Origin of the sequence: Kitasatospora sp. NPDC056651, from assembly GCF_042792155.1 — a bacterium.
GTDB lineage: Bacteria > Actinomycetota > Actinomycetes > Streptomycetales > Streptomycetaceae > Kitasatospora.
Genome location: NZ_JBHTWX010000052.1, coordinates 1 through 53,280, shown reverse-complemented (window position 1 = coordinate 53,280; position 53,280 = coordinate 1). Strand labels below are relative to the sequence as shown.

The 53,280-nt window shown below is 70.6% G+C and carries 68 protein-coding genes (1 of these 68 only partly in view); 8 read left to right on the top strand and 60 right to left on the bottom strand.

Features of this window, described 5'->3' with window-relative positions; translation table 11 throughout:
* The 3 genes from guaB to ACFRAR_RS21090 form a co-directional block, all read right to left on the bottom strand.
* Positions 1-410: the beginning of an IMP dehydrogenase gene (guaB, locus tag ACFRAR_RS21100; RefSeq protein ID WP_380699640.1), read on the bottom strand. 1,093 nt of this gene lie to the left of the window's left edge; only the first 410 of its 1,503 coding nucleotides appear in the window; it begins with the start codon at positions 408-410; the stop codon falls past the left edge of the window.
* A gap of 270 nt (positions 411-680) precedes the next feature.
* Positions 681-1,394 carry an RNA polymerase sigma factor ShbA gene (gene shbA, locus ACFRAR_RS21095; RefSeq protein ID WP_380699638.1) on the bottom strand — a complete coding sequence of 238 codons (714 nt, stop codon included), beginning with the start codon at positions 1,392-1,394 and terminating at the stop codon, positions 681-683.
* Between the two features lie 338 nt (positions 1,395-1,732).
* Positions 1,733-2,344 carry a response regulator transcription factor gene (locus ACFRAR_RS21090; RefSeq protein WP_014136228.1) on the bottom strand — a complete coding sequence of 204 codons (612 nt, stop codon included), beginning with the start codon at positions 2,342-2,344 and terminating at the stop codon, positions 1,733-1,735.
* 565 nt (positions 2,345-2,909) lie between these two features.
* On the opposite strand from ACFRAR_RS21090, the gene ACFRAR_RS21085 reads away from it, so the two are divergent.
* Positions 2,910-3,236 (top strand): WhiB family transcriptional regulator, encoded by a 327-nt coding sequence (locus tag ACFRAR_RS21085; RefSeq protein WP_350735776.1) that lies wholly within the window; start codon positions 2,910-2,912, stop codon positions 3,234-3,236.
* Positions 3,237-3,356: 120 nt separating this feature from the next.
* Here the strand turns inward: ACFRAR_RS21085 and ACFRAR_RS21080 are convergent, their stop codons facing one another.
* From ACFRAR_RS21080 to groES, 3 genes are all read right to left on the bottom strand, one after another.
* Positions 3,357-4,355 carry a LysR family transcriptional regulator gene (locus tag ACFRAR_RS21080; protein ID WP_380699637.1) on the bottom strand — a complete coding sequence of 333 codons (999 nt, stop codon included), beginning with the start codon at positions 4,353-4,355 and terminating at the stop codon, positions 3,357-3,359.
* Between the two features lie 132 nt (positions 4,356-4,487).
* A complete protein-coding gene (groL, locus tag ACFRAR_RS21075; protein ID WP_380699635.1) occupies positions 4,488-6,116 on the bottom strand; it encodes a chaperonin GroEL in 1,629 nt (542 codons plus the stop codon).
* Between the two features lie 116 nt (positions 6,117-6,232).
* Entirely contained in the window at positions 6,233-6,538 is a 306-nt protein-coding gene (groES, locus tag ACFRAR_RS21070; protein ID WP_014136232.1) for a co-chaperone GroES, read from the bottom strand.
* Between the two features lie 271 nt (positions 6,539-6,809).
* Between groES and ACFRAR_RS21065 the strand changes: the two genes are divergently transcribed.
* Together ACFRAR_RS21065 and ACFRAR_RS21060 are read left to right on the top strand one after the other, a co-directional pair.
* The gene (locus tag ACFRAR_RS21065; protein ID WP_380699633.1) at positions 6,810-7,151 is read left to right on the top strand and encodes a hypothetical protein; all 342 of its coding nucleotides are present in this window, start codon (positions 6,810-6,812) and stop codon (positions 7,149-7,151) included.
* Between the two features lie 49 nt (positions 7,152-7,200).
* On the top strand, positions 7,201-8,367 hold the full coding sequence (locus ACFRAR_RS21060) for an SAM-dependent methyltransferase (protein WP_380699632.1): 1,167 nt from the start codon (positions 7,201-7,203) through the stop codon (positions 8,365-8,367).
* 28 nt (positions 8,368-8,395) lie between these two features.
* Here ACFRAR_RS21060 and ACFRAR_RS21055 read toward each other — a convergent pair whose 3' ends face one another.
* The 5 genes from ACFRAR_RS21055 to tsaB form a co-directional block, all read right to left on the bottom strand.
* Entirely contained in the window at positions 8,396-9,304 is a 909-nt protein-coding gene (locus tag ACFRAR_RS21055; RefSeq protein WP_380699631.1) for a polysaccharide deacetylase family protein, read from the bottom strand.
* 80 nt (positions 9,305-9,384) lie between these two features.
* On the bottom strand, positions 9,385-9,645 hold the full coding sequence (locus tag ACFRAR_RS21050; RefSeq protein WP_380699630.1) for a hypothetical protein: 261 nt from the start codon (positions 9,643-9,645) through the stop codon (positions 9,385-9,387).
* Positions 9,642-10,748 (bottom strand): tRNA (adenosine(37)-N6)-threonylcarbamoyltransferase complex transferase subunit TsaD, encoded by a 1,107-nt coding sequence (gene tsaD / locus ACFRAR_RS21045; RefSeq protein WP_380699629.1) that lies wholly within the window; start codon positions 10,746-10,748, stop codon positions 9,642-9,644. The genes ACFRAR_RS21050 and tsaD overlap by 4 nt, the downstream gene beginning before the upstream one ends.
* Positions 10,741-11,238 (bottom strand): ribosomal protein S18-alanine N-acetyltransferase, encoded by a 498-nt coding sequence (rimI, locus tag ACFRAR_RS21040; protein ID WP_380699644.1) that lies wholly within the window; start codon positions 11,236-11,238, stop codon positions 10,741-10,743. The genes tsaD and rimI overlap by 8 nt, the downstream gene beginning before the upstream one ends.
* Before the next feature lie 23 nt (positions 11,239-11,261).
* Entirely contained in the window at positions 11,262-11,918 is a 657-nt protein-coding gene (tsaB, locus tag ACFRAR_RS21035; protein ID WP_380699627.1) for a tRNA (adenosine(37)-N6)-threonylcarbamoyltransferase complex dimerization subunit type 1 TsaB, read from the bottom strand.
* A 154-nt stretch (positions 11,919-12,072) separates the two neighbouring features.
* Here tsaB and ACFRAR_RS21030 point away from each other — a divergent pair, with 154 nt between their 5' ends.
* On the top strand, positions 12,073-12,639 hold the full coding sequence (locus ACFRAR_RS21030; RefSeq protein ID WP_380699626.1) for a hypothetical protein: 567 nt from the start codon (positions 12,073-12,075) through the stop codon (positions 12,637-12,639).
* 91 nt (positions 12,640-12,730) lie between these two features.
* On the opposite strand, the gene ACFRAR_RS21025 is transcribed toward ACFRAR_RS21030, so the two are convergent.
* The 5 genes from ACFRAR_RS21025 to ACFRAR_RS21005 all read right to left on the bottom strand — a co-directional run bounded on the left by ACFRAR_RS21025 (position 12,731) and on the right by ACFRAR_RS21005 (position 17,727).
* Positions 12,731-12,925 (bottom strand): hypothetical protein, encoded by a 195-nt coding sequence (locus tag ACFRAR_RS21025; RefSeq protein WP_380699624.1) that lies wholly within the window; start codon positions 12,923-12,925, stop codon positions 12,731-12,733.
* Between the two features lie 139 nt (positions 12,926-13,064).
* Positions 13,065-13,562, bottom strand: a complete 498-nt coding sequence (gene tsaE, locus ACFRAR_RS21020; protein ID WP_380699622.1) for a tRNA (adenosine(37)-N6)-threonylcarbamoyltransferase complex ATPase subunit type 1 TsaE — start codon at positions 13,560-13,562, stop codon at positions 13,065-13,067.
* Between the two features lie 94 nt (positions 13,563-13,656).
* Positions 13,657-14,892, bottom strand: a complete 1,236-nt coding sequence (locus ACFRAR_RS21015) for an alpha/beta fold hydrolase (RefSeq protein ID WP_380699621.1) — start codon at positions 14,890-14,892, stop codon at positions 13,657-13,659.
* Entirely contained in the window at positions 14,889-16,088 is a 1,200-nt protein-coding gene (gene alr, locus ACFRAR_RS21010; protein WP_380699620.1) for an alanine racemase, read from the bottom strand. The genes ACFRAR_RS21015 and alr overlap by 4 nt, the downstream gene beginning before the upstream one ends.
* 163 nt (positions 16,089-16,251) lie before the next feature.
* Entirely contained in the window at positions 16,252-17,727 is a 1,476-nt protein-coding gene (locus ACFRAR_RS21005) for an NAD(P)H-hydrate dehydratase (protein ID WP_380699619.1), read from the bottom strand.
* A gap of 180 nt (positions 17,728-17,907) precedes the next feature.
* Here ACFRAR_RS21005 and ACFRAR_RS21000 point away from each other — a divergent pair, with 180 nt between their 5' ends.
* Positions 17,908-18,456 carry a Uma2 family endonuclease gene (locus ACFRAR_RS21000; RefSeq protein WP_380699643.1) on the top strand — a complete coding sequence of 183 codons (549 nt, stop codon included), beginning with the start codon at positions 17,908-17,910 and terminating at the stop codon, positions 18,454-18,456.
* Positions 18,457-18,493: 37 nt separating this feature from the next.
* Here the strand turns inward: ACFRAR_RS21000 and glmS are convergent, their stop codons facing one another.
* On the bottom strand, positions 18,494-20,350 hold the full coding sequence (glmS, locus tag ACFRAR_RS20995; protein WP_380699618.1) for a glutamine--fructose-6-phosphate transaminase (isomerizing): 1,857 nt from the start codon (positions 20,348-20,350) through the stop codon (positions 18,494-18,496).
* 99 nt (positions 20,351-20,449) lie between these two features.
* Between glmS and coaA the strand changes: the two genes are divergently transcribed.
* Positions 20,450-21,445, top strand: coding sequence for a type I pantothenate kinase (gene coaA / locus ACFRAR_RS20990; RefSeq protein WP_380699617.1), 996 nt, complete (start codon positions 20,450-20,452; stop codon positions 21,443-21,445).
* 103 nt (positions 21,446-21,548) lie between these two features.
* Here coaA and glmM read toward each other — a convergent pair whose 3' ends face one another.
* The 43 genes from glmM to rfbB form a co-directional block, all read right to left on the bottom strand.
* Complete coding sequence (gene glmM / locus ACFRAR_RS20985; protein WP_380699616.1) at positions 21,549-22,913, bottom strand: phosphoglucosamine mutase; 1,365 nt, start codon at positions 22,911-22,913, stop codon at positions 21,549-21,551.
* Between the two features lie 165 nt (positions 22,914-23,078).
* On the bottom strand, positions 23,079-23,579 hold the full coding sequence (gene rpsI / locus ACFRAR_RS20980) for a 30S ribosomal protein S9 (protein ID WP_380699615.1): 501 nt from the start codon (positions 23,577-23,579) through the stop codon (positions 23,079-23,081).
* 45 nt (positions 23,580-23,624) lie between these two features.
* Positions 23,625-24,068: a 50S ribosomal protein L13 gene (gene rplM, locus ACFRAR_RS20975; RefSeq protein ID WP_030055846.1), complete on the bottom strand. Its 444-nt coding sequence runs from the start codon at positions 24,066-24,068 to the stop codon at positions 23,625-23,627.
* A 232-nt stretch (positions 24,069-24,300) separates the two neighbouring features.
* Positions 24,301-25,959, bottom strand: coding sequence for an ABC-F family ATP-binding cassette domain-containing protein (locus tag ACFRAR_RS20970; protein WP_380699614.1), 1,659 nt, complete (start codon positions 25,957-25,959; stop codon positions 24,301-24,303).
* Positions 25,960-26,000: 41 nt separating this feature from the next.
* Positions 26,001-26,912: a tRNA pseudouridine(38-40) synthase TruA gene (gene truA, locus ACFRAR_RS20965; RefSeq protein WP_380699613.1), complete on the bottom strand. Its 912-nt coding sequence runs from the start codon at positions 26,910-26,912 to the stop codon at positions 26,001-26,003.
* 82 nt (positions 26,913-26,994) lie between these two features.
* Positions 26,995-27,462, bottom strand: coding sequence for a 50S ribosomal protein L17 (rplQ, locus tag ACFRAR_RS20960; RefSeq protein ID WP_380699612.1), 468 nt, complete (start codon positions 27,460-27,462; stop codon positions 26,995-26,997).
* 127 nt (positions 27,463-27,589) lie between these two features.
* Positions 27,590-28,612 carry a DNA-directed RNA polymerase subunit alpha gene (locus tag ACFRAR_RS20955; protein ID WP_049649049.1) on the bottom strand — a complete coding sequence of 341 codons (1,023 nt, stop codon included), beginning with the start codon at positions 28,610-28,612 and terminating at the stop codon, positions 27,590-27,592.
* A gap of 145 nt (positions 28,613-28,757) precedes the next feature.
* A complete protein-coding gene (gene rpsK, locus ACFRAR_RS20950) occupies positions 28,758-29,165 on the bottom strand; it encodes a 30S ribosomal protein S11 (protein ID WP_014136257.1) in 408 nt (135 codons plus the stop codon).
* A gap of 72 nt (positions 29,166-29,237) precedes the next feature.
* Positions 29,238-29,618: a 30S ribosomal protein S13 gene (rpsM, locus tag ACFRAR_RS20945; protein WP_380699611.1), complete on the bottom strand. Its 381-nt coding sequence runs from the start codon at positions 29,616-29,618 to the stop codon at positions 29,238-29,240.
* Positions 29,619-29,794: 176 nt separating this feature from the next.
* A complete protein-coding gene (gene rpmJ, locus ACFRAR_RS20940) occupies positions 29,795-29,908 on the bottom strand; it encodes a 50S ribosomal protein L36 (protein ID WP_003956441.1) in 114 nt (37 codons plus the stop codon).
* 33 nt (positions 29,909-29,941) lie between these two features.
* Positions 29,942-30,163: a translation initiation factor IF-1 gene (gene infA / locus ACFRAR_RS20935; RefSeq protein ID WP_003956442.1), complete on the bottom strand. Its 222-nt coding sequence runs from the start codon at positions 30,161-30,163 to the stop codon at positions 29,942-29,944.
* A 194-nt stretch (positions 30,164-30,357) separates the two neighbouring features.
* On the bottom strand, positions 30,358-30,783 hold the full coding sequence (mscL, locus tag ACFRAR_RS20930) for a large conductance mechanosensitive channel protein MscL (RefSeq protein ID WP_380699610.1): 426 nt from the start codon (positions 30,781-30,783) through the stop codon (positions 30,358-30,360).
* A gap of 131 nt (positions 30,784-30,914) precedes the next feature.
* Positions 30,915-31,754, bottom strand: coding sequence for a type I methionyl aminopeptidase (map, locus tag ACFRAR_RS20925; RefSeq protein WP_380699609.1), 840 nt, complete (start codon positions 31,752-31,754; stop codon positions 30,915-30,917).
* Positions 31,755-31,873: 119 nt separating this feature from the next.
* On the bottom strand, positions 31,874-32,527 hold the full coding sequence (locus ACFRAR_RS20920; RefSeq protein WP_380699608.1) for an adenylate kinase: 654 nt from the start codon (positions 32,525-32,527) through the stop codon (positions 31,874-31,876).
* Positions 32,527-33,837, bottom strand: coding sequence for a preprotein translocase subunit SecY (secY, locus tag ACFRAR_RS20915; RefSeq protein ID WP_380699607.1), 1,311 nt, complete (start codon positions 33,835-33,837; stop codon positions 32,527-32,529). Before secY ends, ACFRAR_RS20920 begins: the two co-directional genes overlap by 1 nt.
* A gap of 331 nt (positions 33,838-34,168) precedes the next feature.
* On the bottom strand, positions 34,169-34,621 hold the full coding sequence (gene rplO / locus ACFRAR_RS20910) for a 50S ribosomal protein L15 (RefSeq protein ID WP_030280790.1): 453 nt from the start codon (positions 34,619-34,621) through the stop codon (positions 34,169-34,171).
* Positions 34,622-34,623: 2 nt separating this feature from the next.
* Positions 34,624-34,806 (bottom strand): 50S ribosomal protein L30, encoded by a 183-nt coding sequence (gene rpmD / locus ACFRAR_RS20905; RefSeq protein WP_030055835.1) that lies wholly within the window; start codon positions 34,804-34,806, stop codon positions 34,624-34,626.
* Positions 34,806-35,426 carry a 30S ribosomal protein S5 gene (gene rpsE / locus ACFRAR_RS20900; protein WP_030393306.1) on the bottom strand — a complete coding sequence of 207 codons (621 nt, stop codon included), beginning with the start codon at positions 35,424-35,426 and terminating at the stop codon, positions 34,806-34,808. Before rpsE ends, rpmD begins: the two co-directional genes overlap by 1 nt.
* A 48-nt stretch (positions 35,427-35,474) precedes the next feature.
* The gene (rplR, locus tag ACFRAR_RS20895) at positions 35,475-35,858 is read right to left on the bottom strand and encodes a 50S ribosomal protein L18 (RefSeq protein ID WP_030280785.1); all 384 of its coding nucleotides are present in this window, start codon (positions 35,856-35,858) and stop codon (positions 35,475-35,477) included.
* A 3-nt stretch (positions 35,859-35,861) separates the two neighbouring features.
* On the bottom strand, positions 35,862-36,401 hold the full coding sequence (rplF, locus tag ACFRAR_RS20890) for a 50S ribosomal protein L6 (protein WP_097237490.1): 540 nt from the start codon (positions 36,399-36,401) through the stop codon (positions 35,862-35,864).
* A 22-nt stretch (positions 36,402-36,423) separates the two neighbouring features.
* Positions 36,424-36,831 carry a 30S ribosomal protein S8 gene (rpsH, locus tag ACFRAR_RS20885; RefSeq protein ID WP_033824224.1) on the bottom strand — a complete coding sequence of 136 codons (408 nt, stop codon included), beginning with the start codon at positions 36,829-36,831 and terminating at the stop codon, positions 36,424-36,426.
* 284 nt (positions 36,832-37,115) lie between these two features.
* On the bottom strand, positions 37,116-37,301 hold the full coding sequence (locus ACFRAR_RS20880; protein ID WP_030055830.1) for a type Z 30S ribosomal protein S14: 186 nt from the start codon (positions 37,299-37,301) through the stop codon (positions 37,116-37,118).
* 4 nt (positions 37,302-37,305) lie between these two features.
* Positions 37,306-37,875, bottom strand: a complete 570-nt coding sequence (gene rplE / locus ACFRAR_RS20875; protein ID WP_030393302.1) for a 50S ribosomal protein L5 — start codon at positions 37,873-37,875, stop codon at positions 37,306-37,308.
* Complete coding sequence (gene rplX / locus ACFRAR_RS20870; protein WP_030055828.1) at positions 37,875-38,186, bottom strand: 50S ribosomal protein L24; 312 nt, start codon at positions 38,184-38,186, stop codon at positions 37,875-37,877. The genes rplE and rplX overlap by 1 nt, the downstream gene beginning before the upstream one ends.
* Before the next feature lie 15 nt (positions 38,187-38,201).
* Entirely contained in the window at positions 38,202-38,573 is a 372-nt protein-coding gene (gene rplN, locus ACFRAR_RS20865; protein WP_030393301.1) for a 50S ribosomal protein L14, read from the bottom strand.
* A 102-nt stretch (positions 38,574-38,675) separates the two neighbouring features.
* A complete protein-coding gene (rpsQ, locus tag ACFRAR_RS20860; protein ID WP_030055826.1) occupies positions 38,676-38,948 on the bottom strand; it encodes a 30S ribosomal protein S17 in 273 nt (90 codons plus the stop codon).
* Positions 38,948-39,172, bottom strand: a complete 225-nt coding sequence (gene rpmC / locus ACFRAR_RS20855; RefSeq protein ID WP_049649042.1) for a 50S ribosomal protein L29 — start codon at positions 39,170-39,172, stop codon at positions 38,948-38,950. Before rpmC ends, rpsQ begins: the two co-directional genes overlap by 1 nt.
* Positions 39,172-39,591 (bottom strand): 50S ribosomal protein L16, encoded by a 420-nt coding sequence (gene rplP / locus ACFRAR_RS20850; protein WP_030055824.1) that lies wholly within the window; start codon positions 39,589-39,591, stop codon positions 39,172-39,174. The genes rpmC and rplP overlap by 1 nt, the downstream gene beginning before the upstream one ends.
* Before the next feature lie 5 nt (positions 39,592-39,596).
* The gene (gene rpsC / locus ACFRAR_RS20845; RefSeq protein WP_380699606.1) at positions 39,597-40,421 is read right to left on the bottom strand and encodes a 30S ribosomal protein S3; all 825 of its coding nucleotides are present in this window, start codon (positions 40,419-40,421) and stop codon (positions 39,597-39,599) included.
* Positions 40,421-40,768 (bottom strand): 50S ribosomal protein L22, encoded by a 348-nt coding sequence (rplV, locus tag ACFRAR_RS20840; protein ID WP_030055822.1) that lies wholly within the window; start codon positions 40,766-40,768, stop codon positions 40,421-40,423. Before rplV ends, rpsC begins: the two co-directional genes overlap by 1 nt.
* Before the next feature lie 57 nt (positions 40,769-40,825).
* Positions 40,826-41,107, bottom strand: a complete 282-nt coding sequence (gene rpsS / locus ACFRAR_RS20835) for a 30S ribosomal protein S19 (protein WP_030055821.1) — start codon at positions 41,105-41,107, stop codon at positions 40,826-40,828.
* 11 nt (positions 41,108-41,118) lie between these two features.
* Positions 41,119-41,955, bottom strand: coding sequence for a 50S ribosomal protein L2 (rplB, locus tag ACFRAR_RS20830; RefSeq protein ID WP_363427434.1), 837 nt, complete (start codon positions 41,953-41,955; stop codon positions 41,119-41,121).
* A 43-nt stretch (positions 41,956-41,998) separates the two neighbouring features.
* Positions 41,999-42,316 carry a 50S ribosomal protein L23 gene (gene rplW, locus ACFRAR_RS20825; protein ID WP_030280768.1) on the bottom strand — a complete coding sequence of 106 codons (318 nt, stop codon included), beginning with the start codon at positions 42,314-42,316 and terminating at the stop codon, positions 41,999-42,001.
* Positions 42,316-42,993 carry a 50S ribosomal protein L4 gene (gene rplD, locus ACFRAR_RS20820; protein WP_380699605.1) on the bottom strand — a complete coding sequence of 226 codons (678 nt, stop codon included), beginning with the start codon at positions 42,991-42,993 and terminating at the stop codon, positions 42,316-42,318. The genes rplW and rplD overlap by 1 nt, the downstream gene beginning before the upstream one ends.
* 4 nt (positions 42,994-42,997) lie before the next feature.
* Positions 42,998-43,645 carry a 50S ribosomal protein L3 gene (gene rplC, locus ACFRAR_RS20815; protein ID WP_350503569.1) on the bottom strand — a complete coding sequence of 216 codons (648 nt, stop codon included), beginning with the start codon at positions 43,643-43,645 and terminating at the stop codon, positions 42,998-43,000.
* 14 nt (positions 43,646-43,659) lie between these two features.
* The gene (gene rpsJ, locus ACFRAR_RS20810; protein ID WP_012785157.1) at positions 43,660-43,968 is read right to left on the bottom strand and encodes a 30S ribosomal protein S10; all 309 of its coding nucleotides are present in this window, start codon (positions 43,966-43,968) and stop codon (positions 43,660-43,662) included.
* A 390-nt stretch (positions 43,969-44,358) separates the two neighbouring features.
* A complete protein-coding gene (locus ACFRAR_RS20805; RefSeq protein ID WP_380699604.1) occupies positions 44,359-46,173 on the bottom strand; it encodes a hypothetical protein in 1,815 nt (604 codons plus the stop codon).
* A 126-nt stretch (positions 46,174-46,299) separates the two neighbouring features.
* Positions 46,300-47,202 carry a glycosyltransferase family 2 protein gene (locus tag ACFRAR_RS20800; protein ID WP_380699603.1) on the bottom strand — a complete coding sequence of 301 codons (903 nt, stop codon included), beginning with the start codon at positions 47,200-47,202 and terminating at the stop codon, positions 46,300-46,302.
* A gap of 4 nt (positions 47,203-47,206) precedes the next feature.
* The gene (locus tag ACFRAR_RS20795) at positions 47,207-47,605 is read right to left on the bottom strand and encodes a DUF2304 domain-containing protein (RefSeq protein ID WP_380699602.1); all 399 of its coding nucleotides are present in this window, start codon (positions 47,603-47,605) and stop codon (positions 47,207-47,209) included.
* Entirely contained in the window at positions 47,602-48,291 is a 690-nt protein-coding gene (locus ACFRAR_RS20790) for a glycosyltransferase family 2 protein (RefSeq protein WP_380699601.1), read from the bottom strand. Before ACFRAR_RS20790 ends, ACFRAR_RS20795 begins: the two co-directional genes overlap by 4 nt.
* A 69-nt stretch (positions 48,292-48,360) precedes the next feature.
* Entirely contained in the window at positions 48,361-49,698 is a 1,338-nt protein-coding gene (locus tag ACFRAR_RS20785; protein WP_380699600.1) for a lipopolysaccharide biosynthesis protein, read from the bottom strand.
* A complete protein-coding gene (gene rfbD, locus ACFRAR_RS20780; protein WP_380699599.1) occupies positions 49,695-50,630 on the bottom strand; it encodes a dTDP-4-dehydrorhamnose reductase in 936 nt (311 codons plus the stop codon). Before rfbD ends, ACFRAR_RS20785 begins: the two co-directional genes overlap by 4 nt.
* The gene (gene rfbB, locus ACFRAR_RS20775) at positions 50,627-51,604 is read right to left on the bottom strand and encodes a dTDP-glucose 4,6-dehydratase (RefSeq protein ID WP_380699598.1); all 978 of its coding nucleotides are present in this window, start codon (positions 51,602-51,604) and stop codon (positions 50,627-50,629) included. The genes rfbD and rfbB overlap by 4 nt, the downstream gene beginning before the upstream one ends.
* Positions 51,605-51,684: 80 nt before the next feature.
* Here rfbB and rfbA point away from each other — a divergent pair, with 80 nt between their 5' ends.
* Together rfbA and rfbC are read left to right on the top strand one after the other, a co-directional pair.
* Entirely contained in the window at positions 51,685-52,560 is an 876-nt protein-coding gene (gene rfbA / locus ACFRAR_RS20770; RefSeq protein WP_380699597.1) for a glucose-1-phosphate thymidylyltransferase RfbA, read from the top strand.
* Positions 52,557-53,156: a dTDP-4-dehydrorhamnose 3,5-epimerase gene (gene rfbC, locus ACFRAR_RS20765; protein WP_380699596.1), complete on the top strand. Its 600-nt coding sequence runs from the start codon at positions 52,557-52,559 to the stop codon at positions 53,154-53,156. The genes rfbA and rfbC overlap by 4 nt, the downstream gene beginning before the upstream one ends.
* Positions 53,157-53,280: the final 124 nt, after the last annotated feature.

Below are 53,280 nucleotides of genomic sequence, written 5' to 3'. Positions count from 1 at the left end.
TTGCCCGCCTCGTCGGCGATCGGCACGCCGGAGATGCGGAACTTGGCGCACAGCGCGTCCGCCTCGGCCAGGGTGGTCTCCGGGCCGACCGTGATCGGGTCGGTGACCATGCCGGACTCGGAGCGCTTCACCAGGTCGACCTGGTTGGCCTGGTCCTCCACCGACAGGTTGCGGTGCAGCACGCCCACGCCGCCCTGGCGGGCCATCGCGATGGCCATGCGCGACTCGGTGACCTTGTCCATCGCCGCGGAGAGCAGCGGGATGTTGACGCGGACGTTCCGGGAGACCCGGGAGGAGGTGTCCACCTGGTTCGGCAGCACCTCGGAGGCCCCGGGCAGCAGCAGGACGTCGTCGTACGTGAGCCCGAGCATCGCGAACTTCTCGGGTACGCCTGCGGCGTTGTAAGACATTTGGGGGGTACCTTCCGTGGCCGGCCTAATCCGCTCACGCCCTGAGCCCTGGGGGTGGGGGCGCATTCATCGCTCACTCGCGCAGACCGCCGAAGCCGGGTGCGATGGGAGGATCCTCCAAGGGGACCCCGCGCGCACCCGCCAAACTTTGGCAACCCGCCCAGGCGCCGATACCCCATGGTACTGGCACCGCGAATGTGTCCTCGTGTGCCCTTGACAACACCCCCTCCCCGTGGACCATTCCCCCGCGGCCGGCGGGGAGGGCGGGGATCAGGAGGACTCCTCCGCGAGTGCCCGCAGCCGGCTGAGCGCCCGGTGCTGGGCGACCCGGACGGCACCGGGTGACATCCCGAGCACCTCGCCGGTCTCCTCCGCCGAGAGCCCGGCGGCCACCCGCAGCAGCACCAGCTCGCGCTGACGGGCCGGCAGGTTGGAGAGCAGTTCCTTCGCCCAGGCCGCGTCGCTGCTCAGCAGCGCCTGCTCCTCGGGGCCGAGCGCCTCGTCCGGCACCTCCGGCAGGTCGTCCTGCGGCACGACGGTCGAGCCGGGTCCGCGCATCGCGGCCCGCTGGAGATCGGCGATCTTGTGCGCGGCGATCCCGTACACGAAGGCCTCGAACGGGCGCCCCTGGTCCTTGTACCGGGGCAGCGCGCAGAGCACCGCGACGCAGACCTCCTGCGCGACGTCGTCCACGTGGTGCCGGGCCCCGCCGGGCAGCCGGGCCAGCTTGGCGCGGCAGTACCGCAGCGCCAGCGGGTGGACGTAGGCGAGCAGCGCGTCGATCGCCGGGCCCTCGCCGCGCACCGCGGCCACGACCAGTTCGACCACCAGCGGCGAGCCGCCCGTGCCGAGCGCCGGGGGCCTGCCCGGCCCGACCGGGTCCGGGCCACCGGGATCGGCGTACGACGGATCGTGGCCCGGACCGGAGGGCTCGGCCTCCACCGGGTCCGCCTGGCCGGCCGTACCGGCGACGTCGTCGCGCATCGGTCCATGGTGCCTGGTCGCGCGGGAAAACGCGGCACCGCGTCCGGAGTTGTGCACCGGAACGTTATGCGCTGCGGCACCGTACGGCGTACCGCGCACCACCGGCCCCTCCTGCACCGTGCCGCCTCCCGCCCCGCCGCCGTCGGTGGTGGTCCCGTCCGTCGCGCCGTCCGCCGAGTGTCCTGCGGCTGCGTGGTTCGCCGCAGTGCCTGTCCGCTGGTCCCCGAGGTGCTCCACTCCTCCATGGTGCAACCTCGGGACCGTAACGTCACACGCCCGTGCGGCGCCCGCTCCGGGAACCCCCGGCGGCGCGCCGCAGCCGGCGGCGCCGGCGGTGGTCAGCGGACCAGGCCCCAGCGGAAGCCCAGCGCCACCGCGTGCGCCCGGTCGGAGGCCCCGAGCTTCTTGAACAGCCGTCGGGCGTGGGTCTTGACGGTGTCCTCGGACAGGAACAGCTCGCGCCCGATCTCCGCGTTGCTGCGGCCGTGGCTCATGCCCTCCAGCACCTGGATCTCACGCGCCGTCAGCGTCGGCGCCGCACCCATGTCGGGGCTGCGCAGCCGGCGCGGGGCGAGCCGCCAGGTCGGGTCGGCGAGGGCCTGGGTGACGGTGGCCCGCAGTTCGGCGCGCGAGGCGTCCTTGTGCAGGTACCCGCGGGCGCCCGCGGCCACCGCCAGCGCGACACCGTCGAGGTCCTCGGCGACGGTGAGCATGATGATCCGCGCGCCCGGGTCGGCGGACAGCAGCCGCCGGACCGTCTCGACCCCGCCGAGGCCGGGCATCCGGACGTCCATCAGAACGAGATCGGAGCGGTCGGCCACCCAGCGGCGGAGGACCTCCTCCCCGTTCGTCGCGGTGGTGACCCGGTCCACACCGGGTACGGTCGCGACGGCGCGGCGAAGCGCCTCGCGGGCGAGCGGGGAATCGTCGCAAACGAGAACGGAAGTCATGACCGTCGTCCTCCGCAGCTGATCCGCGTCACGTTGAGCCTCCTGGCTGGTACGAACCTCTCCGACACGGCCGATCGGCGACAGACCCCGTCCTGATCGCCCCGACTTGCCCGCGATCGTTCCCGACGTCCGGCGCCCGCTAACCGCCTCCGCACTTCCAACGACCGTCACTCGAATGAGTTACGGCCTTCAGGGCCATCTCCACCACTGTACGTGGCCAACCCATTACCGATCAGCCGCATCGCGGTGCACACGCCGCTCTTTTGCGCAGCTCGCGCGCGGTCGGCGTACGACCCGCACACCGATTCGGCTCGGCGCGCGCCCCGTCGGCCACCCGATTGCCACACCCGCGCCCGCCTGGAGCCCGCGCCCACTATGCCCTTTTTTATCGCTTTCGTATGGTCATTGACTGTTGTGCCAGTGTGTGGGTGACTTGTCCATGGAGTTGCCTTAAGTCATATTTCCAGGTGTCCACACCAGTGCATCGAAGCCCCGCCGCTCCGCTCGGCAGCAGTTCCCGCCGAACGCCCGGCCCACGGCCGACAGCCTCTGAAGGGAATGAGCCATGGCAGATTTCTCCCGCCTCCCCGGCCCCAACGCGGACCTCTGGGACTGGCAGCTCTCCGCGGCCTGCCGTGGTGTGGACAGCTCGCTCTTCTTCCACCCCGAGGGCGAGCGCGGGGCCGCGCGCAGTTCGCGCGAGGCCAGCGCCAAGGAGGTCTGCATGCGCTGCCCGGTGATCGCCGAGTGCGCGGCGCACGCGCTGGCGGTGCGGGAGCCGTACGGCGTCTGGGGCGGGATGACCGAGGACGAGCGCGAGGAGATGCTGGGGCGCTCGCGGCACCGGCTGGTCGAGGTCCCGCTGACCCCGCCGGCGGTCGCCCGGCGCTAGCCCCGTCTCCGGGAGCGCGATGAAGAAACGTTCCTTCGCGGTGCTTCAGCCCGCTCGCAGTCCACGCGGTTCGATCCGCTCACCGTGAGTACCGGGCCACCGCGGCCCCGTCACCCACCGTCAGCGATCCCCGGCCGAGCCCGCCAGCCGCTCCAGCATCAGCGCGACGGCCGGCACCTCCGCCAGGTCCGGCAGGGTCAGCGCGACCACCTGGCGCACCGCGGGCGCCCCGGAGGCCGTCCGCACCGGCACCGTCGACACGCCGTCAGGGCGCACCGACTGCAGCGCCAGCCGCGGCAGCACCGCCACCCCCAGCCCGGCCGCCACCAGGCCGACCACCGCCGGGTAGTCGTCCGTCGCGAAGTCGATCCGCGGCTCGAAGCCCGCCCCGGCGCAGAGCTCCACCAGGTGCCCCCGGCACTGCGGGCAGCCGGCGATCCACTGCTCCTGCGCCAGCTCGGCCAGTTCCACCGCCCCGCCCTTCCCGGCCAGCGGGTGGGCGGCGGGCAGCAGGCCCACCATCGGGTCGTCCAGCAGCGGGGTGACCACCAGGTCGGACCAGTCGGTCCCGGCGGTCAGCTGCTGCGCCTCCAGGTTCGCCTCGGCCCGGGCCTCGCGCGGCGTGCCGTGACCGGGCGCCGGGAGCGCGACCGCACCGTCGGACTGCGGGTAGCGGAAGGCCAGCGCGATCTCGCACTCGCCGCCGCGCAGCATCGCCAGCGACTCCGGCGGCTCCGCCTCGACCAGCGACACGCGCACCCCCGGATGGCTGTCCCGCAGGCGGGCGACCGCCGGCGGCACCAGGGTGGAACTCGCGGTCGGGAAGGACACCAGCCGCACCCGCCCGGCCCGCAGCCCGGCGATCGCGGCCACCTCCTCCTCGGCGGCGGAGAGCCCGGCCAGGATTCCGGTGGCATGCTTGAGCAGGACCCGCCCGGCCTCGCTGAGCTGCATCCCGCGGCCCGAGCGGACCACCAGCGGGGTGTCCACGGACTTCTCCAGGGCCTTCATCTGCTGGCTGATGGCGGGCTGGGTACACCCCAGCTCACGGGCGGCGGCGGAGAAGGAGCCGGTGCGGGCGACGGCACGCAGGACGCGCAGGTGGCGGGCCTCGATCATGCTTTAGTTATAAGGCAATCTTTGTATTCTGCAAAATTCTGCTGATAGTTGAAAGCTCAAGATCACCAACGCCGGAGGCCCGGCCCGCCTCCCCGAGGGAGCGGACCGGGCCTCCGGTCAGGCGTCGGAGCCTCAGTGCGAGTGGCCGTGACCGCCGTGCGAGTGACCGGCCTCGGCCTCCTCCTCCTTCTTCTCCACCACGAGGGTCTCGGTGGTGAGGAGCAGGGAGGCGATCGAGGCGGCGTTCTCCAGGGCGGAGCGGGTGACCTTGACCGGGTCGATGACGCCGGCCTTCACCAGGTCGCCGTACTCGCCGGTGGCGGCGTTGTAGCCGAAGCCCGTCTCCAGCTCGGCGACCTTGTGGGTGATGACGTAACCCTCGAGGCCGGCGTTCTGGGCGATCCAGCGCAGCGGCTCGTGCAGCGCCTTGCGGACCACGGAGACACCGGTGGCCTCGTCACCCGACAGGCCCAGGCCGCCGTCCAGCACCTTGGCGGCGTGGACCAGGGAGGCGCCACCGCCGGCGACGATGCCCTCCTCGACCGCGGCGCGGGTCGCCGAGATGGCGTCCTCCAGGCGGTGCTTGCGCTCCTTCAGCTCCACCTCGGTGGCGGCGCCGACCTTGATGACGCAGACGCCGCCGGCCAGCTTGGCCAGGCGCTCCTGCAGCTTCTCGCGGTCCCAGTCGGAGTCGGTCGCGGCGATCTCGCCCTTGATCTGGGCGACGCGGCCGGCCACGGCCTCGGCGTCACCGGCACCGTCGACGACGGTGGTCTCGTCCTTGGTGATGGTCACGCGGCGGGCGGTGCCCAGCACGTCCACGCCGACCTGGTCGAGCTTGAGGCCGACCTCCTCGGAGATGACCTGGCCACCGGTCAGGACGGCCAGGTCGCCGAGGATCGCCTTGCGGCGGTCGCCGAAGCCCGGGGCCTTGACGGCGACGGCGTTGAAGGTGCCACGGATCTTGTTCACGACCAGGGTCGACAGCGCCTCGCCGTCGACGTCCTCGGCGATGATCAGCAGCGGCTTCGAGGCACCGCCCTGGAGGATCTTCTCCAGCAGCGGCAGCAGCTCCTGGATGGAGGAGATCTTGCCCTGGTTGATCAGGATGTACGGGTCCTCCAGGACCGCCTCCTGCCGCTCCGCGTCGGTGACGAAGTACGGCGACAGGTAGCCCTTGTCGAACTGCATGCCCTCGGTGAAGTCCAGCTCCACGCCGAAGGTGTTCGACTCCTCGACGGTGATGACACCGTCCTTGCCGACCTTGTCGATCGCCTCGGCGATCAGCTCGCCGACCTGGGTGTCCTGCGCGGAGAGGGACGCGACGGCGGCGACGTCGTCCTTGCCCTCGATCTCGCGGGCGATGGAGAGCAGGTGCTCGGAGACGGCGGCGACGGCCTTGTCGATGCCCTTCTTCAGGGCGGCCGGGCCGGCACCGGCGGCGACGTTGCGCAGACCCTCGTTCACCAGGGCCTGGGCCAGCACGGTGGCGGTGGTGGTGCCGTCACCGGCGACGTCGTTGGTCTTGGTGGCGACCTCCTTGACGAGCTGCGCGCCAAGGTTCTCGTACGGGTCGTCCAGCTCGACCTCGCGGGCGATGGTGACACCGTCGTTGGTGATGGTCGGGGCGCCGAACTTCTTGTCGATGACGACGTTGCGGCCCTTGGGGCCGATGGTCACCTTGACGGTGTCGGCCAGCTTGTTGACACCGCGCTCCAGCGAGCGGCGGGCGTCCTCGTCGAACTGCAGGATCTTCGCCATGTTCCCTATTCCCTCGGGGCTGCGACCGGGCCACCGGCCGCCGAACTACGTGAACCAACGACCACGCCCCGGGCCCCTGTCACTTGGGACACGGATCCGGGGCGGGTCGGAACGTCTTACTTCTCGATGATCGCGAGAACGTCGCGGGCCGAGAGCACCAGGTACTCCTCGCCCTGGTACTTCACCTCGGTGCCGCCGTACTTCGAGTACAGGACGATGTCACCGACGGCGACGTCGAGCGGCAGACGCTGGCCGTCCTCGAAGCGGCCCGGGCCGACGGCCAGGACGACGCCCTCCTGGGGCTTCTCCTTGGCGGTGTCCGGGATAACCAGGCCGGAGGCCGTGGTGGTCTCGGCGTCGAGCGGCTGGACCACGATGCGGTCCTCGAGCGGCTTGATGGCAACCTTGCTGCTGGTGGTCACGTCCGAGCTCCCCTTCGGAGATTACGGGGTTTTCTAACGGGTAGGGGCGATCCTGCGGGTCTGCCGTCGCGGGGGTCAGACACACGTCGTCGCGTTAGCACTCTCCAGGTGGTGAGTGCCAAGGACGACCATAGGGCCGTGTTAGCACTCAGTCAACCAGAGTGCCAACGGCGCGCCTCGGAAACCCCGGAAGACGCACCCGGGGACCCCCGGAAAACGGATGAGTAGCCGTACTCATGTGCGACCCGGCCCCGCTCGACAGACTCGTGGCATGACTCCGATCCCGGCCGTCCGCATCGGCCCGTCCCGGCTCAAGGACGCCTCGCTGGCCCTGCCGACGCTGCTCCTGCTGGGAGCGGCGCTCCCGGTCGCCGCCTTCTACCTCGTCTGCCTCGTCGGCATCGCCGCCGGCTTCGACGGCGGCGACGACGGGGACGGCAGCGCCTGGGCCACCCTGGCCGTCGCGTTCATGGCCGCCCCGGTGATCGCCCTCGCGGTGAGCGTCGTGACGGCCGTCCGCAGCGTCCGGTCCGGCTACCGGCTCCTCCCGGTCGCCGCCGCGATCGCCCCGTTCGTCCTGCCCGCGCTGCTCTCCTCCGGCGCCCTCCGGTGACCGGCCGGACGGTGCGCTCGCGAGCCCGCCGACCGGCGAGAATGGCCCCGTGGACACCGAGAACCTCCAGCCGCTGCTGACGCCCGAGGGCCAGGCCCTGCTCGCCGAGTTGCGCGAGTTCACCCCCGGGGAGGAACTCGCGCTGGCGACCCGGCTGCGGCGGGAGCACCCCGCGGAGCTGGTGTCGGCGGCGTTCGGGCAGGCGCGGCTGCGGCAGCGGGCCCGGGCCAAGTTCGGGGCCGACGCCGACCTGATGTACTTCACGCCCAACGGCGTCGAGCAGTCCACCCGGCGCGCCGTGGCCGAGTGGCGGGCGCGGCGCTTCGCCGCCCTGGGCGTGCGACGGCTGGCGGACCTGTGCTGCGGCATCGGCGGGGACGTGCTGGCGCTGGCCCGGGCGGGCATCGAGGTGCTGGCCGTCGACAAGGACCCGGCGGCCTGCGCCGCCACCGCCGCGAACGCCGCCGCGCTGGGCCTGGCCGAGCTGGTCGAGGTGCGCTGCGCGGACGTCGCCGAGGTGGACGTCACCGGCTACGACGCGGTGTTCACCGACCCGGCCCGGCGCACCTCACGCGGCCGGGTGTTCGACCCCGAGGCGTACGCCCCGCCGCTCTCCTGGGCGATCGAGGCCGGCCGGCGGACCCCGATCGGCGCGCTGAAGGTCGCCCCGGGCATCCCGCACGAGGCCGTCCCCGAGGACGCCGAGGCCGAGTGGGTCTCCGACCACGGCGACGTCAAGGAGGCGGTGCTCTGGTTCGGCACCGGGGCCGCCGGCCCGCACCGCGCCACCCTGCTGCCGCAGGGCGCCAGCCTGACCGGCGGCGACCTGCCCGACCCGCCGGCCGGCCCGGTCGGGCGCTACCTGTACGAGCCGGACGGCGCGGTGATCCGGGCCCACCTGGTGGCCGAGGTGGCCGGGCAGGTGGGCGGGCGACTGATCGACCCGAAGATCGCCTACCTGACCGCCGACGAGCTGGTCCCCACCCCGTACGCGCACGCCTTCGAGCTCACCGACGTGCTGCCGTTCAACATCAAGAAGCTGAAGGCGCTGCTGCGCGAGCGGGCGGTCGGCACGGTGGTGATCAAGAAGCGCGGGATGGCGATCACCCCGGAGGAACTGCGCCGCCAGCTCAAGCCGTCCGGGCCGAACACCGTCACGGTGATCCTCAGCCGCACCGACCACGGCCCGCTGATGATGCTGGGGCAGCCGGTCTGAGCCAGGAGGCGGGCGCCCGGGTTCCGGGTCAGGAGGCGGGTGCCTGGATGTAGTCCTCCAGCCGGGCCACCGAGAAGCCCTGCTCCTGGATCCGGGCCAGCAGGTCGCCGAACATCTGGGTCATCGTGGCGCCCTTGAGCTCCGAGGGGCCGCGGAAGTGCGCCAGGATGATGTCGCCTGGCTTCAGCTTCTTGTCCCCCGCCTGGTACTGCATGTCGTGGATCTGCATCGACTCGCGCCACAGCACGATGGCGCGCGGGCCGCACTGCTGCACCGAGGTGTTGAGCGTCGCGGTGCCGGCGCCGTCGCCGAACGGCGGGCGGAACAGCAGCGGGGCGGTGCCGTACTGCTGGGTGAGCGCGGACTGGGCGTCGCAGATCTCGGACTTCTGCTTCTCGGCCGGGATCTTGCTCATCACCGGGTGGTCCACGGTGTGGTTCTGGATGTGGTTGCCCAGTGCCTGGAGCGGCTTGAAGTAGGCGTAGTCGTTCCTGACTATGTCCCGGGTCAGGAACATCGATATCGGCACCTTGAGGTCGGTCAGCATCTCGACGAACTTCGGGTCCTTCTCGGCCCCGTCGTCGATGGTGACGAAGACGACCTTGTCGTTCGTCTTCACCTCGCTGAACACCGGTACGGTGCCGGTCCGTTCGAGCTTGATCGGCTTGTCGGCGGGCGGCGCCGGGGCGGGGGCGAGCGGGGTGAGGTTCCACTTGGCCCAGGCCGCCGCGTCCGCGCCCGCCGGAGCCGCGGTGGTCGGGGCGGCGGTGGCCGGCGCCCCGCCGGTGGGCCGGGGCGCGGCCGAGGCGGTGCCGGTGCCCTGGGCGGCCGGGGCGCTGCCGCCGCCCCCGTTGTCGCCGCATCCGGTGGCGAAGGCCAGCAGGGCCAGCGCCCCCGCCGCGTACGTCCTGGTCCTGCTCCGCCCGTCGCTGATCACCGCAGTGTGCTCCCGCTTCCCGTCCGGCCTTCTCTCCGCTATGCACGGTAACGGCCGGGGCAGCGGTTCCCGCTTCCGGGCTACTCGGCGTGCTCGCTGGTGAAGGACCAGCGGTGCACCGGGCGGCCGAGCAGCTCGGCCGGCGGGTCGGCGACCGGCACCGGCTCACCGCTCCACCAGGCGATCAGCAGCACCCTCTCACCGGGGGCGGAGAGCAGTTCGAGGCGCTCCAGCCCGGCCGAGCCGCGCAGCGCGGACAGCGCCGACTCCCGCGCCCAGGCGGCGAGTTCGGCCCCACGGCCGGCCGCCGCCCGGGCCTCCCACATCGCGGCGACGGTCATGCCGCGCCACCGCCGAGGGCGTCGTAGGCCTGGCCGTGGAAGCCCCCGTGCCCGATGTCCGCGGCGGGCACGTGGACGTCGGTGACGGGCAGCGAGGAGTCCGCCGACAGGTCGAGGGAGGACGGCGCGCGGTCGCGCCACACCATCTCGGCGCCGAGCGCCGCGACCATCGCGCCGTTGTCGGTGCACAGGCCCGGCCGGGGCACCCGCAGCCGGATGCCGGCCCGGTCGCAGCGCTGCCGGGCCATCTCGCGCAGCCGCGAGTTGGCCGCCACGCCGCCGCCGATCATCAGGTGGTCGACGCCGCTGTCCTTGCACGCCTTGACGGCCTTGCGGGTGAGCACGTCGGTGACCGCCTCCTGGAAGGACGCCGCCACGTCGGCGATCGGCACCTCCTCGCCGGCCCGGCGCTTGGCCTCCACCCAGCGGGCGACGGCGGTCTTCAGGCCGGAGAAGGAGAAGTCGTACTCGGGGTCGTTCCTGCCGGTGAGGCCGCGCGGGAAGGCGATCGCCTTCGGGTCGCCCTCGCGGGCCGTCCGGTCGACGATCGGGCCGCCGGGGAAGCCCAGGCCGAGCACCCGGGCGACCTTGTCGAAGGCCTCGCCGGCCGCGTCGTCGATGGTCGCGCCGAGCGGGCGGACGTCGCTGGTGATGTCCTCGCTGAGCAGCAGCGAGGAGTGCCCGCCGGAGACCAGCAGGGCCATCGTCGGCGAGGGCAGCCGGCCGTGCTCCAGCTGGTCGACGCAGATGTGCGAGGCGAGGTGGTTGACCCCGTACAGCGGCTTGTCCAGCGCCCAGGCGTACGCCTTCGCGGCGCTGACGCCGACCAGCAGCGCGCCGGCCAGGCCCGGGCCGGCCGTGACGGCGATGCCGTCCAGGTCGCTCGCCTTGACGCCGGCGGTGTCCAGGGCGCGCTGGATGGTCGGGACCATCGCCTCCAGGTGCGCGCGGCTGGCGATCTCCGGGACGACGCCGCCGAAGCGGGCGTGGTCGTTGACGCTGGAGGCGACCGCGTCGGCCAGCAGGGTCGTGCCGCGCACGATGCCGACGCCGGTCTCGTCGCAGGAGGTCTCGATGCCGAGGACGAGCGGTTCGTCAGCCATGGCGGGTGTCCTCAATGTCCTTCGGGTCAGTGCTGTCAGTGCTGTCGGTGCTCGGATGGTCGAGGCGCATCACCAGCGCGTCGACGTTGGCGGGCTGGTAGTAGCCGCGCCGGATGCCCACCGGTTCGAAGCCGTGGCGCTCGTACAGCCGCTGGGCGCGCGGGTTGTCCACCCGCACCTCCAGCAGCAGCTCGGCGCACTCGCGCCGGGCGGCCTCCCGGATCAGGTCGGTGAGCAGCGCCGTGCCGAGGCCGGCGCCCTGGTGGCGCTCGTCGACGGCGATGGTCTGGACGTCGCCCTCGCCGGCGACGGCCATCAGTCCGGCGTAGCCGACGACCGTGCCGTCCGCGGCGGTGGCGACGGTGTAGTGGCGGGTGCCGCCGGGGTGGGCCTCGGCCAGTTCGGACCAGAACATCCCGGCGGACCAGGCGTCCTCGGGGAAGAGCCGCAGCTCCAGCTCCAGCACCGGCTCGATGTGCCACCAGCGCATCGGACGCAGGGTGGTGCCGTGGTTCACGCCGGGAGCACCGCCTTGTAGCCCGCGGGGACCTGGGCGTCCGGGCGGCGCAGGTACAGCGGCTGGTTCGGCAGCAGCCCGCGCCCGGCGGCCAGCTCGGCGGCGGCGAAGCCGGCCAGGGCGCCGGCCGAGACGTGCTCGGGGCCGTGCGCGCCCGGGAAGGCGTCGGGGTAGAGCAGCGCCCCGGCGCCGACGGAGCTCTCCTGCGGGGTCAGCTCGGCCGGGCGGTCCACGCCCGGCCCCTCGGTGCGGCGGCCGTCGGCGTCGTACGAGGCCCAGTAGACCTCCTTGCGGCGCGCGTCGGTGGCGACGGTGAACGGGCGGCCGGCCAGGCCCTCCGCGCGGGCCTGGAAGGCGATCGCGTCCAGGGTGCAGACGCCGTGCACCGGCAGCCCGAGGGCGTGGCCGAGCGCGGCGGCGGTCACCAGACCGACCCGCAGGCCGGTGTACGGGCCGGGGCCGACGCCGACCGCGATGCCGGTCAGCTGGTGCTTGTCCACCCCGGCGGCCCGCAGGACCCCGTCGATCGTGGGCAGCAGCAGTTCGCCGTGGCGCCTGGCGTCGACCTGGTGGGTCTCGGCGAGGACGGCCGTTCCGTCGTGGACGGCGGCGGTGACGGCGGGGGTAGCGGTGTCGAACGCGAGCAGCAGCACGGGTCAAGGTTAGACCGACGTTGGGCCGACCGGCCGATCGGCAGGGCGTACCACCCGGGAACACACATCCGAGGCGCTGCGACCCGCACGGATGAACCTGGCACGATGGGGCCGTACGTAAAGGGACGGCGGCGGGAGTGGCAACGTGGCGAAGATGGGTCCTGGAGTGGTGGTCACGGGGTTGACCCTGGGGGCCCTGGCGATGGTCAGCCTGCTGGCCTTCCAGGCCAACGGCGCCCAGGACCGGGCGGGCGGCATCAGGCCCACCGTCACCACCACGGAGACCGGTACGGCCACCGCCGCGGCTCCCACCGCCTCGGCCACCCCGACCGTCCCGCCGCTGCCGGCCACCTCGGGCACCGGCACCCGGGTGGTCTACTCGGTCGGCAGCCACTACGTCTGGCTGATCGACCCGAAGAAGAACCCGCAGGTCGCGGCCGCCTTCCCGGTCACCCCGGGCTCCGTCGAGCCGACCCCGGGCAGCTACGCGGTGTACAGCCGCACCCAGACCACCACCGGCACGGACGGCAAGCAGATCGAGCACGTGGTCCGCTTCGCGCAGCAGAACGGCGTGGTGTTCGGCTTCAGCGCGGCGGTGGACGGCGGGACGCCGACCACCGACCCGACCGCCAAGACCGGCGGCATCCGCAGTGGCCGCGCCGAGGGGCAGTTGCTCTGGGACTTCGCGCCGAAGGAGACCAAGGTGGTCGTGGTCGCCTGATCCCGGACGGTTCCGGCCCGGAAGGGGCCGGCGGGGAACAGGCGGACGGGCGGGGAACGGGCGGGCCGACGGGAACGGGCGGACCGGCCCGTTACGCGGCCCGGGGCGTCCTGGTCTCGGGCCGTTCGTCCTGCCTGGGCTCCGGTTCGGGCGGGGTGGAGACCGCCTCGGCGGCCGCACAGGCGGCCAGCAGTGCCCGCATCGGCTCTCCCGGAGCGCGGCGGGCGGACTCTCCGGCCCCGGCGACGCGGACCGCGCGCTGCGGGGCGGGGGTGGGACTCGACATGGCGCCTCCCTAGTTAGGCAGACCTAACCGCAGCACCCATCCCACCACGCCCGGCACCCCACCCGCAACACCTTGCCGACAAGCTGTCGGCAAGGTGTCGGCACGATGTCGCACCGTCACGGCGCCGACGACCGGCGCCTCAGCCGAGGTCCGCCAGCGCCACGTCCGCCCAGCGCGGGCCGATGCCGGTCAGCACCACCCGGCGCGGGTCCTGGTCGTCCCCGTCCGCGGCGTCGCCGATGGCCCGCTCGATCCGAACCTCCAGCCGGTCCTCGGACAGCCGTTCGACCTTGCCCTCGCCCCACTCGACCACGACCACCGACTCGGGCAGCGAGACGTCCAGGTCGAGGTCCTCCATCTCGTCCAGGTCCCCGCCCAGCCGGTACGCGTCCACGTGCACCAGGGCCGGGCCGCCGACCAGGGACGGGTGCACCCGGGCGATCACGAAGGTCGGCGAGGTCACCGCCCCGCGGACCTGGAGCCCCTCCCCCAGGCCCCGGGTCAGCGTGGTCTTCCCCGCCCCCAGCTCACCGGAGAGCAGCACCAGGTCACCCGGCCGCAGCAACGCGGCCAGCTCCCGGCCGAGCCGGCCCATCCGCGCCGGGGTGGGGACGGTGAGAGTGGCGTGCGAGCCCATGCGCGTGTCTAGCCCTTCGATCCGTACCGGCGCACCGACCACCGGCCGCCACCCGCTACCGTGCCACATCGGCGCGCCCCGGCGCGGGCGGGCCTCACGCCGGGTCGACGACGGTTTCCGCGGCCCGCTCCCGGGCCAGATCGACGACGGCCCCGGGCAGCTCCGCCGCCCCGGCGAAGCCGGCGGCCCGGCGCAGCAGCCGGGCCAGCTCGTGGTCGACCAGCTCCGGGCGCTCCAGCATCAGCAGGTGCCCGGCGCCCTCGGCCAGGACCAGCTCGGCGCCCGGCAGCCGTTCGGCCATCGCCTCGCTGTGCGCCGACGGCGTCAGCAGGTCCTTCGTCCCGGCCGTCACCAGGACGGGCAGGCCGCGCAGGGCGGCCAGCGCCTCGTACTTCTCGTGCACGCCGAACACCGGGTAGAACTCGGCGACCACGTCGATCGGGGTGGCATCCAGCAGCTGCTCGGCGAAGCGCACCACGCCGGGGTCGACGTCCCGTCCGCCGAAGGAGAACCGCCGGTAGAAGACCGCGGTCACGTCCGAGCCCAGCCGCCTGGTCGCCTCCACCAGGTCGACCTGCCGCCCCAGCAGCTTCACCACCCCGGGCGCGACCTTCTTGAACAGCTTCGCACCGGCCTTCGGCAGGCCGAGGCTGACCTCGTTCCAGTCCCCGGCGAGGGTGCCGATCAGCGCCACTCCGGCGACCCTCTCGCGGAACAGCTCCGGGTGCTGGTCGGCCAGCGCCATCAGCGTCATGCCGCCCATCGAGTGGCCCACCAGCACCAGCGGCCCGGTCGGGGCGACGGCGTCGATCACCGCCTTGAGGTCGCCGCCCAGCTGGTCGATGCCGGCCGGCTCGCCCGCCAGGTACGAGCGGGAGCGCTCGGAGCGGCCGTGGCTGCGCTGGTCCCAGAAGACCAGCCGCAGCCCCTCGCGCAGCGCGGCCCGCTGGAAGTGCCAGCTGTCCTGGTTGAGGCAGTAGCCGTGGCAGAACACCACGGTCAGCGGCTCGGCGCCGGTGCCGTCGCCGTCCGGCTCGTCCCAGCCGGTGCCGTCCAGCTCCACGTACAGCTCGGTGCCGTCCGGCGCGGCCACCGTCCTCGGACGTCCGCGCAGCGAGCCGTACGGGGCGTTCGCGTCCAGCTCGGCCCGGGCCCGGCGGCGCATCGCCCGGCCGACGGTCAGCCGCTCCACCGCCACGCCCGCGGCCGCCCCGGCCGCCAGCACACCGACCGAGATCCCGATCAGACCCGCCCGGCTCACCCCGGTCGCGGCACCGGCGGCCTTGGCCACCGCCGCGACCGGATCGCGCCCGGCCGGTGCGCCGGTCATGCCGACGGGCCCTCGGCGTGGCTGCCGCCCAGGTGACGGCGGGGCACCCGGGCGCCGATCCGGGTGATGATCTCGTACGAGATGGTGCCGCAGGCGCGGGCCCAGTCCTCGGCGGTGGGCTCGCCGCGCTCACCGGTGCCGAACAGCAGCACCTCGTCACCGATCGCCGGGGTGTCGCCACCGAGGTCCACCACGAACTGGTCCATCGCGACCCGGCCGGCCACCATGCGCCACTTGCCGTCGATCTGCACCGGGCCGGTGCCGCTGGCGTGCCGGGGGATGCCGTCGCCGTAGCCGACCGGGACCAGGCCCAGGGTGGTCGGGCCCGGCGTCGTGTAGTGGTGGCCGTAACTGACCCCGTGCCCGCCGGGGACGTGCTTGACCAGGGCCAGCCGGGCCGTCAGCGACATCACCGGGCGCAGCCCGAAGTCGGCCGGCGAGCCCACCTCGGGCACCGGCGACAGCCCGTACGCGGCCAGGCCGGTGCGCACCAGGTCGAAGTGCGACTCGGGCAGCAGCAGCGTGGCCGGCGAGTTCGCCAGGTGGCGGACCTCGGGGCGCAGCCCGGCCGCCTCGGCCGCGGCCAGCGCGGCGCGGTAGGAGTCCAGCTGGGCCTGGATCGACGGGTGACCGGGCTCGTCCGCCGCGGCGAAGTGCGACCAGACGCCGACGACCGTCAGCAGCCCCTCGGCCTCGGCGCGCCGGGCGGCGGCCACCAGCAGCGGCCAGTCGTGCGGCTGGCAGCCGTTGCGGCCGAGGCCGGTGTCGGCCTTCAGGTGCACCCGGGCCGGGCTGCCGGTCTCGCGGACGGCCGGCAGCAGCTCGTCCAGCGCCCACTGGCCGCTGACCGAGATGTCCAGGTTCGCGCGCAGCGCCTCGCGCCAGGGCCCGCCCGGCGTCCACAGCCAGCACAGGATGCGGGCGTGCTCCGGGCGGATGCCCGCGGCCCGCAGCGCCAGCGCCTCGTCCGGCGTCGCACAGCCGAGCCAGCCGACGCCGTTCGCGACCGCCTCCCGGGCGCACTCGACGGCGCCGTGGCCGTAGGCGTCCGCCTTGACCGCGAGCATCACCGCGGCTCTGCCGACGCGGTCGCGCACCGCCGCGAGGTTGCCTCGCAGGGCGGCGAGATCGATGGTCGCCTCGGCCCGTACGCCGTCGGTGAGGGTGGCTGTGCCGGTCGTGTTCGCAGTTGTCATCAGGGTCAGTCTCCCAGACGTCCCGGAGTCCTCGCCGAACGGCCCGTCGGCGCGGCGGCCCGGTACGGCGCGCCGGCGTGCGGCGGACCGCCCTTCCACCCCGTTCAGGACGCACCGACCGGATGCCCCGGTTCCGCCGGTCCGGAACCGGCCGGCGTCCGCCCTACCCCGCCCGGACCGCCCGCCACACCGCCGGCAGCGCCCCCGCCACCGCGAGCGCCGTCACCGGCGCCCCCGGAGCGCCCGCCGCCTCGCGCCCGGCCAGGCCGTGCAGGTAGGCGGCCGCCGAGGCCGCGTCCAGCGGCGCCAGGCCCGCCGCCAGGAGGGAGCCGGCCAGCCCGGCCAGCACGTCGCCGCTGCCGGCGGTGGCCAGCCAGGAGGTGCCGGTGGGATTCACCCGGACGGCGCCGCCCGGATCGGCGACCACCGTGGTGGAGCCCTTGAGCAGCACCGTCGCCCGGTAGCCGGCCGCCAGCCGGCGGGCGGTGGCCAGCCGGGCCGCGGCCAGGTCGTCGACGGCCGGCGGCGTGCCGCCCTCGGCGCCCGCCAGCAGCCGGGCGGCCTCGCCGGTGTGCGGGGTCAGCAGGGTGGGCGCGGTGCGGCCGGCCAGCGCGTCCGGGCCGAGCCGGCCCAGCTCGGTCAGCCCGTCCGCGTCCACCAGCACCGGGACGTCGCTCGCCAGCGCCTCGGCCAGCGCCTGCCGGGCCCCCTCGCCGCCGCCAGGACCGACCACCCAGGCCTGCACCCGCCCGGCCCCGGCCGGGCCGCCCTCGGTGACCAGTGCCTCCGGGAAGCGCCGCACCACCTCCTCGGCCGCCGTCCCCGCGTACCGGACGGCGCCCGCGCCGCCGTGCAGCGCCCCGGCCACCGCGAGCAGCGCCGCGCCCGGGTACGTCGCCGAGCCGGCCGCCACCCCGACCACGCCGCGCCGGTACTTGTCGCTCTCCGCGGCCGGCTCCGGCAGCAGCGCCGCCACGTCCGCGTGCTGGAGCGCCGTCACCTCCGCCGCGGGCGGCTCCAGCCCGATGCCGACCAGCTGCACGGCGCCGGCGTACGAGGCGCCCGGGTCGACCAGCAGCCCTGGCTTGTGCGTGCCGAAGGTGACCGTGACGTCCGCGCGCAGCGCCGCGCCCGGTACCTCTCCGGTGTCGGCGTCCACCCCGCTCGGCAGGTCCACCGCCACCACGATCCCCGGCCGCCCGGCCCGCGTGTACGGCTCGGCCTCCGGGCGCAGCCCGCCCCGGCCGCCGATGCCGACGATGCCGTCCAGCACCAGGTCCGCGCGCGAGAAGTCGGCCAGGCCGACTCCCTGCTCCTCCGTCACCCGCCCGCCGGCCGCCCGCAGCGCGGCCAGCCCGCCCGGGTGCGCCTTCCGCGGCGTCAGCAGCACCGCCGTCACCCGCGCCCCGCGCCGGGCCAGCGCGGCCCCGGCGTACAGGGCGTCACCCCCGTTGTCCCCGCTGCCCGCGAGCACCACCACCCGGCTGCCGTACACCCGCCCCCGACGTCGCGTCAGCAGCCGCGCGCACGTCGCCGCCAGCCCGGCGGCCGCCCGCCGCATCAGCGCGCCCTCCGGCAGCCGGGCCATCAGCGCGGCCTCGGCGGCCCGGACGGTTTCCACAGGGTGTGCATGACGCATGGGGAAGGCTCCTTCAGCGGTCGGCTACCGCCGACGCTAGCCCGCGTCGCCGCCCCACGGGAGCCGGGCCTGCGGCACACTTTCGAGTGACAACCACTTCGATCCCCCACCGGTGTCGGTCCGTACGCCTACCTTGTGGCTCGGCACGGACCCACAGGAGGGAGAAGGGCCATGGTCGCCATGCCGGCAGTCGAGCACCCGCTGGGCGAGGACAGCCTTCTCCAGGCGTTTCTGGAGCTGGACACCCCGCTGGGAAGCAAGGCCGAGTTCATCGAAGGGGAGATCGTCGTGACACCGCCACCGGACGGACACCACGAGGGCACGGTCTCGAAGCTCGCCAAGCAGTTCTTCCGGAATGCCGCGATCGATCTGGACATCGCGGGCGTCAAGGGCCTGATCACTCCCAAAGGCCGGTTCATCCCCGACGGCACGGTCGTCCCGGCCGACCAGTTCGACCATTTGGATTCCTGGGCCCCGGCGGGCGGTGTCCTCCTCGTCTTCGAGGTCACCTCGATCAACCCGCACAAGGACCGCGAGCCCAAGCGCAGGGGCTACGCCGCTGCGGGAATCCCCTGCTACCTGCTGATCGACCGCACCGACGGCATGGTCACCCTGTTCACCGAACCCGACGGCGAGGACTACATCACCCGGACCAAGGTCGAGTTCGGCAAGTCGATCGACCTGCCCGCCCCGTTCTCGTTCACGCTCGACACGGCGCCCCTGCGGTAGGACGCAGCCACCGCAGGGGCACCGTGCGGCCGAGCGACTACTCGACGGTGACCGACTTCGCCAGGTTGCGCGGCTGGTCGACCTCGTGGCCCTTGGCCGTGGCCAGCTCGCAGGCGAAGACCTGGAGCGGGACGGTGGAGACCAGCGGCTGGAGCAGGACCGGGGTGGCCGGGATGCGGATCAGGTGGTCCGCGTACGGGACGACGGCCTCGTCGCCCTCCTCGGCGATCACGATCGTGCGGGCGCCGCGGGCCCGGATCTCCTGGATGTTGGAGACGATCTTGTCGTGCAGGATCGACCGCCCGCGCGGCGAGGGCACGACCACCACGACCGGCAGCCCCTCCTCGATCAGCGCGATCGGGCCGTGCTTGAGCTCGCCCGCCGCGAAGCCCTCGGCGTGCATGTACGCCAGCTCCTTGAGCTTGAGCGCGCCCTCCAGGGCCACCGGGAAGCCGACGTGGCGGCCGAGGAACAGCACCGAGCGGGCGTCGGCCAGCGAGCGGGCCAGCTCGCGCACCGGCTCCATGGTCTCCAGGACCTGCTCGACCTGCTTCGGTGCGTCGCCGAGCTCCTTGATGACGGCGAAGATCTCGTCGCCCCACTTGGTGCCGCGCACCTGGCCCAGGTACAGGGCGACCAGGTAGCAGGCGACCAGCTGGGTCAGGAACGCCTTGGTCGAGGCGACCGCCACCTCCGGACCGGCGTGGGTGTACAGCACCGCGTCCGACTCGCGCGGGATGGTGGAGCCGTTGGTGTTGCAGATCGCCAGCACCTTGGCACCCTGCTCGCGGGCGTGCCGCAGCGCCATCAGGGTGTCCATGGTCTCGCCGGACTGCGAGATGGCGATGACCAGCGTGCCCGGGCCCATGATCGGGTCGCGGTAGCGGAACTCGGAGGCGACCTCGACCTCGCAGGGGATGCGGGTCCAGTGCTCGATCGCGTACTTGGCGATCATGCCGGCGTGGAAGGCCGTACCGCAGGCGACGATGACGACCTTGTCCACCGAGCGCAGGTCGGCGTCGGAGATCCGCAGCTCGTCCAGGGTCAGCCGGCCGTCCGTGCCGATCCGGCCGAGCAGGGTGTCGGCGACGGCCTTCGGCTGCTCGGCGATCTCCTTGAGCATGAAGTAGTCGTAGCCGCCCTTCTCGGCGGCCGAGGCGTCCCAGTCGACGTGGTACTCGCGCACGTCGGCCGCGGTGCCGTCGAAGTTGGTGACGGTCACGCCCTCCCGGCGCAGCTCGACCACCTGGTCCTGGCCCAGCTCGATCGCCTCGCGGGTGTGCGCGATGAAGGCGGCGACGTCCGAGGCCAGGAAGTTCTCGCCCTCGCCGCGACCGACCACCAGCGGCGAGTTGCGCCGGGCACCGACGACCACGTCCGGCGCGTCGGCGTGCACGGCCACCAGGGTGAAGGCGCCCTCCAGCTGACGGCAGACCACCCGCATGGCCTCGGCGAGGTCGCCCGCGTAGGCCTCGCCCAGCAGGTGGGCGACGACCTCGGTGTCGGTCTCGGACCGGAGGGTGTGGCCGCGCTCGGCGATCTCGGCGCGCAGCTGGGCGAAGTTCTCGATGATGCCGTTGTGCACCACGGCGACCCGCTGGTGGTCGTCCAGGTGGGGGTGGGCGTTGGCGTCCGTCGGGCCGCCGTGGGTGGCCCAGCGGGTGTGGCCGATGCCGGTGGTGCCGCCGGGCAGAGGGGTCTCGGCGAGCGACTTCTCCAGGTTGGCGAGCTTGCCCGCCCGCTTGTCGGTGGCCAGGCTCCACTGCCCGTCGGAGTCCTGCACCTGCACCGCGACGCCGGCCGAGTCGTAACCCCGGTACTCCAGCCGCTGCAAGCCTGCGATTACTACGTCGAGGGCGGACTGAGCGCCCACGTATCCAACAATTCCGCACATGCGTGCCAGCATAAGGGCGGTTCTGTGGCCCTTTTCCCGCCGCGCGGGAACGCTGCGTGACCGACACCACAACCACCGTGAACGCCGCGACGGCTCACAATGGAGCATGTGCTGACCGAACTCTGTACGCGGGGCGCCGCCACGCCCGGCCCGTCACCGTCCCCCTACGTGGACCTCAGCCGGGCGGAGTGGAGCGCGCTGCGCGAGCGTACGCCGCTGCCGCTGACCGCCGAGGAGGTGGAGCAGCTGCGCGGCCTGGGCACCGCCCTCGACCTGGACGAGGTCCGCGACGTCTACCTCCCGCTGTCCCGGCTGCTGAACCTGTACATCCACGCCACGCACGAGCTGCGCGGCACCCTGGGCACCTTCCTGGACACGCCGGACACCGAGCGAACCCGCACCCCGTTCATCATCGGCGTGGCCGGCTCGGTGGCGGTCGGGAAGTCCACCACCGCCCGGCTGCTGCAGGAGCTGCTCGCCCGCTGGCCCGAGCACCCCCGGGTCGAACTGGTCACCACGGACGGCTTCCTGCTCCCCAACGCGGAGCTGCGCCGCCGCGGCCTGATGGCCCGCAAGGGCTTCCCGGAGTCGTACGACCGCCGGGCGCTGATGCGCTTCGTCGCGGACGTGAAGGCCGGCAAGGAACGGGTCAGCGCGCCGGTCTACTCGCACCTGGTGTACGACATCGTGCCGGACCGGCGGCTGACCGTGGAGCGCCCGGACATCCTGATCGTCGAGGGCCTGAACGTGCTCCAGCCGGCCCTGCCCGGCTCCGACGGCCGCACCCGTCTCGCGGTGGCCGACTACTTCGACTTCTCGATCTACGTCGACGCCCGGACCGACGACATCGAGCACTGGTACCTGGACCGCTTCCGCAAGCTGCGGCAGACCGCCTTCCAGGACCCGAACTCCTACTTCCGCCGCTTCACCGAGGTGCCGGAGGAGGAGGCGATGGAGTACGGCCGGCAGGTCTGGCGCACCATCAACAAGCCCAACCTGCTGGAGAACGTGCTGCCGACCCGCGGCCGGGCCACCCTGATCCTCCAGAAGGGCGCGGACCACAAGGTCCGCCGGGCGCTGCTGCGCAAGCTCTGACCGCACCCGCCCCGGGCCCGTACCCGCCCTGCCCCGTACCCGCCCTGACCGCACGCCGGAGGGCCCCCGCCGCACCGGCGGGGGCCCTCCGGCACGTCCGGGCTCAGCCCAGGTGGGTGCGCACCGCCTCGGCCAGCCGCTGCGCGACCGTCTCGGCCTGCGCCGGGTCGGCGGCCTCGACCATCACCCGGACCAGCGGCTCGGTGCCCGAGGGGCGCAGCAGCACCCGGCCGGTGGAGCCCAGCTCGGCCTCGGCCGCGGCGACGGCGGCGGCCAGCTCGGTGCTGGTCCGCACCCGGGACTTGTCGACGCCCTTGACGTTGATCAGCACCTGCGGCAGCCGGGTCATCACGGTGGCCAGGTCGGCCAGCGGCTGCTTGGTGGCGGCCAGCCGGGCGCCCAGCATCAGGCCGGTCAGGGTGCCGTCACCGGTGGTGGCGTGGTCCAGCAGGATGACGTGGCCGGACTGCTCGCCGCCCAGCGCGAAGCCCTGCTCCTTCATCGCCTCCAGCACGTAGCGGTCGCCGACGGCGGTCTCCACCAGCTCGATGCCCTCGCGCTCCATCGCCAGCTTGAAGCCGAGGTTGGACATCACGGTGGCCACCGCGGTGTTGCGGCGCAGCGTGCCGGCCTCCTTCATGGCGACCGCGAGGATGGCGATGATCTGGTCGCCGTCCACCTCGTCGCCCTCGGCGTCGGCCGCCAGGCAGCGGTCGGCGTCGCCGTCCAGGGCGATGCCGAGGTCGGCCCGGTGCTCCTTCATCGCGACCCGCAGCCGGTCCAGGTGGGTGGAGCCGACGCCGTCGTTGATGTTGAGGCCGGTGGGCTCGGCCCCCAGGGTGTGGACCACCTCGGCGCCGGCCCGGGCGAAGGCCTCGGGGGCGACGTAGGCGGCCGCGCCGTGGGCGCCGTCGATGACGACCTTGATGCCGTCCAGGCGGTTGGGCAGCACACCGATCAGGTGGGCGACGTACTTGTCGAAGCCCTCGGTGTACTCGCGCACCCGGCCGACGGCCGCGCCGGTCGGACGGTTCCAGTCCTCGTCGCCGACGGTGTGCTTGCGGTAGTGGGCCTCGATCTCGTCCTCGATCCGGTCGTCCAGCTTGTGGCCGCCGCGGGCGAGGAACTTGATGCCGTTGTCCGGCATGGCGTTGTGGCTGGCGGACAGCATCACGCCGAAGTCGGCGCCGAGCGCGCCGGTGAGGTAGGCCACCGCCGGGGTGGGCAGCACGCCGACGCGCAGGACGTCGACACCGGCACTCGCCAGACCGGCGATGACGGCGGCCTCCAGGAACTCGCCCGAGGCGCGCGGGTCCCGGCCCACCACCGCGACCGGCCGGTGGCCGTCGAAGGCGCCGGCCTCGCCGAGCACATGGGCCGCCGCGACCGACAGGCCGAGCGCCAGCTCCGCCGTCAGGCCCTCGTTGGCCACCCCGCGCACGCCGTCCGTACCGAAGAGTCGTCCCACTGTCCCGTCCTCCATCACCACTGCTCGGAACCCAACCGATGATCCCGGCCGCCGCACAGTAGCCGGGGAACACGTCGCCCCGGAGTACGCGAGGTACTCCGGGGCGACGGTTTCGCGCAACCAGGGGGTGCGCCGCCAGGGCGGACCGCACCCCCGGGGGAGCGATTAGCGCTTGCTGTACTGCGGCGCCTTGCGGGCCTTCTTCAGACCGGCCTTCTTGCGCTCGACGGCGCGGGCGTCACGGGTCAGGAAGCCGGCCTTCTTGAGGGCGCCGCGGTTGTTGTCCACGTCGGCCTCGTTCAGGGCACGGGCGACGCCGAGGCGCAGCGCGTAGGCCTGACCGGAGACGCCGCCACCGCTGATGCGGGCGACGACGTCGTAACGGCCGTCCAGCTCCAGAAGCTTGAAGGGCTCGTTCACGGTCTGCTGGTGCACCTTGTTGGGGAAGTAGCCCTCAAGGGTGCGGCCGTTGATCTTCCACTGGCCGGTGCCGGGGACGATGCGCACGCGGGCGATCGCCTCCTTGCGGCGGCCAAGGCCGGCGCCCGGGACGGCCTCGCCGAAGCGGCCGGCCAGGGACTCGGAGGTGTAGCTCTCCTCGGAGGTGTACTCGGCCTCGACGGTCTCGTCGAAGTCGACCTCAAGGGTTTCAGTGGTCTCGGCCACGGTGTTCCTCAGCTCTTTTCAGTGTTGGGGGGCTTGGTGGCCGAATTACTGCGCGACCTGGGTGATCTCGAACGGCACCGGCTGCTGGGCAGCGTGCGGGTGCTGGTCGCCCGAGTAGACCTTCAGCTTCGAGAGCATCTGGCGGCCCAGGCTGTTCTTGGGGATCATGCCCTTGATGGCCTTCTCGACGGCCTTCTCCGGGTTGTTCGCCAGCAGGTCGTCGTAGCGCACCGAGCGCAGACCACCCGGGAAGCCCGAGTGGCGGTAGGCCAGCTTCTGGGTCTTCTTGTTACCGGACAGGTGCACCTTGTCGGCGTTGATGATGATGACGAAGTCACCAGTGTCAACGTGCGGCGCGTAGATCGCCTTGTGCTTGCCCCGGAGGAGGTTGGCGGCCTGGGAGGCCAGGCGGCCGAGCACGACGTCGGTCGCGTCGATGACGTGCCACTGACGCTGGACGTCGCCGGGCTTGGGGCTGTACGTACGCACGGTCGTAGCCTTCGCTTTTCAGTGAGTGAGTCCTGACAGGAGCACCCGGACGGCAGAGCAGCCTGGCCAACCTTGGACGCAATTCAAGGGGGACCGCTGGTCGACGACCTGATGTCTCCGGCGTACCGACCTCTCACGTGAGATAGAGCGAGCCAATACGCACATCAAGCGTCCAGGTTACCGGCCCGGCCCGAAGGGGTCAAAAAACGCCGGGAGCCCCCCGGGCCGTCACTCAGCGTTCGCGCTCCACCCGGGTCACGTCCCAGACCGGCTCGGAGGCCTCGAACACCCGGCCGTCGGCGCCGAACACCAGGAAGCGGTCGAAGGTCTTGGCGAACCAGCGGTCGTGGGTGACGCACAGCACGGTGCCCTCGAAGGCCTCCAGTCCGGCCTGGAGGGCCTCGGCGCTCTCCAGGTCCAGGTTGTCGGTCGGCTCGTCGAGCAGCAGCGCCGTCACACCGGACAGTTCGAGCTTGAGGATCATCAGCCGGGCCTGCTGCCCGCCGGACAGCGACTCGAACTTCTGCTCCTCCTGGCGGTCCAGCTCGTACCGGCGCAGCGCGCCCATCGCGGCGCCGCGGCTGAGCGCGTGCTCCTCCTCGACGATCGACCGCACGGTGCGGCCGAACAGCTCCGGGTGGGCGTGGGTCTGCCGGAAGTGGCCGGGCACGACCCGCGCGCCGAGCTTCCAGTCCCCGCTGTGGGCGACCGTCCCGTCACCGGCCAGCAGCCGCAGCAGGTGCGACTTGCCGGCGCCGTTGGCGCCCAGCACCGCGACCCGCTCGCCGTAGAAGACCTCCAGGTCGAAGGGCTGCATCAGGCCGCTGAGCTCCAGCCGCTCCATGGTGAAGGCGCGCACCCCGGTGCGACCGCCCTTGAGCCGCATGGTGATGGTCTGCTCGCGCGGCGGCGTCTCCGGCGGGCCGGCGTCCTCGAACTTCTTCAGCCTGGTCTGGGCGGCGGCGTACCGGGAGGCCATCTCATGGCTGACGGCGGCGGCCTGGCGCAGGGTGAGGACCAGCTTCTTGAGCTTGGCGTGCTCCTCGTCCCAGCGGCGGCGCAGCTCCTCGAAGCGCTCGAAGCGGGCCTTGCGGGCCTCGTGGAAGGTGTCGAAGCCGCCGCCGTGCACCCAGACGCTGCTGCCGGTGGCGCCGGTCTCCACGGCGATGATCTTGTCGGCGGTCTTCGAGAGCAGCTCGCGGTCGTGCGAGATGAACAGGACGGTCTTGGAGGTGGCCTTGATCGCCTCCTCCAGCCAGCGCTTGGCCGGGACGTCCAGGTAGTTGTCGGGCTCGTCGAGCAGCAGCACCTCGTCGGGGCCGCGCAGCAGCGCCTCCAGCACCAGCCGCTTCTGCTCGCCGCCGGAGAGGGTGTTCAGGCCGCGCCACTGGGCCTTGTCGAAGGGCATCCCGAGGGCACCCATGGTGCAGACGTCCCAGTCGGTCTCGTAGTCGTAGCCGCCGACGTCGGCCCAGTCGGAGAGCGCCTGGGCGTAGGCCATCTGGGTCTTCTCGTCGTCCTGGGCGATCATCGCCAGCTCGGCGGCGTCCACCGCGCGGGCCGCCTTGGCGATCCGCTCCGGGGCGACCGAGACCAGCAGGTCGCGCACCGAGGCGTCGGCCGGCAGCGCGCCCGGGGTGGCCTGGTGGTCCTCGCGGCCGGTGGTGCCGACGAACTGGCGCATCACGCCGAGCCCGCCGCTGATCGTCACCGAGCCGCCGTGCGGCTGGAGGTCCCCCGCGATCATCCTCAGCAGGGTGGTCTTGCCGGCGCCGTTGGCTCCGACCAGGGCCACCGCGGCGCCCTCGCCGACCCGGAAGGACGCGTCGTCGAACAGCACCCGCCCGTCCGGAAGGTAGTACTCCAGGTGCGAAATCTCGACGTGTCCCATGAGAGGGATTGTCCCAAGCGGACGCGCCGGACCAAAACGGATTACGGGACGGCCGGCTGCCCGGGCAGGGTGCGCATCCGGCGGGCCGCCCGGTTGCGCTCGGCCAGCTGGTCGTCCGGCGGGTAGCCGACCTCCTCCAGCGTGAGCCCGTACGGCCGGATCACGTTGACGGCGGAGTTGCGCACCCCGCCGGCCAGCACCTCGCCGGGGAACTCCACCGGCCGGTGCCCGTCGCCGACCAGCAGCATCGCGCCGACCAGCGCCCGGACCATGTTGTGGCAGAAGGCGTCGGCCCGCACGGTGGCGACCGCGAGCGAGCCCTCCTGGGCGGCGTAGGTGTCCACCGGGACGCGGTCCCAGCGCAGTTCCAGCAGGGTGCGGATGGTGGTCGCGCCTTCGCGCTTCTTGCAGTACGCGGCGAAGTCGTGCTCGCCGAGCAGCAGCTCCGCCGCCGCGTTCATCCTCTCCACGTCCAGCGGCCGGTCGTGCCAGAGCACGTGGCCGCGCAGCAGCGGGTCCACCCCGCCCGGGTGGTCGGCGACCCGGTACGCGTAGCGGCGCCAGACCGCCGAGAAGCGGGCGTCGAACCCGGCCGGCGCCTCGCCGACCCGGTAGATCCGGACGTCCCCGGGCAGCCGGCCGGCCAGCCGGCGCAGCAGCTTCTCCCGGTGCGCCTCCCACAGCTCGGCGGGCAGGTCGACGTGGGCGACCTGGCCGCGGGCGTGCACCCCGGCGTCGGTGCGGCCGGCCACGGTCAGCGGGAACAGCTCGGAGCTGCGGGTGACGATCTGCAGCGCGGTCTCGATCTCCTCCTGGACCGTCCGGCGGCCGCCCTTCTGGCGGGCCCAGCCGGAGAACTCGGCACCCTGGTAGGCGAGGTCGAGCCGGACCCGGACGTACCCGTCGGCCGGACCGTCCTTCACCGGCGGCTGCTCGGCGCAATCGTTGACCACTGCTCTTCACTCCCTGGACATGAGGAACGGGCCCGCTCCCCCACCGAAATGGGAGAGCGGGCCCGCAGCACACCTAAAGGTGTCAGGCCTGCTCGGCGGCCTCGGCCTCGGTGGCCTCGACCTTGGCGTCGGCCTCCTTGACGGCACGCTTGGTGGCGGCCTCGGCCTCGCCGACGGCGGTCTGCGCGACGGTCAGCGCCTCGACCAGCTCGATCACGGCCATCGGGGCGTTGTCGCCACGACGGGGACCGATCTTGGTGATGCGGGTGTAGCCACCCGGGCGGTTCTCGTAGCGCGGCGCGATCTCGGTGAAGAGGGTGTGCAGCACGGCGATGTCGGTGATCGTCTTGCGAACCAGGCGACGGTTGTGGATGTCGCCCTTCTTCGCCTTGGTGATCAGCTTCTCCGCCAGCGGGCGCATCCGACGGGCCTTGGCCTCGGTCGTGGTGATGCGGCCGTACTGGAACAGCTCACGGCACAGGCCGGCGAGCAGCAGCGGCTCGTGGTGCGGGCCACCGCCCAGACGGGCACCCTTGGTGGGACGCGGCATGGAATTACTCCTCGGATCTCCGACTGCGGCCGTACCAGGTACCGCAGCGGGCGTACGAGCACTGTGCCCGCACGACTTTCAGGACGACGGGGGCGGCTCCGTGGAACCGCCCCCGCGGCCAATTCTCTTAGTACTGCTCGGTCTCGGCGAAGTGCGAGTCGTCGAGGTCGTCGGCGCCGAAGGCGTCGGCGGCAGCGGTCGGGTCGAACCCGGGCGGGCTGTCCTTGAGGGCCAGGCCCATGCCGGCCAGCTTCGCCTTGACCTCGTCGATCGACTTCGCACCGAAGTTGCGGATGTCGAGCAGGTCGGCCTCGGAGCGGGCCACGAGCTCACCCACGGTGTGGATGCCCTCGCGCTTGAGGCAGTTGTAGGAGCGGACCGTGAGCTCCAGCTCCTCGATCGGCAGCGCCAGGTCGGCGGCCAGGGCGGCGTCCGTCGGGGACGGGCCCATGTCGATGCCCTCGGCGTCGATGTTCAGCTCGCGGGCGAGACCGAACAGCTCCACCAGGGTCTTGCCGGCCGAGGCCATGGCGTCGCGCGGACGCATGGCGGGCTTGGTCTCGACGTCGACGATCAGCTTGTCGAAGTCGGTCCGCTGCTCGACACGGGTGGCCTCGACCTTGTAGGTGACCTTCAGCACGGGGCTGTAGATCGAGTCGACCGGGATGCGGCCGATCTCCTGGCCGGAGGCCTTGTTCTGGACGGCGGAGACGTAGCCGCGACCGCGCTCGACGGTCAGCTCCATCTCCAGCTTGCCCTTGCCGTTCAGCGTGGCGAGGACCAGCTCGGGGTTGTGCACCTCGACACCCGCCGGCGGGGCGATGTCGGCGGCGGTGACGACACCCGGGCCCTGCTTGCGCAGGTACATCACGACCGGCTCGTCGTGCTCCGAGGAGACGACCAGCTGCTTGATGTTGAGGATGAGGTCGGTCACGTCCTCCTTGACGCCCGGCACGGTGGTGAACTCGTGCAGGACGCCGTCGATGCGGATGCTGGTGACAGCGGCACCCGGGATCGACGACAGGAGCGTGCGGCGCAGGGAGTTGCCGAGGGTGTAGCCGAAGCCCGGCTCCAGCGGCTCGATCACGAACCGCGAGCGGAACTCGTCGACGACCTCTTCGGTCAGCGACGGACGCTGAGCGATAAGCATGGGGGTGAATCCTCCAGTTGTCTTCGGCACCCACTATTTGATGCCGACAGGACCAAGCGTACGGGCTCCCGCGAGCAGCGACTAATCACTACGTGGGAGCCCGTACGAGGTTTACAGCAAGACCCGCGTGCCCGAAGGCGCTGCGTCAGACGCGGCGGCGCTTCGGCGGACGGCAGCCGTTGTGCGGGGTGGGGGTGACGTCCTGGATCGAGCCGACCTCCAGGCCGGTGGCCTGGAGCGAACGGATCGCGGTCTCGCGGCCGGAGCCCGGACCCTTCACGAAGACGTCAACCTTGCGCATGCCGTGCTCCTGCGCGCGACGGGCAGCGGCCTCGGCGGCCATCTGCGCGGCGAACGGGGTGGACTTGCGCGAGCCCTTGAAGCCGACGTGGCCGGCGGAGGCCCAGGAGATCACGTTGCCCGAGGGGTCGGTGATCGAAACGATGGTGTTGTTGAACGTGCTCTTGATGTGCGCGTGGCCGTGAGCGACGTTCTTCTTTTCCTTGCGGCGGATCTTCTTCGCGCCGGCAGCCTGACGACCCTTGGGGGGCATAAGTCTGTTCTCCTACTGAGGTGGTCGGTCCGCTGACCCGCGGGCCGGAGGGATGTCCGGTTACGGGACGGACTACTTCTTGCCCGGCTTCTTCTTACCGGCGATCGCGCGACGCGGGCCCTTGCGGGTACGCGCGTTGGTGTGGGTGCGCTGGCCGCGGACCGGCAGGCCGCGGCGGTGACGCAGACCCTCGTAGCAGCCGATCTCGACCTTGCGGCGGATGTCGGCGGCCACCTCACGGCGGAGGTCACCCTCGACCGTGTAGTTGGCGTCGATGTACTGACCCAGCTTGACGAGGTCGTCCTCGGAGATGTCGCGGACGCGGACGTCCGGGCTCACACCGGTCTCGGCCAGGGTCTGCTGGGCGCGGGTACGGCCGATGCCGTACACGTAGGTGAGGGCGATCTCGATCCGCTTCTCACGGGGGAGATCAACGCCGGCGAGGCGTGCCATTCAAGGCTCCTGTGGTTCTTCAGAGGTCTTGCGTGCTACCTACTCCTTCGCCTCTCGACGAGGGAGCCCCGGCCTCTTACCGGGGGCGGCAGTCCGTCCGGGAAGGGACGGATCGGGTAGCCCGCTTATGACGTTTTCGCGTCGCGCGAAGTACTACGAGAAATGCTGGGGAGCGATCAGCCCTGGCGCTGCTTGTGGCGCAGGTTGTCGCAGATCACCATGACCCGACCGTGACGGCGGATCACCTTGCACTTGTCGCAGATCTTCTTGACGCTCGGCTTGACCTTCATGCTTCAGGTTCTCCGGGTCTAGATCTGACGTTCTTACTTGTAGCGGTAGACGATCCGGCCGCGCGTGAGGTCGTAGGGGCTGAGCTCCACGACGACCCGGTCGTCCGGCAGGATGCGGATGTAGTGCATGCGCATCTTGCCACTGATGTGCGCGAGGACCTTGTGACCGTTCTGCAGCTCGACCTTGAACATCGCGTTCGGAAGAGACTCGATCACGGTGCCCTCGATCTCAATGGCGCCTTGCTTCTTAGCCATGAACTGCGAGATCCACCTTCCGGGACCGGCTACCGTATGCGGAACGCTCGTGCGAACCTGGGTTCACCCCGTCCCCGAGGGGAGGAGGGCGTGCTGAAGCACGCTACGAGTGAGCCGACGGTCCATCCTACGCCAGCGTGTGCCGCGGTCCAAAACCGGGGCCCCGGAAGGCGGCGACCGTCACACCGGTGGCCTCAGGCCCCGGCGGAGGCCGTCAGCGGGTCGACGTGGGCGGTGCAGGCCGAGCAGCGGCGGGCGGCCAGCGGGATCTCGGTCAGGCACTCCGGGCAGGGGCGCTTCGGGGCCTTCGGCTTCGCCGGCATGTAGCGCGCGGTCGCCTTGGTGATCGGCAGCACCACGCAGAAGTACAGCACCGCGGCGGTCATCAGGAAGGCGATCAGCACGTTGAGGAACTGGCCGTAGGGGAAGGTGACCCCGGCGACCGTCGCCTTGTACGAGCTGAAGTCGCCGGCCGCGCCGACCACGACACCCACCAGCGGGGTGAGGAAGGCGGACACGAAGCCGGTCACCACCGCGGTGAACGCGGCACCGATGACCACACCGACCGCCATGTCGACGACGTTGCCGCGCATCATGAAGTCGCGGAATCCCTTGAGCACGTGCTGTCTCCTGCTCGCTCGTGGGCCACTGCTGGCCCTGCCAGCGCATAAAAATAGGACAAAAGCCCTGGAGGTCCAAACCTCCAGGGCTCTGATCCCTTGTCAGCAGCGGCCCGCGGACGCCGTCGCGACTACGCGAGGGGGTCCGGAGCTGCGGTGATGCCCAGCTTGGCCAGTTCCGCCTTGCCGCCGTCGAAGGCGGTCAGCACCAGCGGGCCCTGCTCGGTGACGGCCACCGAGTGCTCCCAGTGCGAGGCCCAGGTGCCGTCGTTGGTGACGACCGTCCAGTCGTCCTCCAGCACGGTGGTGTGCGGGGTGCCGAGCGAGACCATCGGCTCGATCGCCAGCACCGTGCCGGGGACGAGCTTCGGGCCCTTGCCGCGGCCGCGCTCGACGTAGTTCAGCACGTGCGGCTCCATGTGCATCGCGGTGCCGATGCCGTGGCCGCCGTAGCCCTCGGTGATGCCCCACTTGCCCTTCGGCGGCAGTGCCTGGCGGCGGATGTAGCCCTCGATCGCCTTGGAGACGTCCACCAGGCGGTTGTTCTTCTTCATCTGGGCGATGCCGGCCCACATCGAGCCCTCGGTGACCCGGCTCAGCATCTCGACCTCCGGGCGGACCTCGCCGACCGCCACGGTGATCGCCGAGTCGCCGTGCCAGCCGTCCAGGATGGCGCCGCAGTCGATCGAGATGACGTCGCCCTCCTGGAGCACCCGGTCGCCGGGGATGCCGTGCACCACCTCGTTGTTCACCGAGGCGCAGATCACGCCCGGGAACCAGAGCCCGCCGTGGTGGGCGCGGAAGTTCGAGGTGGCGCCGTGGTCGGTGATGACCTTGTCCGCGACGTCGTTGAGCTCCTGGGTGGTCACCCCGGGGGCGACCGCCTCGCGACAGGCCTTGAGCGCCTCGGCGACGACCAGTCCGGCCGCTCGCATCTTCGCGATCTGCTCGGGGGTCTTGATCTCCACCATCTGGTCACGCCTTCCAAGTCCGGATTACCACTGCTTACCACCGTACGACGCCGAAACGGCCGGGCCACCCGCACTGGGCGGGCGACCCGGCCGTACCGTTCGTACGTTCGCCGAGAGACTCAGCTGTCCTGCTTCAGCGCCTCGATCGAGCGGGCGGTGACCTCGTCCACCTTGCCGAGGGCCGAGATGGTCGCCACCAGGCCCTGCTGGACGTAGTACTCGACGATCGGCTCGGTCTCCGTGTGGTAGACCTCCAGACGCGTGCGGACCTTGTCCTCGGTGTCGTCCGAACGCTGGTACAGCTCGCCGCCGCACTCGTCGCAGACGCCGTCGACCTTCGGCGGGTTGTAGTCCACGTGGAAGACGTGGCCCCCGTCGTTGCGGCACAGGCGGCGGCCGGCGATCCGGCGGACGACCTCGTCCTCGGGGACCTCCAGGTCCAGCACGCCGTCCAGCTTGATGCCCTGCTCGGCGAGGAACTCGTCCAGCGCCTTGGCCTGCCCCAGGTTGCGGGGGAAGCCGTCGAGCAGGAAGCCGTTGGCGGCGTCCTCCTGGAGCATCCGGTCCTTGGCCATCCCGATGGTGACCTCGTCCGGCACCAGGTGTCCCGCGTCCATGTAGCTCTTCGCCTCGAGCCCCAGCGGGGTGCCCTGGCTGATGTTGGCACGGAACAGGTCGCCGGTGGAGATGTGGGGGATGGACAGGGTCTTGGCGAGCAGGTGCGCCTGAGTACCCTTCCCGGCCCCGGGAGGACCAACGAGGACGATACGCATCAGCGGAGGAACCCTTCGTAATTGCGCTGCTGGAGCTGGCTCTCGATCTGCTTCACAGTTTCGAGTCCGACGCCGACGACGATGAGCACGCTGGTGCCGCCGAACGGGAAGTTGGTCTGCTGTCCGAAGGCGACCAGGGCGATCATCGGGATCAACGCGATCAGGCCCAGGTAGAGCGAACCCGGCCACGTGATTCGGGTCAGCACGTAGTTCAGGTACTCGGCCGTCGGTCGGCCGGCCCGGATGCCCGGGATGAACCCACCATACTTCTTCATGTTGTCGGCAACTTCTTCGGGGTTGAAGGAGATGGCGACGTAGAAGAAGGCGAAGAAGACGATCAGCAGGAAGTACGTGGCCATGTAGATCGGGTGGTCACCCTTGACGAAGTTCGTCCGGATCCACGTGGCCCAGCCCGCCTGGCTGTTGGTCAGCTGGACCACCAGGGCCGGGATGTACAGCAGCGACGAGGCGAAGATGACCGGGATGACACCGGCCTGGTTCACCTTGAGCGGGATGTAGGTCGAGGTGCCGCCGAAGGCCCGGCGGCCGATCATCCGCTTCGCGTACTGCACCGGGATCCGGCGCTGCGCCTGCTCCACGAAGATGACCAGCATCACGACGATGACGCCGACCGCGATCACGGAGAGGAACTCGACCCAGCCGCCACCGATGGTGCCGGTGGTCTTGATGTTCCACATGCTGGAGGGGAACTGCGCCGCGATCGAGGTGAAGATCAGCAGCGACATGCCGTTGCCGATGCCGCGGTCGGTGACCAGCTCGCCCAGCCACATGATGACCGTGGTGCCGGCGGTCATGGTGAGCACCATGACGGCGATCCGGAACACGCTGGTGTCCGGGACGATCTGGTTGGCCAGCGGGCAGCCGGAGAAGAGCGCGCCGCTGGAGGCCGTCGCCACGATGCCGGTGCCCTGGAGCACCGCGAGCGCGATGGTCAGGTACCGGGTGTACTGGGTGATCTTCGCCTGGCCGGCCTGTCCCTCCTTCTTCAGCATCTCCAGTCGCGGGATCACGACGGTGAGGAGCTGGAGGATGATGCTCGCCGTGATGTACGGCATGATGCCGAGGGCGAAGATCGTCAGCTGGAGGAGCGCGCCCCCGCTGAACAGGTTGACGAGTCCGAAGAGGCCGCTGTTCTTCGTGTCCTTCACACACTCGTTCACGGCCGTGAAACTCACGCCGGGAATGGGAATGTGCGAGCCCAGCCGGAACAGCACCATGATGCCCAGCGTGAACAGCAGCTTCTTGCGCAGGTCGGGCGTCTGGAACGCCCGCGCGAACGCACTGAGCACGGTGCCTCCTGCGCCTCCCGCGCGTCGTCGGCGGGAGGGTCGGTCCTGAATGGGGAGTTTGCGGTTCGGATTCCCGTACAGACGGCACAGGCGAGCCTACGCGCAGCCTACAAGGGAACCCCACGGACTCTAACAGTGCGCAGCCACTCGGAAGAAGCGCGTACCGCCCCTCCCCCACTCACGGGGTACGGGATGCCCGGTTTTGCCACACAAAAGAACGAGCGCCGACACGGCCGGAGCCACGCCCCGAAAAGGAAGAGGACCCGGGAAACGGAACGAGCCCCGCACCTCCCGGAGGAGGTGCGGGGCTCGTAAGCCGGAGTCAGCGGGCTCAGACGAGCTCGGTGACCGTACCGCCGGCGGCCTTGATCTTCTCGGCGGCCGAACCGGAGACGGCGTCGACCGTCACCTGGAGGGCGACCGAGACCTCGCCGGTGCCGAGCACCTTGACGAGGGAGTTCTTGCGAACCGCGCCCTTGGCGACCAGGTCCTCGACCGTGACCTCGCCACCCTGCGGGTAGAGCTCGGCCAGCTTGTCCAGGTTCACGACCTGGAACGTGATCTTGAACGGGTTCTTGAAGCCCTTCAGCTTCGGCAGACGCATGTGGAGCGGCATCTGGCCACCCTCGAAGCGCTGCGGAACCTGGTAGCGGGCCTTGGTGCCCTTGGTACCACGACCAGCGGTCTTACCCTTGGAGCCCTCGCCACGACCCACGCGGATCTTGTCGGTCTTGGCACCCGGGGCGGGCCGCAGGTTGTGGATCTTGATCGGGTTGTCGCCCATGATCAGTCCACCTCCTCAACCGTCACCAGGTGACGGACCGTGTGGGCCATCCCGCGGATCTCGGGACGGTCCTCCTTCACCACGACGTCGTGCATGCGCTTGAGACCAAGCGAACGCAGGGTGTCACGGTGGTTCTGCTTGCTGCCGATGTACGACTTGGTCTGCGTGATCTTCAGGCGAGCCATCAGGCGCTCACCCCTGCAGCACGCGCCCGCAGCAGAGCGGCGGGGGCCACGTCCTCCAGCGGCAGGCCACGACGGGCGGCGATCTCCTCGGGGCGCACGAGGCCCTTCAGAGCGGCCACCGTGGCGTGCACGATGTTGATCGCGTTGTCCGAGCCGAGCGACTTCGACAGGATGTCGTGAATGCCGGCGCACTCCAGGACGGCGCGCACCGGACCACCGGCGATAACACCGGTACCGGGGGCGGCGGGCTTCAGCAGCACGACGCCGGCGGCCTTCTCACCCTGGATCGGGTGCGGGATGGTGCCCTGGATGCGGGGGACCTTGAAGAAGTTCTTCTTGGCCTCCTCAACACCCTTGGCGATGGCGGCCGGAACCTCCTTCGCCTTCCCGTAACCGACACCCACGGTGCCGTCACCGTCGCCCACCACGACCAGCGCGGTGAAGCTGAAACGACGACCACCCTTGACAACCTTGGCGACACGGTTGATCGCGACAACGCGCTCGACGTAAGCGGTCTTCTCGACGGCGGGGGCGTTGCCCCGGTCGTCACGCTTACGGTCGCGCCGCTCGCCACCGGTGCCGCCGCCGGCGCCGCTACCGCGGCGCTGGGGTCCAGCCATTGGAATTACCTCTCTCGATTACGTCCGCCGACAGAGTCGACGAGCGGCTTAGAAGTCGAGCCCGGCCTCGCGGGCCGCGTCCGCCAGGGCGGCGATGCGGCCGGCGTACCGGTTGCCCGCGCGGTCGAAGACGACCGACTCGATGCCGGCGGCCTTGGCGCGCTCGGCGACCAGGCTCCCGACCTTCTTGGCCAGCTCGGTCTTGTCGCCCTCGGCGCCCTTGATGGACACGTCGAGGGTGGACGCCGACGCCAGGGTGTGACCCTTGGCGTCGTCGATGACCTGGGCGACCATGTGACGGTTCGAGCGCGTCACGACGAGACGCGGACGCACCTCGGTGCCGACGACGCGCTTGCGAACGCGGATCGCGCGGCGCTTGCGAGCGGCGCTCTTGTAGGCGTTGCCCTTGCCGATCTTGACAGAGACACTCATCGCTTACTTACCACTCTTTCCGACCTTGCGGCGGATGACCTCGCCCGCGTACTTGACACCCTTGGCCTTGTACGGGTCCGGCTTGCGCAGCTTGCGGATCTTCGCGGCGACCTCGCCGACCTTCTGCTTGTCGATGCCGTCCACGTGGAACTTGGTGGCCGACTCGACGACGAAGGAGATGCCCTCGGGCGCCTCGACGAGGATCGGGTGGCTGTAGCCCAGCTGGAACTCCATGTCGGAGCCCTTCGCCAGAACTCGGTAGCCGACACCGCTGATCTCCAGCGACTTGCGGTAGCCCGCGGTCACGCCGGTGATCATGTTCGCCACCAGCGTGCGGGAAAGGCCGTGCAGGGCCTTCGACAGACGCTCGTCGTTGGGGCGGGTGACGAGCAGCGTGCCGTCCTCGCCCTTACCGATCTCGATCGGCGCGGCGACAACGTGGGTGAGGGTGCCCTTCGGGCCCTTCACCGAGACCGCCTGGCCATCGATGGTGACGTCCACGCCAGCGGGGACCTGGATGGGCAGCCGTCCAATGCGCGACATTGCTGTACCTCCGTTTCCCGAATTACCAGACGTAGGCGAGAACTTCTCCGCCTACGCCCTTCTTGGCGGCCTGCTTGTCGGTCAGGAGGCCGGAGGACGTGGAGATGATCGCCACGCCCAGGCCGCCGAGAACCTTCGGCAGGTTGGTGGACTTTGCGTAAACGCGCAGACCCGGCTTGCTGATGCGCTTGATGCCGGCGATGGAGCGCTCACGGTTGGGGCCGAACTTGAGCTCGATGGTCAGCTTCTTGCCGACCTCGCCCTCGACGGGCTCCTCAACCTTGTAGGAGGAGATGTACCCCTCCTGCTGCAGGATCTCGGCGACGTGCGCCTTGATCTTGCTGGCCGGCATCGCCACGGTGTCGTGGTACGCCGAGTTCGCGTTACGCAGACGCGTGAGCATGTCTGCGATGGGGTCGGTCATGGTCATGATGGCCTCAGGCCTCTCTCGCCGCGGTTTCTCCGCGCCAGGTCCCCCTGCCGCACTCTTCCGAGTTCGTCAGGGGCACAAGCGCAGGGGACCTGCGACGTCGTAAGACTGGGTGCGAGCCCTCCGTAGAGGACCACGGACATCCATGGGGACGCCGCGGCAGGGGGCCCGACCCCACTACCTTACGGGAATCCGTACGGTAGGCCCAAAACGGGCCGGTGTGGGATCGGGCACCTCTGCTTCGCTGTGTGCCTAAAGTGCCTGGTTCCCCTGGGGAAAGAGGACTACCAGGAGCTCTTGGTCACGCCCGGCAGCTCGCCGCGGTGCGCCATCTCACGAAGGCAGACACGGCACAGGCCGAACTTGCGGTACACCGAGTGCGGACGGCCGCAGCGCTGGCACCGGGTGTAGGCCCGGACGCCGAACTTCGGCTTGCGCTCGGACTTCGCGATGAGGGACTTCTTCGCCATTGGCTCACGCCTCCTTGAACGGGAAGCCCAGAGCGCGCAGGAGCGCCCGGCCCTCGTCGTCGGTCTGAGCGGTGGTCACGACGGTGATGTCCATACCGCGCTGACGGTCGACCTTGTCCTGGTCGATCTCGTGGAACATAACCTGCTCGGTCAGACCGAAGGTGTAGTTGCCACGGCCGTCGAACTGCTTCGGGGAGAGGCCACGGAAGTCACGGATACGCGGCAGGGCCAGCGACACCAGACGGTCCAGGAACTCCCACATGCGGTCACCGCGGAGGGTGACGTGCGTGCCGATCGGCTGGCCCTCGCGCAGCTTGAACTGCGCGATGGACTTGCGGGCCTTGGTCACGGCCGGCTTCTGACCGGTGATCGCGGTCAGGTCGCGGATCGCGCCCTCGATCAGCTTGCTGTCACGAGCGGCCTCGCCGACACCCATGTTGACGACGACCTTGACCAGGCCGGGCGTCAGCATGACGTTCTCGTACGAGAACTGCTCCTGCAGCTGACCCTTGATCTCGGAGTTGTAACGCTCCTTGAGACGGGGGGTCACCTTCTCAACAGTCGTCTCAGACATCAGATGTCCTCACCGGTTCGCTTGGCAACGCGGATCTTGTTGCCCTCGTCATCGAAGCGGTAGCCAACGCGGGTGACGACCTTCTTGCCGTCCTTCTCCACGACCAGCTGGACGTTGGAGACGTGCACCGGCGCCTCGACGGTGACGATGCCACCCTGAGTGCCCGGGCCCGGCTTGGTGTGCTTCTTGACCCGGTTCACACCCTCGACGAGGACCTTGTTCTCGGCGGGCATGGCCTGGATGACCTTGCCCTGCTTGCCGCGGTCCTTGCCGGTGATGACCTGAACCAGGTCACCCTTCTTGATCTTCATGCTGTTCGCCATGGGTTAGAGCACCTCCGGCGCAAGCGAGATGATCTTCATGAACTTCTTGTCGCGCAGCTCGCGGCCCACCGGGCCGAAGATGCGGGTACCACGGGGGTCACCATCGGTGTTCTTCAGAACGACCGCGGCGTTCTCGTCGAACCGGATGTACGAACCGTCGGGACGACGGCGCGACTTCACGGTACGGACGACGACGCACTTGACGACGTCACCCTTCTTCACCGAACCGCCGGGGATCGCGTCCTTGACGGTGGCGACGATGACGTCCCCGATACCGGCGTAGCGGCGACCGGAACCACCGAGAACGCGGATGCAAAGGATTTCCTTCGCGCCCGTGTTGTCGGCGACACGCAGTCGCGACTCCTGCTGGATCACAGCTTTCTCCTGATCGTCAACGAGAGCTGACGGGCCGGCCGCTGCTCACACCAGCGCCCGCAAGGGGCCTGATGCACATACGGCCGTACCGCATCAACTTCGTTACTTGGCCTTCTCGAGGATCTCGACGACGCGCCAGCGCTTCGTCGCGGACAGCGGGCGGGTCTCCGCGAGGAGGACCCGGTCGCCGATGCCGCAGGCGTTCGCCTCGTCGTGCGCCTTCAGCTTGTTCGTACGGCGGATGACCTTGCCGTACAGAGCGTGCTTGACGCGGTCCTCGACGGCGACGACGACGGTCTTGTCCATCTTGTCGCTGACGACGAGACCCTCACGGGTCTTGCGGAAACCGCGCGTCTCGTTGGTGTTCTCAGTCATCAGGCGCTCTCCACCGTCTCGATGCCCAGCTCGCGCTCGCGCATCAGGGTGTAGATCCGCGCGATGTCCTTACGGACGAGCTTGAGCCGTCCGTGGTTGTCGAGCTGCCCGGTCGCCGCCTGGAAGCGGAGGTTGAACAGCTCCTCCTTGGCCTCACGGAGCTTGGCAACGAGACCCTCGTTGTCCAGCTCGCGGAGGTCAGCAGCCTTGGTGCCGGCCGACATCAGCTCTCACCTGCCTCGCGCCGGATGATCCGGCACTTCATCGGGAGCTTGTGAGCTGCGCGGGTCAGCGCCTCACGAGCCACCTTCTCGTTGGGGTACGACAGCTCGAACATGACCCGACCCGGGTGCACGTTCGCGATCCACCACTCGGGCGAACCCTTACCGGAACCCATGCGGGTCTCGGCCGGCTTCTTGGTGAGCGGACGGTCCGGGTAGATGTTGATCCAGACCTTGCCGCCACGCTTGATGTGACGGGTGACGGCGATACGAGCGGACTCGATCTGCCGGTTCGTCACGTAGGCCGGGGTGACGGCCTGGATGCCGTACTCGCCGAAGGCGAGCTCGGTGCCACCCTTGGCAGCGCCACGACGCTTGGGGTGGTGCTGCTTGCGGTGCTTGACCCGACGGGGGATCAGCATGGGAGTCAGGCCTCCGTTCCGGTGTTCTCGGCAGCCGGAGCCTCGGCGGCCGGGGCCGCGGGGGCCTCGGCAGCGGCGGGACGACGGCCACGGCCACCGCGCTCGCCACCACGGCGGTCGCCACCGCGGGCGGGACGACCACCCTCGGGACGGGCCGGGCGGTTGCCCGAGCGGGCAGCGGCGTTCTCAGCGCGGACCTCGGCGATGTTCTTGACGTCGCCCTTGTAGATCCAGACCTTCACGCCGATGCGGCCGAAGGTGGTCTTGGCCTCGAAGAAGCCGTAGTCGACGTTCGCACGCAGGGTGTGCAGCGGCACACGACCCTCGCGGTAGAACTCCGAACGGCTCATCTCGGCGCCGCCGAGACGACCGGAGCACTGGACCTTGATGCCCTTGGCGCCGGACTTCATGGTGCCCTGCATCGACTTGCGCATGGCACGGCGGAAGGAGACGCGGGAGGACAGCTGCTCCGCGACGCCCTGAGCCACGAGCTGGGCGTCCAGCTCGGGGTTCTTGACCTCGAGGATGTTCAGCTGGACCTGCTTGCCGGTCAGCTTCTCCAGGTTGCCCCGGATCTTGTCGGCCTCCGCGCCGCGGCGGCCGATCACGATGCCCGGACGCGCGGTGTGGATGTCCACGCGGACGCGGTCACGGGTGCGCTCGATCTCGACCTTGGAGATGCCGGCGCGCTCCATGCCCTTCGTCATGAGACGTCGGATGGCGACGTCTTCCTTGACGTAGTCCTTGTACAGCTTGTCGGCGTACCAGCGGGACTTGAAGTCCGTGCTGATGCCGAGGCGGAACCCGTGCGGGTTAACCTTCTGGCCCATTACCGGGTCCCTTCCTTGCTGCTGACGACCACGGTGATGTGGCTGGTCCGCTTGCGGATCCGGTAGGCGCGGCCCTGGGCACGCGGACGGAACCGCTTCAGGGTCGGACCCTCGTCAACGTACGCCTCGCTGATGACGAGGTCGTCCACGTTGGAGTGGTTGTAGTTGTGCGCGGCGTTGGCAATGGCGCTGTCGAGCACCTTGCCGACCGGCACGGTGGCGGCCTGCGGAGCGAAACGCAGGACGGCCTGGGCCTCCGTGGCCGGCAGGCCACGGATGAGGTCCACCACGCGGCGGGCCTTCATGGGCGTGACGCGGATGTACCGCGCCTGGGCCCTGGCTTCCATGGTTGTCCCCTTAATGGAGTAAGTCATTGAGTCGTTCTGGCGGTGAAGCTCAGGCGACTAGCGACGCTTCGACTTGCGGTCGTCCTTGACGTGGCCGCGGAAGGTGCGGGTCGGAGCGAACTCGCCCAGCTTGTGGCCGACCATCGACTCGGTGACGAACACCGGGACGTGCTTGCGACCATCGTGAACCGCGATCGTGTGGCCGAGCATGGCCGGGAAGATCACGGAGCGACGGGACCAGGTCTTGATGACGTTCTGGGTACCCGCCTCGTTCTGCGCGTCCACCTTCTTGAGAAGGTGGCCGTCGATGAAGGGGCCCTTCTTGAGACTGCGCGGCATCTGACCTGCTCCTAGCGCTTCTTGTTGGTCTTGCGGCGGCGCACGATGAGAGCGTCCGACGCCTTCTTCGGGCGACGGGTGCGACCCTCCTTCTGGCCCCACGGCGAGACCGGGTGGCGACCACCAGAGGTCTTACCCTCACCACCACCGTGCGGGTGGTCGATCGGGTTCATGGCGACACCACGCACGGTCGGGCGGACGCCCTTCCAGCGCATACGGCCGGCCTTGCCCCAGTTGATGTTCGACTGCTCGGCGTTGCCGACCTCGCCGACGGTGGCGCGGCAGCGCGCGTCGACCAGGCGGATCTCACCGGAGGGCATGCGCAGGTGCGCCATCTTGCCCTCACGCGCCAGCAGCTGGATGCCGGAACCGGCGGAGCGGGCCATCTTGGCACCGCCACCGGGACGCAGCTCCACCGCGTGGATGGTGGTACCGACCGGGATGTTGCGCAGCGGCAGGTTGTTGCCCGGCTTGATGTCGGCGCCAGCGCCGTTCTCGATCCGGTCACCCTGCGCGATGCCGCGCGGCGCGATGATGTAGCGCTTCTCGCCGTCCGCGTAGTGCAGGAGCGCGATGCGCGCGGTGCGGTTCGGGTCGTACTCGATGTGCGCGACCTTGGCCGGCACGCCGTCCTTGTCGTGACGACGGAAGTCGATCACGCGGTAGGCGCGCTTGTGACCGCCACCCTGGTGGCGAACGGTGATCCGACCGGCGTTGTTACGGCCGCCCTTGCTGTGCAGGGGGCGAACCAGCGACTTCTCCGGCGTGGACCGCGTGATCTCTACGAAGTCGGCCACGCTGGAGCCACGACGGCCCGGCGTAGTCGGCTTGTACTTGCGGATGCCCATTTGGCTCTCTCGTCCTCGTCCTTATCGACGATCACGATCTCCGTTAGGAGACCGGACCACCGAAGATGTCGATGCGGTTGCCCTCGGCCAGCGTCACGATGGCGCGCTTGGTGTCCTTGCGCTTGCCAAAGCCCGTCTTGGAGCGCTTGCGCTTGCCCTGACGGTTGATCGTGTTGACAGCCTCGACCTTGACCGAGAAGACCGCCTCGACGGCCTGCTTGATCTGGGTCTTGTTGGCGCCCGGCGACACGATGAACGTGTACTTGTTCTCGTCGAGAAGGCTGTAGCTCTTCTCGGAGATGACCGGCTTCACCAGGACGTCACGGGGGTCCGTGAACGTCTTGCTCGTAACGTCGCTCATCAGGCGGCGCTCCCTTCGAGCTCGCCCTCAGCGGCAACGGCCTTGGCGGACGCGGCCGGACCGGCCACGAAACGCTCGAAGGCGGCCTGGGTGAAGACCACATCGTCGGAGACGAGCACGTCGTAGGTGTTCAGCTGACCGGCGTCCAGGATGTGCACGTGCGGCAGGTTACGAGCGGACTTCAGGCCCAGCTCGTCCGCGCGCTCGACGACCAGGAGGACGTTCTTGCGCTCGGTGATCTTGCCGAACAGGCTCTTGGCGGCCTTGGTCGACGGCACCTCGGCCGCGACCACGTCGGTGACGACGTGGATGCGGTTGTGGCGGGCCCGGTCGGTGAGCGCACCGCGCAGAGCGGCGGCGATCATCTTCTTCGGGGTCCGCTGCGAGTAGTCGCGCGGCACGGGACCGTGCACGACGCCACCGCCGGCGAACTGCGGCGCACGGGTCGAGCCCTGACGGGCGCGGCCGGTGCCCTTCTGGCGGTACGGCTTCTTGCCGCCACCGCGGACCTCGCCACGAGTCTTGGTCTTGTGGGTGCCCTGACGGGCCGCAGCGAGCTGCGCCACGACGACCTGGTGCATCAGCGGAACGCTGACCTTCGCGTCGAAGATCTCGGCCGGCAGCTCGAGGCTGCCGGTCTTGTCACCCGAGGGCGACAGGATGTCAATGGTGCTCATATCCTCACAGCCCCTTCGCCGCAGTGCGGACGAGGATGAGGCCGCCGTTCGGGCCCGGGATTGCGCCCTTGATCAGGAGCAGCCCCTTCTCCGCGTCAACGGCATGGATGGTCAGGTTCTGGGTGGTCACACGCTCGTGGCCCATCCGGCCGGCCATCCTCACGCCCTTGAACACGCGACCCGGGGTGGCACAGCCACCGATCGAGCCGGGCGAGCGGTGCTTGCGCTGCACACCGTGACCGGCGCCGAGGCCCCGGAAGTTGTGGCGCTTCATGACACCGGCGAAGCCCTTGCCCTTGGAGGTGCCGGTCACGTCGACCTTGACACCCGCCTCGAACAGCTCGGCGGTGATCTCCTGGCCCAGGGTGTACTCGGACGCGTCCGAGGTACGGAGCTCGACCAGGTGGCGACGCGGGGTGACACCGGCCTTGGCGAAGTGACCCGCGAGGGGCTTGTTCACCTTGCGGGGGTCGATCTCGCCGAAGCCGATCTGGACGGCGTCGTAGCCGGCCGGGCTGTCGGCGGTGTGGACCTGGGTCACGACATTCGGCCCAGCCTTGACGACGGTCACCGGGACGACCCGGTTGTTCTCGTCCCAGACCTGGGTCATGCCGAGCTTCTCGCCCAGGATGCCCTTAATCTGCTTAGCCATCTTCGGTGCGCCTCTCAGAGCTTGATCTCGATGTCGACGCCAGCCGGCAGGTCGAGACGCATGAGCGAGTCAACCGTCTTCGGCGTGGGGTCGAGGATGTCGATCAGACGCTTGTGAGTACGCATCTCGAAGTGCTCGCGCGAGTCCTTGTACTTGTGCGGCGAGCGGATGACGCAGTACACGTTCTTCTCAGTGGGCAGCGGCACCGGGCCCGCGACCTGCGCACCAGTACGAATCACCGTCTCGACGATCTTCTTCGCCGAGGAGTCGATGACCTCGTGGTCGTAGGCCTTGAGCCGGATGCGGATCTTCTGTCCCGCCATGGCTACTCAGTAGTCCTTTGTCCTTAGTCACTGCACGACCGACCTCCGACCCCCGCGCTCGGGCGTGTCGCACTCGCGCTTGCAAAAAACCAACGAATCACTTCGTCGGTTTCAAACTTTGGGGTAGAGGGGCCGGGTCGAGGCCCCGCACACGCTTCCCGGAAGATTCCCGTACTTTCGCCCCGCAGCTGCCGTGGCGTAGAACTCACGCTTGACGGCCATCACGGGAACGACGAGTACATGGGACTCGCTTCCGGTCCTCCCGGCGGGAGGCGCGCAGCATCGGCACTCAACCGAGCAACTTGGACATACTGCCACACGGAGCAGTCCGGATGCCAATCGGGGCCGGTGAGACCCTCCCCACCGGCCCCGATCGGGTGGTTCCGCAGCTCAGGCCTTGCGCCAGAGCACCCAGCCGCGCTCCAGGTTGTACTTCGTGATGTACCAGCCCGGCCTCGGGTTCGGCCAGCTGGCCTGCGGCGGGGCGTCCTTGTCGGCGGCCGTCGCCAGGACGGCGGTGGCCCGCTCCGGCAGGGCGTCGCCGGCCTTCAGGTCCTCGGTCCAGACCCGGCCCCAGTAGACCTCGTAGGACAGCGCCATCCGGGCGTCCCAGTTGAGGTTCCCGTCCATGACCAGGTTGTCGTCCTTGCGCAGCCCGGCCTCCTTGTACAGGCCGACGGCCTCGTACTTGCGGGCCTTGCCGTGCGGCGCGGAGACGTTGTCGGTGATGGAGACCGTCGCGTAGGCGGCGAACATCGTCACGCAGCCCACCACGGCCGCGACCACCCGGCGTCCGCCGGCCACCCGCAGCAGCAGGCAGGCGGCCAGCACCGCCAGCGCTCCGACGGTCGTCCGGGCCATGTGCAGGCCCTCCCAGGTCGAGGCCAGGAACATCGCGTCCGGCACCGTCCACGGGCTGGCCCAGAGCTTGAGCTCGGAGCCCGCGTACGCGCCGACCGAGACCTGGATGACCCCGATCACCACCGCGCCGATCCCGGCCAGCCACAGCAGTGAGCGCTTGCCCGCCCGGAACAGCACGGCCAGGCCGACCACCAGGAACAGCGGCACCAGCACCGCGCAGTACCGGGCGTACACCCAGTTGTCGATCCGGTTGTTGTCCGCCAGGCCGGCCGCCGAGGCCAGCGCGGTGCCGAACAGCATGGCGACCATGGTGAAGGCCACCACCCGCTCGGCCACCGGGTACCGGCGCCGGAACACGACCGTCACGCACAGCACGAAGGCGATCGCCCCGAAGCCGTACGTCGAGGTCATGAAGTACCAGAGCTGCCCGAAGGTGCGGGCGATGATCGTGCCGCGGTACTGGGGGTCCCCCAGGTTCTCGAAGACCTTGTTGCCGACGCTGCTCGGCGGCACGTCCTTGAACTGGCTCTCGACGAAGCCGGCCAGCAGCTTGGCGCCCAGGAAGGACACCCCGAGCCCGCCGACCCCGGCCAGCGAGGCGAGCCGCGGCGCCCAGCCGACGGCCAGCACCACGACCAGCACCAGCGCGGTCAGCGCCACGACCACGCCGCCGCGGTCGTGGGTGGCCATCGAGTAGCCGGCCACCAGGCCCATCGCCACCGCGTACAACGCGCGCCGGCGCGGCGAGCCGGGCGAGAGCCAGCCGTGCATCGTGATCAGCCAGACCAGCAGGAGCACCGGGAGCACGGTGTCCGACATGACGAACTGGGAGTAGAAGGTCACCGGCGGCACCAGCGCCACGGCGGTGCCCACCAGGTACGCGTTCCGCCGGGACAGGCCCAGCCGGCGCGCCGCCACCACGACCAGCGGGAACACCAGCGCGTTGAGCACCGCGTTGATGGCCATGATCAGGTGGTACGCGGTGGCCGGGTTGTCGGCGATCCGCAGCGCCGGCGAGATCAGCAGCGGGTACCCGCCCGGGATCACCACCCCGACCGGCATCTCGGTGGTCGGCCGGCCGGCCAGCACCCGCGCTATCACCAGGTAGGAGTCCTCGTCGGCGTGCACCGACGGGAAGTAGTTGTGGATCGACAGCACCAGGCGGAACACCACCTGCCCGCCGTAGCCGAGCAGCAGGGCCACCGGCCAGAACCAGCGGTGGGCGGCCAGCACCCGCAGCCGGGCCCGCACGGCCGGGGCCAGGGCGTCGGGCGCGTTCTTGCCGCCGTCCTCACCCCGGCCCGGCCCGTCGGAGGTGTGGGCGGAGTCGATCAGCGGCTGCACCGGGACACTTCCCTACTTGTGTGAGTTGACGACCGCGTCATGTACGACAACGACCGGCCCCCAGGCGGCAGTTCACCTTCGGGTGACTGCGCCTGGGAGCCGGTCGCGGAGATCGGCCCCGGCGCCCTAATGCCGCTGCCCGCCGGTCAGCGCGTGGCGGACCAGCACCTTGGCCCCAGCCGTCTGGCCGCGCTTCAGCGCGCCCGGCAGCATGGTCAGCGCGTGCAGGCGGGAGGCGCTGCGGAACCGGGCCGCACGGGCGGCCTTCGGCCAGCCGCGGGCACCCATCCGCTCGGCCACCGCGTTGAAGTACCGCTCCGCCTCGGTGAACCGGGTGCCGGAGTAGGCCTGCACCGAGGACTCACTGACCGCGTGCCGGCGGTACTGGAAGACGACGGTGGTGTTGTCCACCATCATCTGCTCGCCGCACTCCAGCAGGTCGACGACCAGGGCCAGGTCCTGGATCACCGAGTACTCGTCCCGGAAGTTGACCGCGCGCAGCGCCTCGCCCCGCCAGCAGATCGACGGGAAGTAGAGCCAGTTCCCGCGCAGCACGCTGGCGGCCAGCTCCTCGCCGCCCATCAGCCGCCGGCCCCGGACGGTCGGCGCGTAGAGCTTCTCCTTGACGTTGTCCGCCAGGCCGGAGCCGACCGCGCCCTTGCCGTCGATGACCTCGACGCCCGGCTGCACCATGCCCAGGTCCGGGTTGGCCTTGAGGATCGCCCGGACGGTCTTCAGGTAGTGCGGGTGCAGCAGGTCGTCGCAGCCCATGATGACCACGTGGTCGGCCGTGGACAGCTCCACGCACTTCTGGAAGTTCTTGGTGATGCCGAGGTTCTGCTCGTTGCGCAGGTAGGTCACCCGGTCGTCACCGAGCTCGGCGAACCAGCCCGGGACGTCCGGCTCCTTGCCGTCGTCGATGACGGTGAGCCGGAAGTCCGGATCGGTCTGGGCGAGGATGCTCCGCACCGCGGCCTGCATCAGCGCCACGTCGCCGTAGTACGGCAGCATGAACTCGAAGGTCGCCATGGACTCAGGCCTTGCTCCGGTCGACCGGCGCGGAGATCGGCAGGTCCAGGTCGAAGCGCTCCTCGTTCAGCCGGGCGCCCTCGTTGATGGCCACCGTGCGCGCCAGGTCGGTGAGCTTCTTCTCCAGCGAGCGGAAGCGCAGGAAGGTGTTCAGCGTCAGGAAGCCCATCGCCAGCACCATGCCGTACAACACCAGGTCGGTGCCGCGGCCGACGCCGAGCTGGTGGGCCAGCCAGGTCACGTCGGTGGGACGCAGCACCGCGTAGATGTTCACGATCACGAAGACGGAGAACGCGATCCGCTTCCAGGCGCGGGTGTTGGCACGGTCCCAACGCCGGATGAACATGAAGGCGAGAGAGACCGAGCCGAGAATGAGAACCAGCTGGATCCAGAAGAATTTCATCGGCGGCTACGCTCCCGCAGCGAGATGTCGAAGATGATGTTGACGCCGTTGATCAGGGACTGACCCTTGGCGCGTGAGTAGTCGGTGTACAGGATGTCCACCGGAAGCTCGGCGACCCGCAGGTCGGAACCGGCCAGGAAGCTGACGATCTCCGACGCGTGCGCCATGCCGTTCATGGTGATCCGCAGCCGGCCGGCGGCCTCGCGGTTCAGCACGCGCAGGCCGTTGTGGGCGTCGGTGAGCTTGAGCTTGCGGGCGGTCGGGCTGACCGTCGCCGCGGTGCGCAGGACGACCCGCTTGATCCACGGCACCTGGCCGTTCTGCTCGATGAAGCGCGAGCCGAGGACCACGTCCACCTCGCCCTCCCGCAGCAGGGCGACCATCTTCTCGACGTCGGCGGTCTGGTGCTGACCGTCCGCGTCGAAGGTGGCGTAGTACTTGGACCCGGGCTGGGCCAGGGCGTAGGCGAGGCCGGTCTGCAGGGCCGCGCCCTGACCGAGGTTGACCGGGTGGCGCACCAGGTGCGCGCCGGTCGCCATGATGTGCTTGGCCGAGTCGTCGCCGCTGCCGTCATCGACCACCACGATGTTCGGGAACGTCTTTCGCGCTCCCTCCACAACGTCGGCGATCACCTGGCCCTCGTTGTAGGCCGGGATCACCAGCCAAACATCGTCGTACTGGGACACGGAGGCTCCATGAATGGGGTCTGGCCCGCGCTGCTGCGCGGCGATCTGAAGATGAGGGGCGGACAACGGTCATTCACCGGCCGTACGGCTGCTCAACACCGCGGTGTTCGGGTCCCCCGACTGCTGGACGGAACCGGCGGAAGTCGTCGCCGAACGGGCGAAACTCTGCCTCAGAACCGCCAGCATACCGAGGACGGTGGCCACCGAACCGGCCGTGTACGCAAGGATCACGCGGGTGGACACCTCTCCCGGCAGGAAGGTCACCCCCGCGAGGACCGCGGTTCCGACCGCCCAGCAGAGCAGCTGGAGGTTGTGCCGCTTGAATACCATCAGCGCCTGCCCCAGCACCATCGCGAACATGTACGCGACGGTTCCGGTGGACAACCAGAAGAAGTCGAGGCAGCCGAGCACCGGCTTGGCGCCGAAGAGCACCTGGATCAGCCACGGTCCGAGGGCGACCGCCGGGATGCCGCCGAGCAGGCCGAGCGCGCCCACCACGACGCCGATCTTCCTGAGCATCCCGGTGAAGGCGGCCCGGTCCCCGACCGCGATCGCGGCGGAGAGGCCGTTCAGCAGCGAGGCCTGGAGCGAGCCGAAGACGAACAGCGGCACCCGGGCCAGCACCAGCGCGTTGAGCAGCGCGGCGATCAGCGCGGAGTCGGAGGGCGCGAGCAGCTTGGTGCTCATCACCGCGGCGTTCACCACGACCTGCGAGAGCAGCGTGGAGCAGATCAACAGGCCCAGCCCGGAGCAGAGTTCGGACCAGCCGAGCTGCTCGCCGGGCTTGGCCGCGCGCAGCAGCGGGGGCAGGGTGACGAGCGTCGCGAGGATCGGCGCGATCGCCAGGATCAGGCTGAACGCCAGCGCCGAGTGCACCCCGGCCACGCCGAAGGCGAGGGCCAGGCCGATCCGCAGGCCGCCGTCCAGGCCGAGCTGGGTGCCGTACGCGCCGAAGCGGCCGAGGCCGGCCAGCACGCCGCGGGTGACGTAACAGACGGCCATGCCGGTGAAGGCGCCGCCGAGTGCCAGCACCAGCGAGCGGTCGCCGTGGAACATCCCCCGGGCGATCGGCCCGGAGGCGGCGGCGAGGGCGACCAGGGTCGCCGCGAGGATCCCGCCGGTGAGGACGGTCGCCCGGCGCAGCAGCGGCGCGGCACCGTGGCCGAGCGCCGCGCGCGCCGAGACGATCCGGGTGAGCTCCTGCTCGATCGGGAAGAAGACGCCGATGCCGACGGACATCACGATCGTCCACAGCAGCGAGACCTTCGCCATGTCGTCGACCGACAGGCTGTGGCCCGCCACCCCGAGGTGGATGTAGGAGGCGGCGCCCAGTACGACGGTGCCGCCGCCCACCGCCAGGGTTCCCGGCGGCAGCGCGGCAGCCACCTTCGTCAGGGGGTTCTTCACTGAGGTCTGTCGCTCTCCGTGGTCCGGGCCGTGGCGGCCAGTTCGGCGAAGACGGGTCGGGTCAGGGCCTCGGCCAGCATGGTCCGCCACTCGGGCAGCGGCGCCAGCCCGGCGGCGGCCCAGCGGTCGTGGGCCAGCACGCTGAAGGCCGGCCGGGCGGCCGGGCGGACGAAGGCCTCCGAGGTGGTCGGGCGGATCCGCTCCGGGTCCAGCCCGCTCAGCGCGTAGGTCTCGCGGGCCAGTCCGCACCAGGTGGTCCGGCCGCTCGCGGTGCCGTGGTAGACCCCGGCGGGAGCCCGGCCGGCGAGCGCGGCCCGGCCGAGCTCGACCAGGCGGCCGGCCAGCGCGTACGACCAGGTCGGCTGGCCGTGCTGGTCGTCCACCACGTCCAGGGTGTCCCGCTGGGCGGCGAGCTTGAGCATGGTGGCCACGAAGTTCGGGCCGTGCTCGCCGTACAGCCAGGCGGTGCGCACGATGTAGCCGTGCTCGGGGAGCAGGTCGGCGACCGCCCGCTCCCCCACCAGCTTGCCGCGGCCGTACGCGTTCACCGGCGCGGTCGGGGCGTCCTCCGGGCAGGGCTCGGTGGCGTCGCCCGGCAGCACGTAGTCGGTGGAGACGTGCAGCAGCCGTGCGCCGGTCTTGGCGCAGGCCGCGGCCAGGAGGCGCACGCCGGTGCCGTTGACGGCGGTGGCGGCGTCCTCCTCGGTCTCCGCGCCGTCGACGTTCGTCCACGCGGCGCAGTTGACCACGATGTCGTGGCCCTCGACGGCGGCCTGCACGGCCGCGGCGTCGGTGATGTCGAGGTCCGCCCGGCGCAGCGCGGTGACCTCGGCGGACGGGTCGGCGCCCAGCACCGACAACAGGTCCTGCCCGAGCATCCCGGCCGCGCCGGTGACCAGCCAGCGCACTCGGCCGGCGGCGTTCGCGGTCACTTGGCCAGGGCCGCCTTCTGCTTCAGCGGCTCCCACCAGGCGCGGTTCTCGCGGTACCAGGCGATGGTCGCGGCGAGGCCGTCCTCGAAGCGGACCTGCGGCTCGTAGCCGAGCTCCTCGCGGATCTTGCTGATGTCGATCGAGTAGCGCAGGTCGTGGCCCTTGCGGTCCTCGACGTGCTCGACCATGTCCCAGCCGGCGCCGGCGGCCTCCAGCAGCAGGCCGGTCAGCTCCTTGTTGGTCGCCTCGGTGCCGCCGCCGATGTTGTAGACCTCGCCCGCGCGGCCGCCGCGCATGACCAGCTCGATGCCCCGGCAGTGGTCCGAGACGTGCAGCCAGTCGCGGATGTTGCCACCGTCGCCGTACAGCGGCACCTTCTTGCCGTCGATCAGGTTGGTGGTGAACAGCGGGATGACCTTCTCCGGGAACTGGTAGTGCCCGTAGTTGTTGGAGCAGCGGGTAACCACGACGTCCATGCCGTGGGTGCGGTGGTAGGCCAGCGCCAGCAGGTCGGAGGAGGCCTTGGAGGCCGAGTACGGGGAGTTCGGCTGCAGCGGCCAGGTCTCGGTCCAGGAGCCCTCGCTGATCGAGCCGTACACCTCGTCGGTGGAGATGTGCACGAAGCGGCCGACGCCGTGCTTGCGGGCGGCGTCGAGCAGCACCTGGGTGCCCACGACGTTGGTCAGCACGAACGGGCCCGCACCGGCGATCGAGCGGTCCACGTGGGACTCGGCGGCGAAGTGCACCACCACGTCGTGACCCGGCATGACCTGGTCGACGGCGTCCACATCGCAGATGTCGCCCTGGACGAAGGTGTAGCCCCGGTGGCCGGCCACGGGGGCCAGGTTCTCCAGGACACCCGAGTAGGTGAGCTTGTCGAAGACCGTGATCCGGGCATTCTCGTCAGCCCCGAGGAGCTGACGGACGAACTCCGAACCGATGAATCCGGCGCCGCCGGTCACGAGGATGCGCATAATGCGCGTAGTCTACCGCCGCCCGAATGCCCTCCCGCCCCGGCCCCTACCGCGTTCGCGATCTCGAATAGGGTGCACCCATGCGTGGAATCCTCCTGGCCGGCGGCACCGGCTCGCGGCTGTGGCCGCTGACCCGTGCGGTGTCGAAGCAGCTCCTCCCGGTCTTCGACAAGCCGATGATCTACTACCCTCTCTCGACCCTCGTGATGGCCGGGATAAGCGAAATCCTGATCATCACCACCCCGAACGACCGGGACCAGTTCGAGCGCTTGCTGGGCGACGGTTCCCAGTTCGGCCTGAAGCTCCAGTACGCCGTCCAGGAGAAGCCCGAGGGCATCGCCCAGGCCTTCGTGCTCGGCGCGGACTTCATCGGTGACGAGCCGGTCGCACTGATCCTCGGCGACAACATCTTCCACGGCAGCGGCCTCGGCACCCGGCTCACCGAGCACGCCGACATCAAGGGCGGCCGGGTCTTCGCCTACCCGGTGGCCGACCCGACCGCGTACGGCGTGGTCGAGTTCGACGGCACCGGCCAGGTCATCTCCATCGAGGAGAAGCCGACCGAGCCCAAGTCCCGGTACGCCGTCCCCGGCCTGTACTTCTACGACAACCGGGTCGTCGGGATCGCCCGCGACCTGGAGCCGAGCGCCCGCGGCGAGCTGGAGATCACCGCCGTCAACGACGCGTACCTGCGCACCGGCGACCTGCACGTGACGATCCTCGACCGCGGCACCGCCTGGCTGGACACCGGCACGTTCGTGTCGATGGTCCAGGCCTCGGAGTTCGTCCGGGTCATCGAGGAGCGCCAGGGCTTCAAGATCGGCTGCATCGAGGAGGCCGTCTGGCGGGCCGGGCTGATCGACGACGCGCAGCTGCGCGAGCTCGCCGAGCCGCTGCTGAAGAGCGGGTACGGCCAGTACCTGCTGGGACTGCTCGAAGAGGCGGCCGCCAAGTGAAGTTCCGCGAGCTCTCCATCGAGGGCGCCTTCGAGATCACCCCGCAGGTGCACGGCGACGCCCGCGGCCACTTCACCGAGTGGTACCGCTTCGACCGCCTCGCCGAGGTCGTCGGCCACCCGCTGGACCTGGCCCAGGCCAACCTGTCGCTGTCGGCCAAGGACGTCGTGCGCGGCATCCACTTCGCCGACGTCCCGCCCGGCCAGGCCAAGTACGTGACCTGCACCCGCGGCGCGGTGCTGGACGTCATCGTCGACCTGCGGGTCGGCTCGCCGAACTTCGGGAAGTGGGAGTTCGTCCGGCTGGATGACACCGAGCGCCAGGCCGTCTACATCCCCGAGGGCCTCGGCCACGGCTTCTGCGCCCTCACCGACGACGCCACGCTGACCTACCTCTGCTCGGCGACGTACAACCCGACCGGCGAGCACGGCGTGCACCCGCTGGACTCGGAGCTCGGCATCGAGTGGCCGACCGACGCCCCGCAGCTCTCGGCCCGCGACGCGGTGGCGCCCACCCTCGCGGAGGCCCTCGCCGGCGGCCTGCTGCCGGACTACCAGGCGTGCAAGGCCTACACGGACTCGCTGAAGCGGCAGTAGCGGAGGCCTGACCGACGGAGGGGGCGCGTGCGCCCGGACGCGCCCCCCCCCGCGGGGGTGCGGGCGGCAGGGGAAAGCATTGGCGGGGGAGCGGGCTCAAGGAGTCCGGCGCAAGGGGTACGGA

Coding starts and splice junctions, on each gene's coding strand:
- rplQ (WP_380699612.1), bottom strand. CDS start 27,462: ATGCCGCGTCCCACCAAGGGTGCCCGTCTGGGCGGTGGCCCGCACCAC.
- alr (WP_380699620.1), bottom strand. CDS start 16,088: ATGACAACTGCGAACACGACCGGCACAGCCACCCTCACCGACGGCGTA.
- ACFRAR_RS20800 (WP_380699603.1), bottom strand. CDS start 47,202: ATGGCGACCTTCGAGTTCATGCTGCCGTACTACGGCGACGTGGCGCTG.
- ACFRAR_RS20880 (WP_030055830.1), bottom strand. CDS start 37,301: ATGGCGAAGAAGTCCCTCATCGCGAAGTCCGAGCGCAAGCCGAAGTTC.
- groL (WP_380699635.1), bottom strand. CDS start 6,116: ATGGCGAAGATCCTGCAGTTCGACGAGGACGCCCGCCGCTCGCTGGAG.
- rplX (WP_030055828.1), bottom strand. CDS start 38,186: ATGAAGATCAAGAAGGGTGACCTGGTTCAGGTCATCACCGGCAAGGAC.
- rpsK (WP_014136257.1), bottom strand. CDS start 29,165: ATGCCCCCCAAGGGTCGTCAGGCTGCCGGCGCGAAGAAGATCCGCCGC.
- rplE (WP_030393302.1), bottom strand. CDS start 37,875: ATGTCTGAGACGACTGTTGAGAAGGTGACCCCCCGTCTCAAGGAGCGT.
- glmS (WP_380699618.1), bottom strand. CDS start 20,350: ATGTGCGGAATTGTTGGATACGTGGGCGCTCAGTCCGCCCTCGACGTA.
- rplV (WP_030055822.1), bottom strand. CDS start 40,768: ATGGAAGCCAGGGCCCAGGCGCGGTACATCCGCGTCACGCCCATGAAG.
- ACFRAR_RS20795 (WP_380699602.1), bottom strand. CDS start 47,605: ATGAAATTCTTCTGGATCCAGCTGGTTCTCATTCTCGGCTCGGTCTCT.
- rpsH (WP_033824224.1), bottom strand. CDS start 36,831: ATGACCATGACCGACCCCATCGCAGACATGCTCACGCGTCTGCGTAAC.
- tsaE (WP_380699622.1), bottom strand. CDS start 13,562: ATGGGCTCGCACGCCACTCTCACCGTCCCCACCCCGGCGCGGATGGGC.
- coaA (WP_380699617.1), top strand. CDS start 20,450: ATGGAGCATGTGCTGACCGAACTCTGTACGCGGGGCGCCGCCACGCCC.
- ACFRAR_RS21005 (WP_380699619.1), bottom strand. CDS start 17,727: ATGCGTCATGCACACCCTGTGGAAACCGTCCGGGCCGCCGAGGCCGCG.
- rplF (WP_097237490.1), bottom strand. CDS start 36,401: ATGTCGCGCATTGGACGGCTGCCCATCCAGGTCCCCGCTGGCGTGGAC.
- ACFRAR_RS21090 (WP_014136228.1), bottom strand. CDS start 2,344: ATGACTTCCGTTCTCGTTTGCGACGATTCCCCGCTCGCCCGCGAGGCG.
- tsaD (WP_380699629.1), bottom strand. CDS start 10,748: ATGGCTGACGAACCGCTCGTCCTCGGCATCGAGACCTCCTGCGACGAG.
- rplC (WP_350503569.1), bottom strand. CDS start 43,645: ATGGCTAAGCAGATTAAGGGCATCCTGGGCGAGAAGCTCGGCATGACC.
- rplP (WP_030055824.1), bottom strand. CDS start 39,591: ATGCTGATCCCCCGTCGGGTCAAGCACCGCAAGCAGCACCACCCCAAG.
- rpsJ (WP_012785157.1), bottom strand. CDS start 43,968: ATGGCGGGACAGAAGATCCGCATCCGGCTCAAGGCCTACGACCACGAG.
- ACFRAR_RS20955 (WP_049649049.1), bottom strand. CDS start 28,612: ATGCTTATCGCTCAGCGTCCGTCGCTGACCGAAGAGGTCGTCGACGAG.
- ACFRAR_RS21080 (WP_380699637.1), bottom strand. CDS start 4,355: ATGATCGAGGCCCGCCACCTGCGCGTCCTGCGTGCCGTCGCCCGCACC.
- rplW (WP_030280768.1), bottom strand. CDS start 42,316: ATGAGCGACGTTACGAGCAAGACGTTCACGGACCCCCGTGACGTCCTG.
- rpsM (WP_380699611.1), bottom strand. CDS start 29,618: ATGGCACGCCTCGCCGGCGTTGATCTCCCCCGTGAGAAGCGGATCGAG.
- rplR (WP_030280785.1), bottom strand. CDS start 35,858: ATGAGTGTCTCTGTCAAGATCGGCAAGGGCAACGCCTACAAGAGCGCC.
- ACFRAR_RS21000 (WP_380699643.1), top strand. CDS start 17,908: ATGCCGGCAGTCGAGCACCCGCTGGGCGAGGACAGCCTTCTCCAGGCG.
- rpsE (WP_030393306.1), bottom strand. CDS start 35,426: ATGGCTGGACCCCAGCGCCGCGGTAGCGGCGCCGGCGGCGGCACCGGT.
- ACFRAR_RS21065 (WP_380699633.1), top strand. CDS start 6,810: ATGACTCCGATCCCGGCCGTCCGCATCGGCCCGTCCCGGCTCAAGGAC.
- rpmD (WP_030055835.1), bottom strand. CDS start 34,806: ATGGCTCGCCTGAAGATCACGCAGACCAAGTCGTACATCGGCAGCAAG.
- rfbA (WP_380699597.1), top strand. CDS start 51,685: ATGCGTGGAATCCTCCTGGCCGGCGGCACCGGCTCGCGGCTGTGGCCG.
- rfbB (WP_380699598.1), bottom strand. CDS start 51,604: ATGCGCATCCTCGTGACCGGCGGCGCCGGATTCATCGGTTCGGAGTTC.
- rimI (WP_380699644.1), bottom strand. CDS start 11,238: ATGCGCTGGTGGCACATCGAGCCGGTGCTGGAGCTGGAGCTGCGGCTC.
- ACFRAR_RS20920 (WP_380699608.1), bottom strand. CDS start 32,527: ATGCGTATCGTCCTCGTTGGTCCTCCCGGGGCCGGGAAGGGTACTCAG.
- rpsC (WP_380699606.1), bottom strand. CDS start 40,421: ATGGGCCAGAAGGTTAACCCGCACGGGTTCCGCCTCGGCATCAGCACG.
- rpsQ (WP_030055826.1), bottom strand. CDS start 38,948: ATGACTGAGAACACCAACGAGACGCGCGGTTTCCGCAAGACCCGTGAG.
- shbA (WP_380699638.1), bottom strand. CDS start 1,394: ATGCGCGACGACGTCGCCGGTACGGCCGGCCAGGCGGACCCGGTGGAG.
- rplO (WP_030280790.1), bottom strand. CDS start 34,621: ATGGGCGACAACCCGATCAAGATCCACAACCTGCGGCCCGCCCCGGGT.
- rpmJ (WP_003956441.1), bottom strand. CDS start 29,908: ATGAAGGTCAAGCCGAGCGTCAAGAAGATCTGCGACAAGTGCAAGGTG.
- ACFRAR_RS21085 (WP_350735776.1), top strand. CDS start 2,910: ATGGCAGATTTCTCCCGCCTCCCCGGCCCCAACGCGGACCTCTGGGAC.
- ACFRAR_RS21025 (WP_380699624.1), bottom strand. CDS start 12,925: ATGTCGAGTCCCACCCCCGCCCCGCAGCGCGCGGTCCGCGTCGCCGGG.
- map (WP_380699609.1), bottom strand. CDS start 31,754: ATGGTGGAGATCAAGACCCCCGAGCAGATCGCGAAGATGCGAGCGGCC.
- rplB (WP_363427434.1), bottom strand. CDS start 41,955: ATGGGCATCCGCAAGTACAAGCCGACTACGCCGGGCCGTCGTGGCTCC.
- ACFRAR_RS21050 (WP_380699630.1), bottom strand. CDS start 9,645: ATGACCGTCGCCGCGATGTGGGAGGCCCGGGCGGCGGCCGGCCGTGGG.
- rplD (WP_380699605.1), bottom strand. CDS start 42,993: ATGAGCACCATTGACATCCTGTCGCCCTCGGGTGACAAGACCGGCAGC.
- ACFRAR_RS21015 (WP_380699621.1), bottom strand. CDS start 14,892: ATGACCGGCGCACCGGCCGGGCGCGATCCGGTCGCGGCGGTGGCCAAG.
- infA (WP_003956442.1), bottom strand. CDS start 30,163: ATGGCTAAGAAGCAAGGCGCCATTGAGATCGAGGGCACCGTGATCGAG.
- ACFRAR_RS21030 (WP_380699626.1), top strand. CDS start 12,073: ATGGGTCCTGGAGTGGTGGTCACGGGGTTGACCCTGGGGGCCCTGGCG.
- ACFRAR_RS20970 (WP_380699614.1), bottom strand. CDS start 25,959: ATGGGACACGTCGAGATTTCGCACCTGGAGTACTACCTTCCGGACGGG.
- rpsS (WP_030055821.1), bottom strand. CDS start 41,107: ATGCCGCGCAGTCTCAAGAAGGGCCCCTTCATCGACGGCCACCTTCTC.
- rpmC (WP_049649042.1), bottom strand. CDS start 39,172: ATGTCGGCCGGCACCAAGGCTGCTGACCTCCGCGAGCTGGACAACGAG.